Source organism: Brachybacterium sp. FME24, from assembly GCF_014897705.1.
In the GTDB taxonomy this organism is placed as follows: Bacteria; Actinomycetota; Actinomycetes; order Actinomycetales; family Dermabacteraceae; genus Brachybacterium.
Genome location: NZ_JABUXV010000005.1, coordinates 230686 through 284325, shown reverse-complemented (window position 1 = coordinate 284325; position 53640 = coordinate 230686). Strand labels below are relative to the sequence as shown.

Below are 53640 nucleotides of genomic sequence, written 5' to 3'. Positions count from 1 at the left end.
GGCTTACGCGTCAGATTGATACCAGCCGTACCCGGCTCCATCAACCCGCCATTGTCATACACGCCGCCATCCTTGAAGCCGACATGCACATGGTTATAGTGATTCCGCTTCGTCGCACCCGTGTTCGCGTACATACCGCCACCACGATGCAAGTTCCGCGAACCAGCAGGCGAGTAAAGAAGCTCAGTCGGACGATACGGGAACATCGCATTGAAAAACCCCATCATCTCCGGCGTAGGACCACCCGAATTCGAGAAGTCCATAGCGCGCCCGAGAGCGTGAAGCGACGTAGCCCCACTACCCGCAGTCCTCGCCCCACCACGCCGGAACGAAGTCATCGTCAAACCAAACGACCGCGCGAGCGACTGAGCCGTACCTAGACCGCCACCAGCCTTACCAGCAGGCGGAACCGCGTCACTGCTAACCTCAGAGTTCAACAGGCGGTTCTTCAACCACTCGCCACCCTGAGACGCGGCATTCGTGCCAGCCTTCTGCACAAGCTCCCGAACCATGCCAGCACCCGGAACCAAATCCATAGCCTGACCGGCAAGCTTCGTCAGCACACCCAGCGGGTCGCTCAGAGCCTCGCCAATAGTGGACGCCTTATCCTTCATCCAATCCCAGGCGTCGCCACCAATGCCCTTGATCTTGCCCCACACGCCACCACCAGCGAACGCCTGACCCTTCCGGGCCTTCATGTTCAACGCGGCAACACCAGCAGGACCACCAACGGCACGAGTGAACTCAGGCCGCATGATCGCCTCACCACCCGACAGGTCAAGACGACCAGCCGTAGGAGAGTAGAACTGGTGCACGTCACGACCAGGCGTGTAGCCCGGCATCACACCACCAGAAGCAAACCCGACCTTCGCGGCAGGCAGCCGCGTATCAATACCCAGCTTCTCGGCAACACCATTGAACGTCGCCCGGATCGTCTTGTTGTAAACATCCTCGACAACGAACTTCGCCGGAACGCGAGCGGCAGACTTGATGCCATCCCACGCCTTCTTCACGCCATCCTTCATGACCTCGAACGCCGACTTGATATTGTCAGTCACCGTCTCGATCTTCGGGGCCAGCGTGTCAGACAACCAGTTAGCAACCGGCTGAATCACGTTCGTCTTCACCGAATCCCAGATCACCTTCAAGCGATCCTTCATCGACTGGAAACCGGCCTTCAACCGGTCAATGACGCGCTTGATCACGGGCCATGCCGTATCGCGGAACCAGGCAATGACTGGGTTGATGACGTTGTTCTTAACGAAGTTCCAGATGCGCTGGAGGTTGTTCTTGAAGGCCTCGAAGTACTGCTTTAGCCAATCGATAACCTTCTGAACAATGGGCCACGCCGTGTTCTGGAACCACTTCACAACCGCATCAATGGCAGTCTGGATCGCAGCCCACACAGGCTTGATCACATTGTTGTACAACCACTTCATCGCGTTAGCCAACATGTCAATCATCAGCTTGAACGCGGGCCAGCCACGATTGACAACCCAGTCAATCACAGCCTTAATCGCACTCTGGATCGCGGCCCACACCGGCTTAACAATCGAGTTGTAAAGCCACCTGAACACAGGGGCAATCACGCTCTCGAACCAGAACTTCAACAGATCGATGTAGACCAGGACCGCAGTCACCGCGATAGCAATCGCCAGCTTGATCCCATTCCAGACCGGCTTAATCACCGACTCGTACAGCCACTTTGCCGCATTGCCGATAGCCTCCCACGCCGCCTGCAACCCAGGCCACAACGTGTCACGAATCCAGCCCCACACCACATCGATAGCCGCCTTGATCCCATCCCAGGCAGGCTTTATCGCGTTCTCGTACAGCCAGACAGCGCCCGCAGCAATCGCGTCCCAGGCGGTCAGAATCCCCGGCCACAGCGTCCCGGAGATCCAATCCCACACCGCGCCCGCCGCCGTCTTAATCGCGGACCAGACCTGCTCCCATATCTTCTGGCCAACCTCGGTCTGAGTGAAGAACCAAACCAGCGCAGCCACCAGTAGAGTGATGCCCGCAATGATCCAGCCAATGACCGGGACGGACTTAATGCCCGTCGAGATGGCCAGGAACACGCCCTTGATGGCCAGTCCTGCCGCAGTCAGCCCGCCAGACGCAACCCACGCCGCAACACCCGCGACCGTAAGGCCTGTCGCCAGAGTGGTAAGCCAGACCGCGTTATCCTTGACCCACCCGATGCCATCCTTCAGGCCATCAACAAAGCCGGGGAGCTTCTCGACCGCATCAACCAGCGCGTCACCCAACGGGCCGATAAGCGGCGTGATCTTCTCGATCAGAGGTAGCAACGTCTCGCCTAGGGCGACTTGAACGTTGTCCTTTGCGATCTTCCACTGACTACTAAACGTCTCAGACGCCGCATCGCCAGCCACAAGCATCTTCTGGAACGTGTCACCAGTAGCGTTCTCCATCACCGACATCACGTCAGTAATGTTGACCTCGCCCTGCGACGCCATCCGCTTCACTTCATCGATGCCGACACCGAAATGCTCAGCCAGACCCGACAAGATCGGGACACCAGACTCCGAGATCATCCCCAGCGAGTCCATCATGGCGATACCGCCATTGTTGACGGCCTTCATCACGCCGCCAGTAGCCTGCTCCAACTGCTGAGTATCACCACCCGCAGCCGTAATAACCTTACCAACGTTCTCCAGCACGCCGATAGCGGACTCGCCCTCAACGCCCGCATACGCCAGCGACTCAGCCGCAGACTGATAACCGCTATAATCCAGCGGCGACCTGGAGGAGACCTTCTTCAAATCCTGTAGCGTCTTCTGCGCCTTACCAGCATCGCCATACAGGCCACTAAGCACCGCCTGGCCCTGCTGCTGATCAATACCCGACCGCATGCCAGCCACAAGCGCCGCACCCGCAACCGCACCCGCCGCAGTAGCACCAACCGCGATACCACGCTTAGCCCACTTACCGAACGCCTGAGAGAACCGGTTGCCCGAATTCTTACCGGTCGCCTCGGCGTCCTTCTCGACCTGTCCAAGCTCCTTAGCCACATCCTTGCCAAGACCCTTGGTGCTCGACACGATCGACACATACGCGGTCGCAAGTTCGACGCCCGTAGCCATCGCATACCCCCGTCACTTCTTAGGTTTCACACGTGACGCGAGGTACGCGTCAATCTCTTCACGGGTAGACCGCTTCGCCGTCTGATACTTCTTCTCTTGCTTCTCAGACACACCCGGACGCGGAATCGGCTTAGGTCGCGGCCCGCGCTTACCACCCTCAGCCCACGCTTGCCCCTGATGGTGATCAATCAGGAACGCCAACAGTTGATTCGTCAGATCCCATTCCCAATCAGGATTCAGGGCGCGGTACACCGCAGAGGACGGGTCCGAGTACGCCACCAGGTCCAACAGGTCGCCCAGGGTGAGGCCTGACCGCACGTCCTCCAGGTCGCGCAGCCGGTGCCCCACCCGCATCAGGTCATGGTTCAACGCTCGTGGATGCTCCGTAGCGAGTTCCACGAGCTTTGTCATTCCCCCAGGCTGGTGCCGCTCGCCTTGCCCCACGCCTTCATGAAGTCCTCGACCTCTTCGCCGCCCAGATCCTCGACTGCCTCCGCAGAATCCGGGGCATACTCGGTCAGGAACGAAACGAGCTTGCCGCCGTTACCGGACTGGAGCGCGGACGCAACACCAAACGGCAGCGTATCCAGCTTCGGCAGAGTAAACTCACCCTCGAACTGCTCCAGCTCAAACGAAACCATCGCGTACTGCTTCTTACCCTTACGCTTCGGACCCATGCTCTTCTTCACTGCTGCTGCCATTGCGCTGGCTCCTTAATAGATCAATTGTGTGCAGGCTCTAAAAGTGAAACACCGTGGCGGGGGCGAGCCTGCGCAAAGTAGGTCCCCCGCCACGGGGGTATTAGGAAGTGGGGAAGAGGTCATCCCCCGGAGACGTGTTGTCTCCGGGGGTCGTCAAGGGACCTCGGGGGCCTCGTCAGACGCCTTGCGCTCAACGAGGGTGTCTCCGTTGTCGTCCGGGTCGCAGGAGATGGTCAGCTCATAGCTGATGGCCTCTCCATCGACGTAGGTAACGTCGCCAACCTCGGTAACCTGCGCGCGGCCCACATCGAGATGACTGGAGTTCTCGCCGTCAAGCATCGACACGAGAAGCTGCACATACGGCAGCGTCTTCTCATTGCGCTTGACAACAATCTCGCCAGCCGTAGACGTATCAACGTTGTCGTCACCGAACACGAACTTCAGCGCCTCAGCGTTGCGCGACTCAATCAGAGTCAGTGCGAGAGTGGTGCCGAACTCGGTCTGGACGGTACGGATCTTCTGGCCACCCCAAGCGCGAATCTCTTCGGTGGAGCGCTCGGAAGTCTCGGTCACACCATCGGTGGACACGTAGCCCACAGACAGATAGGCCGGATCAATCGGGCCAGCAATCGTGGTGGGGCGGGTGGTGCCGATAGGGGCGACGAGGACGCCACCCGACACGGCAAGGTCAGGCTTGCCAACTGCAACATTGGCTGCGGAAGTTCCGGCCATGGTGTATCTCCTAAAGTGAATGGCCCCGGTATGGGGCATAAAAAAGACCCGTCAGACGGGCCGGAATCGGATTGCGAAGGTGAACGTGTACCGCCATTGGAGGGACGCGTCAGCTAGGTCAACAGGCGGTCCCCACTCCTTGTACCCATAGACGGGGTGACCGCCCATCAGGTAAGCGCCCCGGAGATGCCCCCGGATGCGCTGCGCGCGGGCCTGCGCGGCCGACTCGTTGTTGTCCCATGACTCGACCGTGAAGGCCACGTCAGAAAGGAAGCCGTCAACGCCGCCCTCGCCACCCGCGAGCAGGACACGCACGAACGACGCGGGCCGCTCATTAGGAACACGCGAGTACGCCGGAACATCTAGAACGCCATTCAGGAAGCCGATCAACGCGGCCTTGGGGTCTGGGTAGGTAATCGCCTCCACAGTCACCCCCTACCCGCGTCAAGAGCCCGCTGGAGCACGTTGTCTTCCGACTGCCGCTTGCGGGCCTCGAAGGTTGACGCCCCCACCGATGCGCGCGCCCGGTTCTTGCCGACCTTCGCCTGCCTGCGCGTGAACCCCTCGCCAGCCGCATGCGCGATCCGAGAAGCACGCCAGTCGAGATCGCCACGAACCTCCGGCGAATTGCGCAGAGCCTTCCAGTTCTTCAGATGCCACTTAATGCGCATCTTCTTAGCCATCAGCCACCCACCCGCTTCAGCTTGAACATGCACCCGTCAGGACCAGCCGTGAACGGGTTGCGCCACCTAGCGACCTGCCCATCAACGGCGTAACGGACACCGCGTGCCGTTACCTCGTCGTACGGGCCAACCGGGGAATCAAACGTGTCGTACACGTCGTACCCCTCGACGATCATCGTGCGGTTATGCCCGCCCTGGTCTTCTTCCTCGACACGCGGAGCGACCGCACAGAAGGGGCGCGGAATGTCCGCACCCCAACCGGGAATCGGGTTGTTGTAATCATCCCGACCCCCATCCTCCAGATACGGATGCACAATCACCGTCTCGCCCTGCGGATGCCTCACGGCCACAACGGTTCACCACCCGTCAGGACAGCCCCACAATCGCAATACAGGGCACCCATCGAGAACGCGCACCACGGCGTATGCATCTGCGCCGCCGCGATAGGCCCCGCGATAGTGCCGCCGTAAGCCTTCTGCCTACCCTCGCCCAGGGCCTTACGCTCAGACTTAGTAAGGTAGAAGTCGCCGTGAGGATTCGTCGGCGTATAGCTATTCGTGAACGGGCCAGTCGTCGCCTGGAACGTAGACATACCCGCACCAGGAGACGACTGCGCCTCAATCGACCGGCGCACGACAGCGCACACGATACGGCGGCGCGTGTTAGCGGATACCGTGACCGCCGAGGGGCACACGTCTAGAATGAACTGTGACGCGTCCTCCAGCAGCACCTCGGCGTGATCCTCCGCGCCAGCCGGGAAGTCGGGCCAACGCGCCTTCAGTTCCTCCACCGTTGCAAACGGGAAGGGAGTTACTTCGTCAGCCATTGGCCCGACCTCCTATCAAGCGGGGTTTTCCAGCGCGGCCACGCGTGCGACGAGGTCGTTCCACTGCGTCTCGGTGGGGAACCCATCAGCGCCAGCCGGACCCTGCGGACCCTCGGGCCCCTCGGGACCCGCGACGGTCGAATCCGCGCCATCAGCACCAGCCGGACCCTGCGGACCCGTCTCGCCCTGCGCCGCCTTAGCGGCACCAGCCGCCTCAATACGGTTAAGCTCAGCCGCAGTAATCGGAGTACCGCCCGCCTCGCCATCCTTCCACTTACTAGGCATGAATGCCATAAGCTAACTCCTTAGTTAGTTCCGGGGTGTAGCGCCTGACCGGGGTAGGAACTCGACCCCGGAAAGGCGATCAAGGGGCCTCGACGGGCGCGGACTTCAGAAGAGCGAACGCGGCAAGGTCAGCAATGCCCCAGCCGTAAACAACCTCAGCGCGGAACGCGACCTGGTTGTTGCGCTGCAGGTCGCCATTGCCGTCCGGGTCGCCGTACTCAATCAGCTTCAGGCCAATGGACTTCTGCACGCCCCAGCGGATCGCGGAGAAGTCGCCAACGATGCCCTTGATCTCGGACGCCACAGCGGCAACCTTCAGCGCCTCGACGGTCTGCGACACGGAAAGGCGGTGCCCCTCAAGGTTGGACGCCTCAGTCGAGTAGGAGATGTCCGGGTAGACCTTGCGGCCATACTCGTCGCGAACCTGCGCGAACTTCACCGCAAGGGTCGGGTCGAGCGCGAGTGCGGTGGGCAGGTTGCCCGCACCCAGCACCAGCGCGTCAGCCGCATCAATAGCGGCGTAAGGCTGAGCAGCCGGATCGATCTCGACGGAATCGGCACCGGAGAGCTTCTGCGTCATCGACGCAGCGACAACACCGTCCTTCGGGTTGATGCCGTGGATGACACCAAAGTCCAGTGCACGCGAAAGGGCAGGCTGGATCTCGGCAAGGATCTGCTGGATAACGCCCAGCTGGTGATCCTCATCGGCCCACACAACCTCATCGGTCATGCGAACGGTCTTGTGGAACTTGAACGGCTCAATGGTCTGGACGGTCGAGGTGAACTCGGAATCGCCCTTGTTCTGGCCCTCACCGACGTACTCGGCCTCATCGGTGCCGAACGTGAAAGCCTCGCCCTTGCCGAACTTCATCGGCAGGTTCGGGGACAGGGCGGAAACAACCGACCCGTTAGAAACAGCCTTGATCCACGGATCAAGGATCTGCGTGGGAATGGTCAGGTCGCCAGTAGTGAGAACGGCCATGGTGGCCTCCTTCTAGATTAGTCTTTGTTGAAGAGCTGGCGAGTGAACTCGCGCAGCGGGTCGCTCGGCGCATTCTCCGGCGACTTTGCCTGCCCCGGAATCACCGAGTGTGCAGGCTTCAAACGGTCAACCAGGCGCTTAGCCTGTGCAGTCAGATCCTCTTCAGAATCGCCCCGCATCTCAGCGAGAAGGTCGGCATCGACACCGTTGTCGGTCGCCACCTTCTTCACCAGATCGGAACGAGCATCACGCGACTCGAACGACTCAACCCGCTTACGCAGATCAGCGGCAACGCCTTCAAGCTCCGCAGCCTTCTCGGCCTTGGACTTCAGATCGTCGTAATCCGCGAACTTCGCCCGCTCACGCTCAATGCGCTTCTGAACAATCCGGTCAAGCTCGTCCTGCGACTCGGGGGCCTTGAAAGCCTGCCCCTCATCAACAGTCGTCTGCTCGACCTGTTCTCCCGCATCAGCGGTGGTATCAGTGCTATCGGACATGCCGACTACACCCCTTCCGTTTAAGCCCCGTACGGGCATCAATAGGACCACCCATGACGGAGGGTGTGGACCGCTTTACGGGAGAACCGTAGAAGTCTTAGAAATCCGGGTTTGCGTCCCGCTCCCAACGCAGCCACTCGCGCACACGCGCACGGTCAGCGTCGGTCTGCACTCGCTTCCGAGCCGACCCGCCAAGCTCTGAGAATTCCAGAGCCTCGATAGACTCGAACTCCGTTTCGGCTGCACAACGGCAATGGTCATGGGACTTGAACTGAACCGAGATGCTGTCGTACACGTCGCCGCGATGAATCAACATCTTGCAGAAGTCGCACGTCTTAGAGCCGCGCCCAACACGCTTCCAGCCACGCGCGCCACGATCCGCGACCGCGTTACCCATCGTCGTATTCCGGTGCGCGTCAGCAATCGTCCTGTGCGCCCCGCCAACGATCTTCTGGAACGCCGCCGACCAATCCGTCTCATCGACCACCGGGGCGAGCGCCCACGACGCGAGAATGCCCCACCTAGCCGGTTCGGCGGGCGGCGCAAGAGCAGGCGCATACGGCACGACAAGATCAACACCGGACGCATACCGCTTCTGGTCGTAAAGATCCGCCGCAACCGTCGCTGAAGCGTTCTCATACGGTGCCGCCCACCCCGGCAAGGTCTCCATGAGGAGTTCCCTGCCCTCGGATGCAGTCAGCCCGCCCGCGCGGATCTCGCCCTCCAGGAAAGCCCTCAGGTCAAGATCCGCCAGATCGACAACCCTCTGCAGGGTCACCTGCTCCGGGGGCGGCATCAGACAGCCCCAGGCGCGACAGGCGCAGGCTCAGCCGGTGCCGGACGGGACGCGAGCAACTGAGCCACCAGGCGACCATTAGCGGCCCGCCTATCCTCCTGGATACGCTCAACCTGCGCGTCATCGAACACTGATTCAAGAAGCACCGGATACTCGACAATCTTGTCCATATCGGTTGCCAGCTTCTGCACGCCGTCAGCCTGAGCCGACATCGAACGGAACTCCGGGTCAGCAAAACGAGCCGACAGACGCCACGCTTCCTCGGGCTGCTCCGTGAGATCATCGCGAACCATCAGAGCCAGAGTCGCAATATCGCGCACGGCAGGAGTAAGAACCATCTTGTTCTGGTACGTCGCATCAATCAGCATGTCGTGCTCAGCCGCACGGATAGCCTCAGCAGACGCGGGCTGATCATGAACGATGCCCAGCGACGAAGGCGGGATACCAGTCTCGCCAGAGAACGCCGCCGCAACCGTCCGCAACATGTCCGAGTGCGGCGTCATAGTCGCCTGCTGGAGCTGCTGAAGAACCGGCTTGTCCCCGTCCGAGTCCTTCGTCAACGCCAAGAAGCGATCCTGAGCCAGCTTGAACTTCTGCGACTCCGGCATCTCGCCATCAAACGCTTCCTGGTCAACACCCAGAAGCGCAAGCTGCGGCGACGAGTAGAACTCCGCGTTGCCCTCCATGCGAACATACGCACGCACAGCCATATCGTTAAGGCCCATCACAGCGTTAGTCAGCCGCGACCTACCGAACGGGCGGCGAGTCTGCGGATCATTCGTTACCGCGACCGCCTGAGCACGCCCAGACGGATTAGCGAACCGCTCAGCCACCCAGCCACGCCCCGGCTCAAACACGCACGACAGAACCACGTGAGGCAGGTACACAATAAACTCGACCGGCTTCTCATCCTTGCCGATCTCAGCAATCGTCATAGCCGCAGCCACACGCCGCATACGCCGATCCCACAGCGCACTAGACGACTCCGCAGAGTGCGCCTGAATCTGCACCGGCACCTCACCCGGAGCGCCCTTAGCCACCGTCACCAACGAAACGCCATGCGTATACGCCGACACAATCGACTGCCCAAACTCCAGCGAGAAGTTGTTGCGCGCCAGGATCTCGCCCAGCTCGAACGGATCATCAGTGCCTGGCAGACGCAGCCCATCGAACTGGGACCGCAGTGCAGGCTTCCGTACAGCCTGAGTCGCCCACCCCAGCACAAACTTCGCCTTACGGAGCTGCGGAGGAAGGGCGATACCCAGATCCTTAAACGCCTGCTCCGTGTCGTAATACAGTGACCGCTTCACATTCCGCGACAGACGGTCGTTCCACTTCGCCAGAAGCTCAACAACCGCGTCCCGCTCATCATCCGAAACGTTAGCAATCCGCAGAGAGGTAATATCCTCATTGGTCCACGCCATCGGTTACCCCCTCACAGGAATGCTTGCCGCCTCGACGGGTTGCGTTTAGTAGTCTTAGCCGCGTAATGCGCCATAGTTACAGCATCAAGAAGGGTCACCGACTCGCCCTCAATGCCCGATTGCCAGCCAAACCCGCCAGCCTTACCAATCTCACGACGAGTAGCCGCCTCAACCTGAACATCAAGATCAGCCTGACCAGAATGCGTCACCTCGCCCTGAACAACCGCACGATCCAGCATCGAATGCGCCATAATCGCCTGATCAACAGTAGGGATCTGGATAACCAGCTTCCCCACCTTCTCAGCCCTGAGCGCATTCACCAGATAGCCAACGCCCGCCTTGCCATCAATCACGATCTGCGCGACACGGGACTTACGCTCAACCAGGAAGTCAACGAGCCACTGCGTGCCCTCCGACATGGGGGCCTCACGGATCGCCTCGACATGCACCCGGCCATCAGGAAGCTTCAACGCCCCCGCAACCGCGACCGTCACCCCATCCGGCGCGAACTTCACCCCAAACGAACGGACACCCTCATCCGGGGCAGGTGCCACGCGGCCCTCCCACGCCCCAGGAGCAAACGCACGCTTACCCACCTGCCGCTCATCCCAGATGCCCAGACCCTCACGCTTGAAAGCCTCTACGGAGCCGAGAAGCTTTCTCATGCGCAGGATTGCGCCCTCGCCCGTGCGGGACGGGTAAGACGGATTCGCCTTGCGCCACTGCGCCCGGTCATCCGGCCCCGCCTCCTTGTCGGCAGACAGCTCCACGTACATCACGTCCGGGTCATCGCCCGACAGTGCAGCCTCACGCCGCAGACGGAAAATCTCGCCAGGGTCAGAAGGTCGCGGGGGAGTACCGATCATGAACACCAGCCCGTTAGGCGAAGCATTCGTCGCAGGCACCATGTCCTCCATGGCCCGCTCGGAGAGGATCTGCGCCTCATCAAAGATCAGAACATCAACCTTCGCGAAACCGCGCCCGAACCCCGATTCGCGAGCACCAAACAGGATGCGCGAACCGTTCTTAAACACGATGGCCTGCTCGCCGTTGGCCTTACGCACCGAGTCGACGAAAGGCTTAATCCCCGGACGCTCAGCCATCCCCGCCATCGACTGAAACGTCTCCGCATGCGTTCGCGTCCGATGCGCCGTCCACAGAATCAACGTGTCCGGCGTCAACAACCCCAACGCGAACACCAACGCACCCACCGTGTACGTCTTGCCAACCTGACGGGGGATCGACGCAACAACGCCACCCACGCCCGCCGCATACTGCCCGTCCCCACGCTTCCCCAACGCCGCAGCCACAAGCCCCTGCTGCCACGGATCGAGCGGCATCCCCATGCGCTCCAACTGCACGCGCACAGACGGCCACGCCGTAGACACAATCCCGTCGGGGAGAACCAGGTGCCGCGCAAGATCCGAAAGCTTAGATGACTTCGAGCCTGAAGGGCGCGTCTTCGGTAGAGTCGCCGTCAATGACGTTCACCTCCACCAGATTGGCCTGCTCGTTTTCTAGTTCCTCAATCTCCACATTGACCTCGCGGGCCTGCCGGATCAACGGCGACAAGTCGCGGGCCAGGGTGTCGGGGCTAAAGATGTGCCCCTCCAGCACCCGGCGAATCCCGCGCAGGCGATCGAGCCTGGACTCCTCCGACTCCTGCGGAGCAATGGTCACGGGCGCAAGCTGACGCTTACCAGCCATGTCTCATCACCTCCATTCGCATCTGTGGAAATCTATGCGACAGATCGTCTGTGGATGTCAGATGGGGGAGAGTTCGCTATGCCGTGAGGTGCGACTGTGGGTCGAGGGGGACCGGACACCGCCCCCACCTGCGCGTTTGCGGAGGGGGGTCTCGTCGCCGCCGGAGGGGTGCGTGTATGTTTATGCGCACCGGTCTCGCTGTTTATGCAGTGCGGGTCACCATTTGACGCGCGTTGTCGGCTCAACGGCGACGGGTTTTGGTCTTGCGAGCGCTCGTCCGTTGCCTTTGCGTTGGTTACACCATCGGCATATGACTGTCGTGTTGTCCAGCGTGTCGGTTCCGCCTCGGCTGTGAGGTAGAACGTGGTCTACTTCGGCACTGTTTGGTCGTTTCGAGTATTCGTAGTCGAGTCCAACGCCGCATGATGAGCAGTTAGTGATGTTACTTGCGAGTGCTTGCTTGATTGCTTGTGCTCGTATGCGTTTCCATTTACCTGTTCCGGTGCGTGAGGTTGCGATGTGTCTTCATCTCCTCGCGCTGCTCTCATTGCCTCATTGCTTGCGCGCTGCTCTCGTGTGCATGTCGCGTCATTGCGCCATGTGTGCGTGCATACGTGCATGGGGTGCATGGGGGCTTGGTGGGGCCTGCGTGGGCCAATGGGGGCCTTGCGCGGGGCGGGGGCGCATGCATGCGTGGGCACCCCTGCTATTGCGTGTGGGGGCCTGTGGTTGACGTGGGGGCCTCGCCTGTTGGGCAGGGGGCCTCGCGTGAAGGTGGGGGCCTGTGTCGCGCAGGTGGTGGCCCTCACGTCAGGGGTGGGGTTGCGCGCGCGCACGCGCGCGTGTAGCGTGTGCCCCATGACTACTATCGATGATCCTAAGCCCACCAAGTTCAAGCCCGCCGCATTCGGTACGGGCAAGACTGGCATTGTCCAGTTGAAGCGCGATGGCCGCATGATGTATCAGACCCTTGACGGGATGCGCACCAAGAAGGAGCACTTCAACGCCAATGACATTACGTCTGCGACTATCGAGACTGCCGCTGATTACGTCGAGCGCACTAGTGGTGGGCGCGTTGCGGGTGGCGCTGTCGTGGGTGGCATTCTGCTTGGCCCGCTTGGTCTTGCTCTTGGTGCCGGTGCGGGTGCGCTTGCTAAGCAGAAGCATGGTGGCGCGGAATACTTGATCATTGAGCTGAACGATGGCCGCACTGTGACTGTCGAGGTTGCCCGCAAGCATGCGATCCAGGCTCGCAAGCTTCGGGACTCCATTGCCCCTGTCGCTTGATCCCGAGAAGCGAGTCCTAGGCCCCCGGTTGCGTCATCTCTGGCGCTTCCGGGGGCCTTCTCGTGCGCTCACCCGTGTGGGGAGCAGGCGGACGAGAGTGTGGGCAAGTCTGGGGCGTATCGACTGTCCTCGTGAGCCAGTCGATACGCCGTGCCGGGGATGTGCGGCTTCAAGGTCGCAGTGATCTACCGGTCTTTACGCACTGCGAGTGTGCGCTACTCATATGTTCACCTATCCCCGGCAAGTAGCAACGTTTCCGTCGCCTCGGGGAAGAGGTCCACGACCTCTTGTCGGCTGCATGTAGAAAACCCCCGCCAGTTCCGGAGAACGACGGGGAGTTAGGTGCCTCCCGCTATCGAGGGGAGGCGTCCGGCTATCTTCTGGGGATAGCACCGCGTGCCAGCGCAACTAAGTGGTCTGGCTAATTGCGGGGCAACTAAGCCCCTTCACTATACCCGGAAAACTGTGACATCTCGTCTACAGGTCTTCCGGGTTCTCCTGCGTCTTCCGCTTCCCCTTGTCCGCGTAAACCATGTGGCCCGACTCCCTGTCGATATAGACAGTGTCCGGGTTCAGGTGGTCCAGGGATAGCCAATCCTTTCCCGTAGCTGCCATGGCGTCCCTGTACGGCTCTACCGTGGCGTATGCGGGAATGGGTGCGTCGTCGCCCGGCGCTATCTCTGCGGCCCATCTGGCGGGGTAGTGGTATGCGGGGATGTTCTCGGTGGATCGTTCCTTCCGCTTACGCAGTCGTGCCCATTCCCGGTCTGTGAGCGTCGGGAAGGCCGCGTTAAGGTCCTTCCGCTTCATCATGCGGTCGCTGCTCAGCGCCCATGATCTGAGCGCTTTACGGGCCTGGTGTGCGTTCAGGGCGGACAGTGCTTCCGCTTCGCCTTGTGCTAGCCCGTTCTCGTTGACCATGCCGCCGAGTGTGCCGCGCAGTCGCCTGAGGTCTGCCGCGAACGCTTCCCGGTCCTCGCCGTCCAGGTATTGCAGGTGCGCACTCACGTACCGGATGAGTGGCACCCATGCGTTGGTGATGGGCGGGATGGCGCGGTTTTGGGCTGCGAGGTGCCAGGCCCACTGTTTCGCGAACACGACGGGATGCAAGAGGTCGCCGTGCTCGTGCCCGTCTGCGTTGGCTACACCGACTGCGGCGATGGCGTCTGAATCGACGGTGTATGCCTCGGGGTTGATGCGGATAAGCAACTGCACCTCCCTATACAGGAGGTCACACTCAATCAGCCGTCTGCCCCATTCGTCTAGCTGGTCGCTACCAATCGTCATTCAGGCCTCCTTCTTGTAGCGTCGGTTTCGGAGGAAGGCTTCAGAGGTCGCAAGCTCCTTCTCGATGGCGCGCTTGTTGTCCTCGTAGCGCATCGCGTACAGCTCGGCGCGTACGGCCTCGCGAACGATGTGGTTTAGCTGTTCGGCGTCGATGTTCATTCGTCCTCCATGTCTTCGTGTTCGGGCACAACAAGGCCCGCCACCTTTCGTTAGGTGACGGGCTGCGGGTGGTGGTGCTACTTGTCTTCTTCGAGCAACGACACGGGGTGGTCTAACCGCATGTCGCCTATCCATGTTTTGCCTACCGTGATGGCGACCCATGTGGTGTATGTGTTGCCGGGTGCACGGAAGCCGACCTTGGATGGCTGTTCGGTGGTTACGCGCATGGATGTCAGTAGGCCCGTGATGACCGTGCCTGACCTGTTAATGCGGATGTGCTGCTTGCCGACCATGTTTGGGGTGAGGTCACCAACTGCCATGGCGTCTCGTTTCCATCCGCTCTAAGGCGAGTCGTGCGCGTTCCAGTTCCCGATACGCACGCTGTCTCGCGGGTTGTTCGGCTATGTTGCGGGCGTGTGTGTATGCGCGATCCCAGCTCTTCCATGCGCCAGCCATGTGGTCACCGATCATGACCCACCACGAATGGTTGTGCTTGACGATCCGGGGTCTCATGTTGTCTCCTCTGCGATGATTGCGAGCTTGCCGGGGCGGAATCCCGACCATGACTGCCCGTCCGAGAGCGTCACGACGGGGGCCTGCAGGTACCCCATTGCTTTGATTCGGTCGAGCGCGCCAAGGTCCTCATCGACGCGTATCTCATCGAACGGGATATCGAGTTCCCGCAACTTCCGCTTCGTGGCGTCACACTGCACACATTGGGCCTTCGAGTAGACGGTGACGAGTAGATCCATAGGTGATCCTTCCGGGGTATGCGTGTGGCCCGCCGCTTCAACTACAGCGACGGGCCATGTGGTGCGGCTGGTTCAGGCGGGGAGTGTTGCGGACTGTCGGTCGATGCGGTGCTGAATCAGGGGCAGGTAGTCGGTTTCCATTTCGATACCGACCGGCTGGAATCCTTCGATGAGTGCGGCCTCAATCGTGGTGCCTGATCCTGCGAACGGGTCAAGCACGACACCACCAGGCGGAGTCGTCAGCCGGATCAGCCATCGCATGATCGCGAGGGGCTTCACGGTGGGGTGCTGCACCCCGTCCACGTTCGGACGCTCCGACTTCGGGGCCTTCGCGCTGTAGAAAAACCTGGACGCGCCACCGCCTTCCGACCCATAATCCCTGTTCGCTCTACCAGCATAAGAGATGTGGTAGCCGGAAGGGTCGTAATCCTTATCTTTTCCGGATCCGTTGTCAGCCTTATTCCCGGAACCGTGAAGATGCCCGCTCTGTTCGTCTACCCACCCAGCGGCGTGTTGGTCGAGTAGCACGTTCGCAGGCCAACGACCTCGGCTCATGTCGGTGGGGGGTGCGCCTCGGGACTTCCCGCCGACGTACTGGTCCGCGAACCCTCGCACACCGCCTGAGCGGGCTTGCAGGTCCTCGGCGGTCTCGTCGTCTTTCAGTCCGGTCCTGCATGCGTCCACGTTGATTGCGCCGGTCCCGTGCGCGAGGACGTTCCTAGCGACGGTTTTCTCGGCGAGGGGTTTCCGGGCGAGAACGATAGGCTCAAACGCGGGCTTAAGTGCCGTACCATGCCCGGCCCACTGTGCCGCTTCAGGAGTCGCAGGACCCGTATCAGTGCCGTCCTGGATGCCGTAACCGCCGCTGTAGTGCCCCGTTCCCTTCGTAGCAGGATTCGTGTTCGGCCCGTTGCGGAAGTCCGGCGCTGAGCCGCGCACGTACCCGGCGAGCTTGTCAATAGCCTTCCCCACGTCATGCGACTTCGGGAATCCTGACCCGTACAGCCACGCGAGACTATCCCGCATCTCGAAACCAGCATCTTCGATAGCGACGGCGAGGCGGTGCCAGGTTCTCGTGCCACCGAATGCGGCGATGTGTCCACCGGGCTTGAGTACCCGATAGCACGCCTCGGCCCATTGAACTCCGGGCGGCGTGGCATCCCATTTTGTCGACATGAAGGAAATTCCGTATGGGGGGTCGGTGACGATTGCGTCAACGGATTCGGGCGGCATGGCGTTCATTACTTCGATGCAGTCGCCATTATGAATGGTGGTCAAATCGTCTCCTATAGGCATGCGTGAGGCCCCGGCACTGTTCGTTCTAGTGCACGGGGCCTAATGTCAATAGCGTTCCGGTAGTGGTGCGGTGTTGCCTTACCCGGTCCAGGGGGTGTTGAACTAAACCAACAATTGAATACACGGTTAGTATGTTTGTTGGTTTGGTTGTGGGCTATGAGAGCGTGTCGGGCAGGGTGAGCGCGAGTAGCCCGGTGAACATTGCGAGTATGTGCAGCCACTCGTTTAACGCGATCACGATTTCGGTGGCGGCTTGCATGTCAGGCATGGCGTGTGCTCACGGCTTCCATTCCTCTCCGTCCACATGTACACGGACGTTGCTTCCCTTTGGCGAGAAGGTCACTTCCACGTTCCGTCCCCTGTGGCGGATGTGGACGATGTCGGACTTTCGGATGGTGGCAATACCGATCCACGGGTCTTCGGTGTTGCTCATGCCTGCCTCGTCCGGGTGGGGGACTTGAGCTTTACCGTGGATCGTCCGTGTGCACCACATGACGGGCACCTAAGACCGTCATATGCCTGAACGTTGGCATGCACCCGCTTACCCGTCGGCTTCATCGTCTCACCGCACGACGGGCAGGCATTCTCGTCATCAACCCACATGCCCATATGCGGCAGGCCCTTCGCGTACGGGCGCAGACGGTCGAACAGTGCTTCCGACGCGATAATGTCGCCACGGTTGTACTCGGCCAGCTTCTCCTGCGCGGCCTTGTCACCGCTCACTGCAGCCTTAGCAGTGCGGGCATCATACTTATCAGTTTTGGCATCCACACCGAGACGCTTAGCGAGACTGTCCAGGGTGTTTGATTCCATGTTCAGCGACCCCCTAGCGATCTTCAACGTGTCAATCACCTTGTACGGCGACGGGGCAGGCAGGCCCATCTCGGCCCACCCCGACATGAGGTGCTTGCTATCGAAAGCGGCCATGTTGTGGCCAATCAGGATGTCTGCCTCATCAACCCAGGACCACACCTGTCGCATGAACGCGTCGTATCCGCCGACTTCCCACTCTGCGGCGAACATGACTTCCTCGTCGCCGTACCAGCGGGCGGCCGCACAGATCGTGCGCGGCCACTCGATCACATCATCGGCATGGATACGTCGACCGATGACGTGCTTGAGCGCGTTCAGGTCCCAGATGTTGCCGGTGGTGGTGAACCCGCCGTGATAGACGCTGACCCGACCGGGCAGGCGCTCAATGTCGATGGTCAGTGCGCGGGCCGTGACGTTCTTACTGATGCGCGGCTGAATGTTGGCCAGGCGGTTAGGTGCGGTGCTCATGTGTGCTCGTTTCGGTAGGGGTTGGTGGTGTCTTCGTCAATGTCGATATCTCGTCCGATGCCGTACCCGTTGAGTTCGCCTGCCTCGTATCCCTGGTCCCAAATGTCTGCGGCGACGGCTTCGAGTGCGGCGTGGACTTGTGCGTAGAGTTTGTCGTGCTCCCAGTCGAGGGCGAGTGCCCAGTTTTCTCCTGCGGCGTTCACGGCCTTGTCCATGATGTGGTCGGGGATCAAAGCGTCTCCCTCCATCGGCGAATTGACTGTTCGGTAACAACAACGCGTACGTTGTCGTCTCGTGCGTCTCCGGTGAGTGCGCGTGCGAGGTCGGTTGCGGATACGTCGGGGTTGTCGAGGTGGTCGATTGCGGTTTCGTAGTAGTCGGGGCGTGCGTCCTTGAAATGATCGAGGGCGATGATCAGGCCGGATCGGCGGCGGGTATCGGGGGTGATGGTGGCGAGGCGGTTCATGAGTCCTCCTGGTCGTCGGGGATGGCGTGGGGGGTGTGGTCGTTCTTGATTTCGGCGAGGAATGCGAGCCATGCGGGACGGTTGTGCTCTAGCTCTTTGTTGAACCTCATGGACTCGTCGTATCCGGCTTCGGTGAGTTCCGTGTAGAGGTCGGCCCCGGTGTAGGTGTCGTCGGGGTACCAGCTGAAACCGCCTGTGCATCCCCATTCGCCATGCGCTTCGGGGAAGCCTGCGGCGAGGTCGATATTGAGGCTGACCCCGTAGTCGCCGCACGTTTCGCAGTAGAGCGGCTCCATGAAGGTGAAGTAGGTGGGGAGATTGTCGAACCATGTCTTGCTCACGTTGCCTCCTGAGGGCATAGATTTAGCCGCACCCGACACGGGCACGGCTTCGGGGGCGAGAGTTGCGAGACGGGTCACTTGTATTCCTTTTCGAGTGCGAGGGCGAGCGACCGGAGCTGCGAAATGAGTGCAGTCGCGGCGTCCTTCTCTGACGCGGGGTCGGTGGGGAGGTCGACCATTAGGCGTGCATGCGGGGTGTTGCGTGGCCCGAACTGGTAGGCCATGCGCTTCGAGTTCACGCGTCCCATGACGTGGCCTTTCGTTGAATCGATGTAAACGGGCATGAAAGTAGCCGCACCCAACTCGGGCACGGCTTCGGGGGTTACTGGCGTTAGATCAGTGCGAGCTGTTCGGTTCGGGTTGAGAGGCGGTGCGCGATCTTCTCGCAGTACTCCTCCGACTTCTCGATGCCGATTGCGCGTCGCCCTGTGGCTGTGGCGACTTCGAGGGTGGATCCGCTACCTGCGAACGGGTCGAGGATTAGCGCGCCGGGTCTCGTGCTGGTTTCGATCATGTGCCGCAGGAGTGGCGCGGGCTTCTCGCAGGGGTGCTTGCCTGGGTAGGGGCGGACGGGTGCGAAGTCCCAAATGTCAGACGCTAGAGCGCGGGTGGTGGGGGTGAACGTGCGGCGCAGTTCCTCGTACTCGCGGCGCAGTTCCTCGTACTCGCGGCGCAGGTAGTCGCCGGGGGACTGGTTGAGCAGGTCCCTCATCCGCTGGTAGTCGCCGGGGTTCGGGATGCTGTTCCCCTCGGCCCATCGCGTCGGGAGCGCCGAGTCTCGCCCCAGCGCCTTACCTAGCGGGCCTGACTTCCACCCTGCGCGCTCCCACTCGGTTTGCAGGTATCGACCGAACGGCGCGTACACCTCGCGGCGTAGTGCTTTGGCTGCATCCCCGTACTGGTCGGCGTACTGTTCGGCAAAGATGATCGCCTCCCAGGGGGTGAGGAATGACCGGATTGTGTCGAGGCTTGCTTTCTGGTGCCATCCCGCCTGCTTGGTCCACCGGATGCTGTTGAGTACCCGGAACCTGTCGCGCACGGTGATTTCTACGTCGGTGGCGAGCTGCGGGGAGGCGAACACCCAGACGGAGGCGTGCGCGGCAAGCTTCGGCTTGGCTGCGTCGAGGAATGATCCGATCCAGCGCAGGAACTCGTCGGGCTTGGCCCACTGCCTGTCCCAGTCCTCGTTCTTGACTTTGAAGTAGGGCGGGTCGGTGAGTAGCGCGTCGGCCTGCACGCCGAGGGTGGGGAGGATTTCGAGCGAGTCGCCGTGGTGCAGGGTTACGTGGTCGTCCTGGTAGTAGAGGCTCAATGCGCCCTCCTGGGCATAGAAATGACCCCACCGGCTAGCGATGAGGTCTCGGGGGTTACTGCGCTAGGAAAGCGCTACAAAGTGTTTACGGGATGCGTGGGGCTGACAGGTCTGCCGCGTTCTCGACACGCACCCTCTCCCGTGCCTCATCCATGCTGATCTTGTCCGACATGAACGATGCGCGGTGACTGTTGCGGGCTAGGCGTGCTTCGATCGGGCGGGCATGCTCAGCGAAATCAGCGGAATGTGCCGACACCTCGCCAACATGGTGCGCATCGTTCATGCCATCGAGGTACGCGGCCCAGTAGCCATCGGTCTCCGCGAGGCGCTTGATCATTTCCAGACGAGTGCTCATTGGAATCTCCTGTGGGGGTCGGGCCATGTGGCCATGTTGTCGGGGTCGAACGTGTGGTGCCTGCAATGCGTGTACGGGGTCTGGCATTCGGGGCAGATCGCGTGCACTGGGTACGGTTCGGGGCACATCGCGATGACGGCTTCTAGGGTCAGTAGTTGGGTGTCCATGCCGCCATCTCGTTTGCTCGTGCATAGTGGCCCTCGAAGGCGAGTTCGAAGGACCCTGTTGCGCCTTGACGGTTCTTGCCGACCTTCATGAACAGGGAGCCGGGGTGGAGTTCCTTGTCGGCGTGTAGCAGGACGATGCAGTCGGCGTCCTGCTCGATAGCGCCCGACTCGCGAAGGTCGGACACTTCGGGTGCTCGTGGCGCGTTGCCCCCGCCGCCGACGCTGCCCCGGTTCAACTGGGACAGGACGATCACGGGCACGTGGAGTTCCTTAGCGAGCATCTTTAGCGACCGCGAATACTGTGCGACCGCTTCATGGCGGGGAACGTTCTTACCCTTCGTGGACTCCATCAACTGCAGGTAGTCCACGACGACGCCGGACAGTTTGCCGCGCCGTGCGATTGAGCGGGCCGTAGAGCGCACATCGCCGGGCGTGATGGATGCACGGTCGTCGAGGTGGATACGGTTCGCCTGTAGGGCCTCTGCGTGCGTCTGGATGCGTGCCAGGTGTTGCGCCGACAGTGGGTGATCGAACGCGGTCAGGGGGACCTCTGCCGTTTGGGCGATGAGGCGCTTCGTGATCTCGTCGCGGGTCATCTCTAGCGACGAGAACAGGACGGTGCCGCCGTCTCCGGTGAGGCAGTCCGCGAGCTGCAGGCCGACAACGGACTTGCCCGCTGCGGGCCTAGCACCGATCACGTACACCGCGCCAGGCCTCAGCCCGCCGATGAGGTGATCCAGGGACGGCCACGGGGTCGGTGTCAGATGCACCGGGTCGTTGACATGCTCCATGAACTCGTCGAAGTAGTCGCCCGCCTTGATGCCCGCGATGGTGCCACTGATCTTCCCGGCCGCGTCGATCTGTGAACGGGCTTCTTCGACCATCTCTGCAACCTGGTCGGCGTCACCCTCGGTAGCCATCTGGACGATGCGCGTCCCAGCCTCCTGCAGCCGGAGCAGAACCGCGCCCTGCGCCACAGTGTCGGCGTAGTAGGCCATTGCGCCGCCCACTGGTGCCTCGTGCGCGATCTGCCGTAGGTCCATCTCTGACACGCCACGGACGCGGGCCTTAGCGATGATGGCGGTCAGGTCGTGGGGCTGTCCCTTCTGATGCTGGGACCGGATCAGGGTCCACAGTTCACCTAGGCGCGGGTCGCGGAAGTCCTCGGGGTCGAGGGCGTCCACGTCGTCGAGGGCCTTGCGGTCCATGAGGGCGATACCGATAACGGCAGTCTCGGGGGTCGGGTCGAACACTCGTCACCATCCTTGTCTAGGGTCGAACACCGCCTGCTGCTGCTGGGGTGTGTCTGCGGTCAGGTCGTCGTCCCACTGCTCGGCACGGAGCCATGATGCGGGGTAGGGGACGTAGGTCAGCTCTAGGCCTGTCGCCTTGACGTGCTCCCAGTAGGTGCGCGTCTTTGCCATGAGGTCGTCGTGGGGGATGATCTTCAACGCGGCCTTGTATGCCTTGGCTGCGTCTCCCTTGGCTTTCTTCTTCCCCCAGATGGCCCACCAGTCAGGGAACAGATCAGGGACCTTTGCGCTCGCTTGCGATGCGCTTATATATGTCTCTGTCTCTGTCTCTGTCTCTGCATTGCTTGCAGCATTGCTACGTGCATTGCGTGGAGCAGTGCTCTTGGCATCCTTCGACCAGCGAGCCTCAGCGCGCTCTCTCGCTGACCTGCGCCGACCGTCAACATCGGCCTTCGTCTCCTGGAAATCGCCGTACCCGTACAGGATCAGCGACCCGTCATCACATCGCGTGACAGAAGGGTTCTCGGGGTCGTTCGATGCCAGCTCGTCTACTACAGGCATTGCGTAGCGCATTGCTACACGCATCGGGATCACGCCATCGGTGAGGTACTTGCGCGAGTAGACCAGCATCTCCAAGTGCGCCACGATGGCATCCGACGAGAGGCCTGCAACCTTCGGGTGGTCGAAGTAGTCGAGTGCGAGGCGGGCGAACAGTTGCCCCTTAAGCTTCGCCATGGTCCTCCTTGTCAATTAGTGGCGGTGTCACGAACGTCTCGCCCGCGTATTCGGTGACGTGCACGGGGTACGGTGCGTGGTTAGCTTCGATCCATTCGAGCTTCCGTGCCGTCTCGACGGCGGCGCGGGTGATTGCTTCCATCTGCTCGAACGACGGCTGCATGTCGTCCTCAGTGATGCCCACGTCCGAGTACATGCGTTCCATGAACTCGATGTACGGTGCGGGCCGGAAACCAGGAACACGCGAGAACGGGCGGCGTTTACGGGCCATCAGCGAGCCTCCTCGGTCAGGTCGTATTCGGCGTACGGGCTGGGCGTCTCGACTGGCGAATTATTGAGCGTGTCGGTCACACCATCGTTGTAGCCTTCCGCCCACGCCTCGGCTTGTGCCTTGCGGATGCTCGGGAGGACAGCTGCGGTGACCTCTTCGACCAGCGGCCCGTCCGACGCATCGGTGAAGTCCTCGTCGGTCATCGTCTTGTAGAGCCACGCCTCCCAGACCCTGGTGCATTGCAGGGCCTCCCCGTCGGACAGGGCCTGCCGGACGGCCTCGGCCACCTGCTCGGTCAGTGCTGCGTCGGTGGTCATGGGGTGTCCTCTCCAATGTCGCGGGCCAGTGCGCAGATGATTTCCACAGCCTGCTTGCGGGTAATCTCGATGGGCCGCAGTGCCGTGCTCTTGCCGACCGTGGCGAGCATGTAGCCGTCACGGTCGAATCCCCAGAAGTAGATGGGTGCGCTCATGGTGTGTCCTCTCGAATTGTGTGGATGGTGATTCCGGGTGTGTCGCCGTAGCGTTTGCGTGCGGTGGGGATGAACTGCCCCGAATCGTCGCGGTCGCGGACCAAGGACTCGCCCATGTGGCGGTGGCAAGGGCGGCAGCGGGGCGAGTAGTGCGACTGGTCGACGGAGTAGGCGACGACCGAGCCGCGCACGTTCTCGCGCATCTCGTCGGGGTCGTTACCGCTGTATGACCATTCGTGCGCTGGGTTTCCGCACGTGACGCAGGCATGCTTGGATGCGCGTCCCCGGTCGTAGAACAACCGCTTGTGCATGCCCGCATAGCTGGGCACGTCGAGCCGGTTTCTGCCGGGGTGGCGCGGACCCACGATGAGCGGGTCACCGCTCGCCTTCCACCGCTGGTAGTGCTTCGTGCAGTAGATGTACCCGTGCTTGGGCTTCTCACACTCGTCTACCGCGCAGCGTGGCTTTGGTGCGGGCACAGGCCGGACGTGCTCGGGGTCGCCGTGGGTGCGCCAGCGCTTCCAGTGCATCTTGCACCAACCGCGCCCCTGTGCATGCCGCCCGCAGTCGGCGATGGAGCAGGTCTCCCATGAAGCCTTCACCTGCAGCGGGTCGCCATGCTTGCGCCATCTGATGTAGTGCTTATTGCAGTAGCCGCGTGCCAGCTTCCCGCCGTTTTCGCATCCGTTGATACTGCAGGACATGCGACCTCCTTAGATGGGTTTGGGGTGGTAGTCCACGAGCGTGATAGTTGCGCGGATCGTCCGTGCGGGCATGTGCTTGTCGATGCCTGCGTGGTAGAGCCAGGGACCGGATACATGGTGGTAGTCGTCTTCATCAAGCACGCCCATGTTCACGAGTTCATCGACCATGGCCTTGAACGTGTCGGTGAGGTTTACAGGGTCGTATGCGCCACGTGTGCGTTTCTCGATGCCGACCCAGATAGTGGCTTTACCGACCGGGTAACGATCCTTCGCGGCTTCACGGGTGAGGGCCTTCATGCCGTCCTTCACCTTCTGCCGCTTCCAGACCTGCGCGGTGCGGTTGTTGCTGATCGCCAACTCCATCGGGACCAGCATCGAGAACTGCTGCCTCAACACTTCCTCCCATCAATCACGGCGATGATGTAGCGGGGGTGGATTGCTACACCGGCTCGCGCGGCGGTTTCTGCGATACGGCGGACACGTGCCAGAGTCGAGTTGTCCATTGGGTTCGCCTCCTTTTGGGCATGAGAAAAGGCACCCCATGTCGGGATGCCTTAAGTGGTCAGAGAGGAACTGTTACTAGCGTCGAGCCATAGTCACACTTCCAGGGCGTGGAGTATGTCTGCGAATCCGTCATGCAGTGCCGGGTCGTTCGACGTGTCGATGTTGTCCAGCACGTCCCGCACGGACTGGATGCGTGCCTTCATGTACTCGATCTGCAACCCGCGCGTCTCGGACTGTGCTTCCAGGCGAGTGATACGGGTACGCAGGTGCTCGGTGTCGGCGGGCCACACGTCAGGGGTGATGTTCACTGGTTCACGTCCTCGGGGTGGTGGGTGTCGCGGTAGAGGCGTGCGGCACGTGCGGTGTAGGCGTTCGATCCCTGGTCGTGAGGCTCCATGTCGCGGGCCAGCGCGCGGGACTCTGCCGCCAGCCCGTCGAGCGCATCCCTAGCGGCGTCACGCTTGACACGGGCGTCATGCGCGGCGAGCCATTCCCGCGCCGCGTGCATGGACACCACCCAGTCTGCGTAGTCGGGCGGGTAGGAAGTTCCCCCGTCTTCCGCTAGGGATAGTTCCCCCTTCGTAAGTTCGGATGCGTACTCGTGGAATCCTGTTTCGATCTCGTCCCAGGTTGCGGGGCGTGAGGGCTTCTGGTCACTCATTTTCAACCTCCTGTAGATGCTTCTCGTAGTCGTCGCGCCAGTCCGTGTCGCATCCCCCGCCTGCTGATGCTTGGGAGAAGTATTCGTATTGCCCGCATGAGCAGTACACGGTGATTTCTGCGGGCTGCTCCATGCTCCCAGGATAGTAGGTAGGAATCGGATAATGGTCATTGATGCGTGCGCCGAAGCCATCAAAGGGCATGTCGTCTCCGTTCATTGGGCGTAAGGAAAAGCGCCACCGGTTGGTGACGCTTGCTGGGTGCGCGGCCGGACTTGAACCGGCTCGCCTGCCTGTCGCGCGGGTGGTGCGGGGTTAAGCTGGAATAGCGTGGCGACTATTCCGGGTTACCCATCGGTCAGAACGGCGGATCAGTGAGTCCGTAGCCCTGCTGCCGGCCCTGTCCCGGCTGTGTAGCCTGGGGCCATCCCTGCTGTGCGAATCCCTGCTGTTCGGGCTGCTGCGGGGCGTACTGCGGGTTGAACTGCTCGCCCTGGGGAGACGGCGAGGCGGCACCGGCACGCGGCGGGATGGGCACCACGCCGACCGTGTTCGTGGTCGTCTCCGTCCACTGCTTCTGCTCACCCGCGTTGTTCGTGTATGCCCGCGACTTCTGCGTACCCGCCACGGTGACAACCTGTCCCTTGGTGAGCGGCGCGGACTCGGCGAGCCGACCGAACAGCGTCACGTTATGGAACGTCACGCCGCTGTCCTCCCACTCCTGCGTCTGCCGGTTCTGCGCCCGAAAGTTCTCGGCAACGCTGAACGATGCGCGGGGCTTTCCGTCGTTTCCGTACTTGATCTCTGCGTCTGCGGTGATACGGCCTTCAAAGCTGATCTGAGCCAAAGTGTTTCTCCTGTGTGTTGGGGTGTGATGCGGGGGTGGAGCGGGTCAGGCTGTGAGGTGCTTACGGATGATGGCCGCAGCTTCCTCGATATCGCGCAGGGTCAGGTCGGGGCTACTGCTGTCCCCGAGGCTTCCCCGCGCGAACTGGTTCCATTCGGCAAGCGACCGGATGGGGGTCAGGTCGGCCTCGGTGGTGTCCTCGAATGGGATCGGGCATGAGCATCCCGAGTCGGAAGCACGGAACAGTGCGCCGTCCTTCCGGCGATACACCTCGGTCTGGTCGTATTCCCAGGACTCGTATCGCCATTCGACCGAGGCGATGGTCTCGTAATCGTTGGGCCAGCTCACGTGTTCTCCTGTGTTTCGGTGGGTGCTGCTGCCTGGATGGCGGCGAGTTCGTTGGGTGACGCGCCTGCCTGCTGTCGTTCCCGGTAGTAGGCGTGCGCGTCGGCCAGCGTGTTGAACGCGGGGATCGGTGGGGGCTGCTCGGTGGGGAGGATCTCCACGGGGAACTCCCGCTTCTTGCCGCGAGTCACGGAAAGCTTTGCCGTGAACCGTTGCGGGAGGTGGGAGACAGCGGTGACGACGATGCCCCCAACGGCCTTGCCGCCGTAGACGATCGTGGGGTCGGCGGTGAGCTGCACGCGGCGACCAGGCCAGTCCGTATCGTCGTCTCCCCACGCGATGGCGAGTAGGCGCAGGTTGGTTGCGTTCGCCTTAAACGGCTTCCCCGGCTGCTCCACCATGTGGATGGCGACGCGCGGCTGGCCCTTCTCGTCTCGGTAGTCCTCGGTCCGCTCAATGGTGAGAACGGCGGGGCCTGACAGGAAGGACTCGTAGTTGAGTTGGTCGCTGCGTGGCTGGATAGCTGCTCGAATGTCAGCCAAAGGTGATCACTTCCTCTGTGTCGAACGGGTCGAAATGCTCGGTGGGGTGGTTGCCTGCCGTTGTGTCTCCGTACGCCTGGATGAGGGCGCGGATGGCATCCTCTGCCAGATGTGCGGCTTCGGTGATTGCGTCGTCCCATTCCGTGTCCCGGTGCACGCGCTTAACGAAGGGCGACATGCCGGGCGCGTAGGACATGAAATCCCACCAGTCGGCGTCGAATACGAGCATGTTTCCGTGGATCTGGGGAAGGTAGATCCTCGGCACGTTCTGGTCGAGGGTGGTGCGGAAGTGGGTGAGCGGCTTGGGGCACTTGATTTCGAGGCCCCCTAGCTCATCGACTAGACCGTCTGGCGATCCGCCGAACGAGTACCCGTCCTGATCGATGCGACCGAATCCAACCTCGGTGACGGGCGCTCTGCGTTCGGCGTACACCTCTCGCGCTGAGGGTTCGAGTGCGGTCCCTCTTGCCATGTCGAACGTGGGGCGCATGGTTTCGACCCGTCCGGTGATGCGTTCGAGGGCTAGGGTTTCGATCAGCGTGCGTGACGTGTCGTTGTTGGCGACCTTGCCTGTCGAGGTGAGCAGCTTCCCAACGGTGCTAGCGGTGACGATTCCTGCTCGCGCTTGAATCCACTCGCTTGACCCTTGCTCAAGCTCGGGGAAGATGGTTAGCGTCATCGGCGTTGTCTCCTAGCGATTTCGAGGGCGTGGGTGAAGGCTTCGGCTTGGGTTGCGTAGAGTTCCCGCATGGTGCAGGTGGGGAAGGACACGTACCAGAAGCCGTAGCCGCGCGACTTGCACACGAACGGTTTCCAGTCGTCGCGGGTCATGATTCGTACACCTGTGCGGTGATGTGCACACCGTCGTACTTCACGGTGGCGACGGTGATGTCTAGTTCGTTGGTTTCCCAGTAGAGGGATTCGGAGATGAGTTCGGCGGTTTCGGAGTCGCCGTCGAACAGGAACGAGATCGCGTTGCCCTCCGTGTAGATGAACACGGCGCGGGGTTCGGGGAGCTGGTAGTCGGTGAGGAACTGGGTGATGACTTCGGCGTATCCGGTGAACGTGCGCGTGGGGGTCATGTCAGTTGTCCTTTCCAGTGGCGCGGACGCCACGAGAGGCGAGGTGGTCGGCCAGGGCGATGACTTCCTGTGCCGTCAGTGGTCCCCCTATTGCGGTGGGGTCCATGCGGTCCAGCACCTCTGCCAACTCCTCGGCTCCTTCGGGGCGGGACGGGGGCGAGGTGAGAGCGGCGAGGAGAACCTTGGTAGCAGTGCGTGCGCGGGAGATGTGCGACCCGTGAACGGGGAGGGAGTCGGCCACGATGCCCCGGATTGCCTCGGCCCCGCGAACGACCATCTCGTCGGTAATGTCGTCGGCGGTGAGGGGGCGGGGGTTCTTCTGCAGGCGGGCGATCGTCTTGATCTGCTCGGAGTGCATGGCGCGGTACTCGTCCCGCTCGGCCTCGATCGCCTCGATTGCCCGCTGATCTTCCTCTGCGTTACGGGACTGGTTCTCGATCTGCTTAGCCTGCCGCGCGATCTGCTCGTTGCGTCGTCGGAGAATGCGGTCTTGCTCGGCGATGTGGTCGACTAGTGCTTCCCGGTTTCGTTCCTGGTTGTCCATGTCAGTTGCTCCTGTATTCGAGTCCGTCTTGGGTGATGTAAATGTGCTTGCGTGCGCGGTCATGACTACTCCTTAACGGTCGGGTCGATCAGGCGGGCGGCGAGATAGTTGGCGAGCGCTTCGTTGTCCGCGCCTTCGCCCTCCGCCTCGGCCTGGCGGATCAGCGCCTGCAGTTCCTCGGCACCCTCGGGGCGGGACGGGGGCGGGGTGAGAGCGGCGCGCATGGCCTCGCGCATGGCGTCTCGTGGTGCCCAGACCGTCTTGGCGCGGTCCCACCGTGCAAGCGCACGGTCTGCCATCGCCTCGAACTCACGGACCGGGATGTCGTCGGCGGTGAGGGGGCGGGGGTTCTCCTGCGCCTCGGGGCGTTCCTGTAGTGCACGCTGTAGTGCACCGTTGCTGGCCTGCAGTTCGCTGATCTGTCGGTTCTTGTCCTTCACGACGCGCTTGTGTGTGGCGATGAGGTTGGCGGATGCCTGCTGGATACCGGGGTCAAGAATTGCCATGTCATCTGCTCCTGTATTCGAGTCCGTTACGGGTGATGTAGATGTGTGCGCGCATCCGGTGGGTTCGTGTTGTCCACCGGTCGGCGTTGCATGCGATGAGGACCGCTATCTCGTTTACGCGGGATGTCATGCGGCGATCCACTTGGACAGGTGGCGGATCATGTCTGCGCACTGTGCGTTGGTCGCGCGACGTGACAGGAGAGTCGATGTGGCCATGTACGCGATGGGTGCCAGCTCGATACGCGCCCGCCACTTGTCCACGCGGTCGGAGGCGGTATCGCCCGTGGTGTCCGGGTAACTGATCAGCCGTCGCCTTCCGGTGACGTTGCCGAAACTGTGCCTTGCCACGGTTCACGCCGCCTTGGGCGCTGCGTAGTCGCGGCGAGAGAGGCCGTGGACGTTCACGCCGGGTGCCATGTCGCGGGGGATGCGCCCCAGGGGCACGTGTGCCCGCCTAGTCCCACGAGGGTTGATGTAGTCGGCCACGTGCTCCATTGCCAGTTCGAAGTCAAATCCGAAGATGTTGCAGAGTTCAATGGCGGCGTTCTCGCGCTCGATGCGGGTCGATACGTGCATGGTGGGCTTCTTTCGGTTGGTAACGGTGGCGGGGGACTGGTCAGCGGGCATTGCGGCGCGGCCAGGTGAAGTAGGCGATACCGGCGAGGAACCAGCCGACAGCGATGGATACGCAGGCGATACCTGCGAGAGTTTCGAGCGCGTAACTGGTCATGGGTCAGTCCTCCATGTGTCGGTCGAGCCACGCTTCGATGTGTGCGGGGCGGATGAGTCGTTTACTGCCCATGAGTGCGGAGGGCAGGAAATCAACGGGGTCGGTGGTGTGCAGGAGTTTCTGGACGGTGGAGCGGGACAGGCCGAGAGCGTCGGCTGCTTCCTGGACCGTGTATGCGTGCTTCGTGTCGTTCACTTGGCGGCTCCTGCGTTGCGTCGGCCCCAGGTGGGTCGGGGTGTTCCGTTGCGCATGGCGGCGAGTGCGGCGAATGCGCGCCGGTTCGAGAGGGCCATGTCTGCCGACCAGTTGTCGGGGCCGCGATGAGTGCGGGCGAGGCGGGCCTTCGAGTCAGTGATCATCTGTGCCTGCGTTTCGGGTGTTGCGGTGAAGTAGTCGCATGTGGTGTCCATGTGGTGCTCCTCGTGTCCGGATATCAGGAATCGTTGGGCAAAAAATATGCGCACCCCGCCTCGGTCTACCTCCGAGGATGGCCGGATTGAACGGCACGGGGCTTTGGTGTGTGTGGTGGCCGGTTCACTCCGGCGCGGCCCATGTAGTACGGGGACGCTCGCTCCATCACGTACGGGGTGATGGTCTCGGCAGTGTTATGGACTCGTGTGTCCGGCCCTAGCTGCAGGCCTGATCCCCTCGGCAGTCAAACGTCGTAGCGACTCCTAGCCGGGAGTGTCTTGCTATGTAGTTGAGAAGTACCTCTGCCACTCTTCCGTCTGGCTGGTGGGCCGTTCGTCCGGGGCGATAAGTACAAGCTACACGGTTTGGCGGACACTCTGACCGGAAATAAGGACTCTTGACCAGGGTTTTAACAAGCCTTGACCTTACTTACAAGTAGGCTATGCGTCCGCAAGTATGGACACTCTGACCGCATGGACGTACATTTGAGGCATGACCAGCATCGACCCACGCACCATCGCGCTAGGACAAGAGATACGCGCCGAGGCGGCAGCCCAGCGCGTCACCATCTCCGAGCTTGCATTCAAGGCCGGAGTGAACAGGTCCAGCCTCTACACGTGGCTGGACGGCAAAGCGAACTTCCCCATGGACGGGCTAGTTGCGGTCGCTGACGTTCTCCGCGTTGCCCCGCACGAGCTTCTGCGGCGCGGTGAAGATCGCGCACGCCGGGATGCCCAGCCGGTCGGATAGCACCCAGAGTTCCTGCACGGTCGCCGCCTCCCATGCGTGGGGGGCGGCGATTCTGTGTTTCGCGGGGTTGTCGGTCATTGGGTGGCCTCCTTGCCAGCGTTCGAATACATGTTCGAGCAGGGTATCGGGCGCGGCAGACACCTGCCCGGCGAAGCGGGTCACGGTCTGGGCACGAGCAGTGAACACTTGACACAAAAAGTTGGCACAAGAAGCCCCTTGACGCCGCTGTAACTGGGCGGCTACAGTATGAGTAACAAGCAAGCCACTACCGAAGGAAACAAAATGAACGCCTCGACCGCCACCCTCGTCCAGTCCCTCGCCAACGAGTACGCCGCAGTCGTCACCCGGCCCTGGGCCTCCCCGGAGTCGGAGGCCGAATCGCTGGCCGCCACCGCCTCGCTCGCCAACCTCGCCTCCACCCTCGGAATCGCCGGGGACGCGGAGCGGGAAATCGCCCACCTTCTCGACCTCCCCGCGTTCAGCTTCTGACCGCCACGGGCCGGGGCATCATCGCCCCGGCCCCAACCCGAAGGAGACCACCGCGGCCATGAACAGCAACCCAGCAGTGAGTGTCTACAGACAGTGCCAATGTGGGCATACGGCACTTGACCATCACGGGCTCGACCACAACCCTGTGCACGGCGGGTGCCACGGGGCGGGCAATGGCATTACCGCCCCCAAATGCCCCTGCGCCCACACGTGCGGAACCGTCCCCCATGACCAGCAGGCCACCCTTTTTGGGGTGAGCGCGTGACAATAGATGGCCCCCGCCCCGCCCGCACCAAGCGAACCACTACCGAAGGAGACGACATGAGCACCGACGACACCGAACTCACTGGGCAGGTCCGTGCCGCACAAGCCGAAGCGCTTCGGGACGCGGCGGACGCTATGGGCGCATGGGCTGATGAGCCGTACCTCGTGGCGGGCGACGCTTTCGATGAAGACACCTGGACCGAGCTGACGGTGGGCGAATGGCTCCGTGCCCGCGCCGACCAGATCGAGAAGGCCTAGTGACCCTGGATCACCTGCGCGCCGCTCAGGAAGCGCTAGACGTGGCCCAGGAGGCGCTACACGCCGCCACGGCGGGCCGGGACGCTACCGTGCAATCCGCGTACGCCGATGGCGTGCCAGTGCCGCAGATCGCCGCGACGCTTGGCGTGCACCGGCAGATCGTGTACCGCATCATCCGCCGCGCCTAGAGACGACAAAAGCGCCCCCACTCGATCCGGTGAAGGATCGAGCGGGGGCATGAGTCGTGCGCGTCAGGTCGTGAGTTGGAGTCGTTCAGCGACACCATCGAGCGCGTCACGGAGCTGCTGTTGATCATGGTGCATGTACGTACGGGACGACAGGATCGAGCTGTGCCCCATGAGTGCGACGATGATCTGCGTGTCGACCTTCAACGCGAGAAGGATTGACGCGGTCGCATGGCGCATCTCGTGGCCGTGATAGGGCCTGCCTGACGGGTGCGCGACGCCAGCCACCGCCTGCAGGTCGTGGAATGCTCGGAGGTCGTCGCCTTTCTCGCGCACACCGCCACCGGGTGCGGGCCACACAAGGCCGTACGGCGAGTACGGGGCGACCATGCGCCATTCCCTCAGTGCCGCCACGAGCCACGGCACAAGGGGCACCAGGCGCGTCCCGGACTTGGTCTTAGGCCGCACCCAGTGCCAGCGCCCCTGAATCTGCCGGTACTCGTAGCCGTCCGGAACGCGGAAGTGGGGCGAGTGGCAGGACGCCGCACGCTTCTTCCCGCACGTCGGCTTCTCGGGATCGTCGGAGCAGCCGTGTTCGTTGACGAGTTCCTGCTGCTGCCAGGCCACGTCGATGACGCCATGGTCGAGGTCTACGCGGTCCCAAGTAAGCCCGAGCGCCTCGCCTTGACGGATGCCGTTCAGTAGCGCGGCGACCCAGCGGGAACGGTACGGGTCGGCTTCGGATGCTTTCAGGATTCGCAACGCCTGGTCGACGGGGATCGCGGCCCGGTCGGATACGCCCTTCGCGGGCGGGGGCACGAGGAACACGCGGTGCGGGATCGAGTACCCCTCGATCACTGCGGCCTTCATCGCGGCGGTGAGCACTTCGCGGGCGCGCTTGATCGTCGCCTGTCCCGGCGCGGGCTTCCCTGGCTTGCCCTTGCGGATCGTCGCGTCGACCTTGCGGAGGTCGGCGGGGGACAGGTCCGAGAGTCTGCGCTCACCGATAGCCGGGACGATCCAGCGCCTCGCCGCCGATGCGTCGTCCGTGTACGTCTTCGGGGCAACCCTGGTTTTGCGGATGGGGAGCCATAGGTCCAGCCACCGCTTAACGTTCATCTTCTGGTCGATGCTCGACTCCGCGTCGGCCTTCCGCTGATCCCGGACCGCCTTGTTGAGCGCGGCACGGCACTGGTCTTCGGTCTTCGCCGAGACGGTGCGGAACCTTGCCCCACCGCTCGCCGTATACCCGTCCCTGTACCTGCCGATCCACCTGCCATCCGCCCGCTCGAACACGGTCCCGGTGCCGTGCTGCCGACGCTTCTTTTCCTTGGCCATGACGCCTCCTTCTCCGTGTCCGTGAGTGTACTAGTTTGTGTACGAGTTGATGTGTACTGACTTGTACTCACACAACCCGGACGGTGCAGGTCAGGGGCGTTTCCGGTCTGGCCTATAGGGGCGACCCTCTTGTTTACACCCAGGAGGTCGGGGGTTCGAGCCCCTCACGACCCACCCTTCTTCCCACCCGTTCAGCGGGTGAGGTAATACGCGAGCACGAGCACGCACGGGATCAGCAGCACCGCGCAGCCCCAGACCGTCGCCGTGCGCTTGTCCTGGGACTTCTGCTCGTCCGTACGGGGCCTCTCGCCGGAGGGGAAGCCCGCCTCCCGCGCCTCGTCGCGCGCCTGGTTGCGCCGCGAGATCATGCGGTAGACGGCGACCCCGAGGATGACGACGAACGACAGGCCGAATGCGAGCAGGATCAGGGTGTCGATGATGCATCCTTCGAGCGGGGACAGGTGCCGGTGTGGACAGGGTCTCATGACCTCGGGCGGTTCCCTGGACTGTTCCTATACTGAACGGACCCCCGCGCGGTGGGTCAGGCCTTTCCGGTCCTGATCAGAGCCCCGCGACCGGCACCGATCGAAGGAGGAGCCGCGAAGGTGAGTGCACCGAGCAGACCGTTCGACGTCGAGGCGATCCGGGCGGATTTCCCGATCCTGGACCGCATGATGGATCCGGACACCCCGATGATCTACCTCGATGGCGGCGCCACGTCGCAGCGGCCGCGCCAGGTGATCGACGCCGAGGTCGCCTACCTCACCCGCGACAACGCGGCCGTCAAGCGCGGCGCCCACCGCATGGCAGCGGCCGCGACCGACGCCTATGAAGGGTCACGGAAGCGGGTCGCGGACTTCCTCGGTGCCCCCAGTGCCGAGGAGATCGTGTTCACGAAGAACGCCACCGAGGCCCTGAACCTGGTCGCCTACTGCCTCGGGAACGGCGATGCCTCGACCCCGGCCCATCTGCGGGTGCGCGAGGGCGACGAGATCCTGGTGACAGAGATGGAGCACCACGCCAATCTGGTGCCGTGGCAGGAGCTCGCCCGACGCACCGGTGCGACCCTGCGCTGGATCCCGATGGCGGAGGACTTCACCCTCGATCTCACGGATCTGGACTCGCTGATCACGGAGCGCACCAAGGTCGTCGCGTTCACCCACCAGTCAAATGTGCTGGGCACCATCAATCCCGTGTCCCGTCTGGTCGAGGCGGCCCGCGCAGTCGGCGCGCTCACCGTGCTCGATGCCGCGCAGTCCGTCCCGCACATGCCCGTCGATGTCGCCTCGCTCGGCGTCGACTTCGTGGCGCTGTCGGGGCACAAGATGCTCGGCCCCACCGGCATCGGCGTGCTCTGGGGTCGCTATGAGCACCTTGCAGCCCTGCCCCCGTTCCTCACGGGAGGCTCCATGATCGAGGTCGTCCACCTCGACCATTCGACCTACGCGGAACCTCCTGCCCGCTTCGAGGCAGGGACGCCGCCGATCAGTCAGGCCGTCGGCCTCGCCGCCGCCTGCGACTACCTCGACGCGCTCGGCATGGAGAACGTCGCCGAGCACGAACGGGTGCTCACCGACCAGGCGCTGCGCGGTCTCGCGGACCTGGACGGGGTGCGCGTCTTCGGTCCGGCCGCGGGGCCGGGCCGCGCCGGGGCCGTCTCCTTCGAGCTGGAAGGCCGCCACCCGCACGATGTCGGGCAGGTCCTCGACTCCTTGGGGATCCAGGCGCGAGTGGGCCATCACTGCGCCTGGCCCCTGCATCGCCGCTTCGCGCTCCACGGCACCACCCGCGCGAGCTTCTCCGTCCACACCACCACCGCGGAGGTCGAGGCGTTCGTCACCGGCGTCGCCCGCACCGCCGAGTTCTTCGGATCCCTGTCATGAACACGTCACTGAACTCCCTGTACACCGAACTCGTCATCGAGCACGACAAGCGCCCGCTGCACGCTGGGCTGCGCGAGCCGTTCGACGCCGAGGTCCACCACGTCAATCCCACCTGCGGTGACGAGATCACGTTGCGCCTCCACCTCTCCGGAGCCAGCGAGCAGCGGCGTATCGAGGACGTCTCCTACGAGGCGATCGGCTGCGCCATGAGCCGCGCCGCCGCGTCGATCATGGCGGATCTCCTCCTCGGGAGGACGGTCGCCGAGATGGATCCGGTGCGTGAGCATTTCGAAGCTGCGATGGGGTCGCGCGGCACGATCGACGGGGACGAGGAGCTGATCGGTGATGGCGTCGCGCTGCTCGGCGCCGCGAAGTTCCCAGCCCGAGTGAAATGCGTGCTCATGCCCTGGAAGGCATACCAGGCGGCCCTGGTCGAGATCCAGACCCTGGGGGAGTGATGAGCGAGCACGCGGCCCTGAGCGTCGGGTCCGTCATCGGGACCCTCGAAGAGGCCTACCCTCTGGACTGGGCCGAGGACTGGGACCGTGTGGGAATGGTGCTGGGGGAGCGTTCGGCTGCCGTGCGCCGTGTGCTCCTGGCGGTCGATCCGACGCTCGAGGTAGCGCGCGAAGCCGTGGATCGCGGCGCCGAACTGCTGGTCACCCATCACCCGCTGCTGCTGCGAGGGGCCAACTTCCTGCCCGCCGACCAGGGCAAGGGCGCGGTGGTCACCACTCTGCTGCGCGCCGGCGTCGCGCTGTGGTGCGGTCACACGAATGTGGACCGTTCCACCCGGGGGACCGTCGGTGCGTGGATCTCCGCTCTCGACCTGCAGGACGCCCGGCCGCTCGTGCCCGGGCGCGAGACGGACAGCGGCGCCCACGGCTCGCGTCTGTTCGGCCTCGGCGCGGTCGGGACCCTTGCGCGGCCGACGACCGTCGGCGCCCTCACCGCGGCGATCGCCGGCACCGTCCCGCACACCGCCCGCGGGATCCTCCACACCGGACCTGCGGATCGCCCGGTGCGAACCCTCGCGGTGTGCCCGGGCGCGGGTGACTCCTTCCTCCAGGAGGCGGCTGCCGCCAGTGTGGACGCCTACATCACCTCGGATCTGCGCCACCATCCCGCGCTCGAGCACGTGGAGGCCGCTGCGGACCCTGCCGGGGCGCCCGCGCTGATCGACGTCCCGCATGCGGCGAGCGAAGCACTCTGGCTCCCGGCGGCCCGAGATCTGCTCACCGAGACCGTGCCCGGCCTCGAGGTGCTGCTCAGCGAGCACACCACCGACCCCTGGAGCGGCCGCGCGGACTGAGCCGGCTCAGGCGACCCGGTCGACGATCACCAGACGGTCCGCGTCCAGCTCGACCAGCAGGCCCTCCCCGAAGGCGGCCCGGACGACATCGACGACCTCATCGGCCGACGTCGGCGTCCGCTCGGCGTCCAGAAGCGCCCGCGCCACCAGCCCGCGATACCGTTTCGCATCGTGCGAGATCACCTTCCGCACCCCGCCGCGCTCCTGGACCGGAGAGACCTCGAGGACGCGCACACTCTCCGAGCTGGCCATCGCCATCATCGAACGGTAGGAGCCGGAGCGACAGTCGATCACGACGGGGGAGTCGCCGTCGGCCTGCTCGGTGCGCAGCTGCGCGGAGATCGGACGGAGGCGCGGTGTCCACCAGGAGCCGGCCCTCCCGAGGCGGGAGAGGGTGGAACCGGCCGAGAGCCGGTAGGCGGGGATCCGGTCGCTCCCGGCATCGACGAGGCCGAACAGGGCGCTCTGGACCAGCACTCTGCGATCCGGGGCCGGCGAGTGGGACGCCTCGAGCTGGTCGTACAGCACCCCGGAGTACACGGCCAGCGGAGGTGCTGTCGGCTCGTCGTCCAGCTGTGCCATACGCGCCACGAGCTCGGGAGCGGAGGCCGGGACGCCGAGCTTCGCCGCGGCGTCCTTCACAGTCGCGGTGCGCTGGGCCGCGCGCAGGATCGTGCGTCGTGCCCCGGCCAGCTGTGGAAGCCCAAGGGACTCGACGTCCAGGGCGCGCGCGCCGAACTGGGAGGGTCGGGTCTTGGTCTCCGAGGGCGGCAGCAGCATCAGCACCTGCCCATTATCGGATGCGAGCCTTCCGCGCACCGGGAGCGTCCCGCGAGACCTTCCGCACGTCAGACAGCCGCGCGGACCCTCAGCAGTGGTGGGTACGGGCAGGTGTCGGCGTAGAATCCGTGGCGGACCAGTCGGCCGGGCAGCCGCGTCCTCGGGGCTCACGCTCCGGGGCCGAGGAAAGTCCGGGCTCCATCCGGCACGGTGGTGGGTAACGCCCACCCGGAGTGATCCGCGGGACAGTGCCACAGAAAGCAGACCGCCGCCCGTACCCCTCGGGGCACGGTCGGTAAGGGTGAAAGGGTGGTGTAAGAGACCACCGCGGCCTCGGTGACGAGGTCGGCACGGTAAACCCCACCGGGAGCAAGGTCAGACAGGGAACGTTAGAGGGCGCCGGCCCGAGTTCCCGGGTAGACCGCTGGAGATCGTCGGCAACGGCGATACGAGATGGATGGCTGCCGATCACAGAACCCGGCTTACAGGCCGGCTGGTCCCTTACCCCGCAGCGCGTGACGTCACGCGCTGCGGGGTGTTCGGTCAGAGAGGGGCGAATCAGTTCTTGGACGCCTTCGACGTCGTCGATGCCGTCTTCTTGGCCGCCGCCGCCGGCTTCTTCGCGGAACCGGGCTTGCTCGTGGACGCCGGCTTCTTCGCGGAAGCGGATTTCGTGGTGGGCGCCGACTTCGTCGCCGAGGGGGACGTTGTGGTGGACGCCGACGCAGATGTTGTGGTCGACGCCGCCCTCGTGGACGGCGCAGCCTTCTTCGCGGGTGCGGACTTCTTGGCGCTCGTGCCGGCTGCGGCCGAGGTGGTCTTTGTCCGCGCCGTGGAGGCGGAGGCCGTCGCCCCACCGGATGACGTCTTGGAGGCAGGCTTCTTCGTCGCAGGTGCCTTCTTCGCATCCGGCTTTGGGGCAGGCGTCGACGAGGCGTCGCCGGAAGGAGCCGTCGCGCGCTGGGCCAGTGCCGCGGCGCCGACGATACCGGCTTCGTTCCGCAGTCCCGCAGGCACGATCGGCGTGTGCAGATCCAGACGGGGCAGGAACTTCTCATGCTCCTTGGAGATCCCGCCGCCGACGATGATGAGGTCGGGGCTGAACAGGAACTCCACCAGGGAGAAGTACTTCTGCAGACGCTTGGACCACTTCTTCCACGACAGCTCTTCACGCTCGCGCACGGACGAGGCCATGTACTTCTCGGCGGAATCTCCCTTGAGGGGGAGGTGTCCCAGCTCGGCGTTCGGCACGAGCTTCCCGTCGACGAACATCCCGCTGCCGACACCGGTGCCGAGCGTGATCACGAGCACCACGCCCTTGCGCCCCTGCCCGGCGCCGAAATCCATCTCGGCGATACCGGCTGCATCGGCATCGTTGACGACGAACACGTCGTGCCCGGTGCGCTCGGTGAGCAGTGCGTCCACATCGGTGCCGATCCAGGAGCTGTCGACGTTGGCCGCGGTCTTCGCGACCCCGTGCTGGATGACCGCCGGGAAGGTGACGCCCACGGGAGTCCCGCGCGGGATGTCGAACGAGGCGACCAGGTCACGCACGGCGTCTGCCACCGCATCGGGGGTCGACGGCTGGGGGGTGCGGATGCGCACTCGTTCCGCAGTGAGCTGACCGGTGGTGAGGTCGACAGGGGCGCCCTTGATGCCGCTGCCGCCGATGTCGATCCCGAAAGCGATCGGGGTCTTCGCCTTGCTCATCGCGTCTCCTGGTTCCGAAGGGTCGGGCAGGAAATGCCGCCCGGAGGTCGCCGCGCCCTGGCAGAGCGCACGGTGCAATCACGATACCCGGCCCGGGACCGGGCCTCTTCTCGTTCTCAGCACTCTCAGCACTCTCAGCACTCAGCACTCAGCACTCAGCACTCAGCACTCAGCACTCAGACGATGGTGAGCAGTTCGGGGCCCTCCGCAGTGATCAGCATCGTGTGCTCGAACTGGGCGGTGAAGGAACGATCCTTGGTGACCACGGTCCAGCCGTCGTCCCACTGCTCCGACGCCTGCGAGCCGATCGTGACCATCGGTTCGATCGTGAAGGTCATGCCCTCGGTGATCACATCGTCGAACATGGGCGCCGAGTCGTAGTGAGGGATGATCAGGCCGTTGTGGAATCCCTCTGCGACCCCGTGCCCCGTGTAGTCGCGCACCGATTCGTAGCCATGACGGGCCACGAACTTCTCGATCACACGGCCGATGACGTTGACCTCGCGGCCCGGTTTGGCGGCGCGGATGCCGCGCATCATCGCCTCGTGGGAGCGGTCGATCAGCTGCTGTGCGTGCAGGTCGACCTCGCCGACCGCGAAGGTGGCATTGGTGTCGCCATGGACGCCGTGCAGGAATGCGGTGACATCGACGTTGAGGATGTCACCGGACTGCATGACGGTGGAATCCGGGATGCCGTGGCAGATGACTTCGTTCAGGCTCGTGCAGCAGGACTTCTCGAAGCCGAGGTAGCCGAGCGTGGACGGATAGGCGCCGTGCTGGATCAGCACCTCATGGACCACCGCGTCGATGTGATCGGTGGTCACGCCGGGTTCGGCGGCTTCCCCGGCGGCCTGCAGGGCGAGTGCTGCGACGCGGCTCGCCTCGCGCACCCGCTCGATGACGTCGGCGGTCTGCACCCGGGGCCCGGAGTCGGAGACGGCCTCGTCCTTGCCGACGTACTCGGGGCGTTCGATTCGCGCGGGCACCGCGCGAGGTGGGCCGATCGTGCCGGGAACCAGCACTTCACGGCCTTCTGGACGGGTCCACACCTGCTCTACAGTCATACCTACCAGTCTCTCATCGACGTGGAAGGAGATCGACGTGACCGAGGGCACGGAGTTCTATTACAACCTCAGCACCGGCAGAGTGGAGGAGGGTCGCCAGTCGCCCGTCAACGACCTGATGGGGCCGTACTCGACGCCGGAGCAGGCGCAGCAGGCGCTCACGATTGCGGCCGACCGCAATGAGAAGTGGGAGCAGGAGGACGACGCCTGGGAGGGCGACGGCGACGCGTCAGCTCCGGCTGACTGATTCCGCTGATCCTCCCTGTACGCAGCCGCTCCGGTGACCGACTCGGTCACCGGAGCGGCCGTGCGAGGGGAGGGTGCCCTCACTCGAAGGAGTGCTCCGGACCCGGGTACGTGCGCTCAGTCACCTCGGCGCGGTACTGCTCGGCTGCACGCGTGAGATCGCCACGCATATCCGCGAAATTCTTGACGAACTTCCCGTGGAAGCCGGAGAGCCCCGCCATGTCCTGCCACACCAGCACCTGACCGTCGCAGGACGGGCCGGCACCGACTCCGATCGTCGGCACGTGGAGGACCTCGGTGATGCGAGCGGCGACCTGGGCCGGGACCAGCTCGAGCACGATCGCCGAGGCGCCCGCGTCCTGGATCGCCAGGGCGTTCTCGGCCAGCTCGTCCGCGGCCGCGGCATCGCGACCCTGGACTCGGTGCCCGGAGAGCGAGTTCACGGACTGCGGGGTGAATCCGAGGTGCCCCATCACAGGGATCCCGGCATTGACCAGCGCACGGATCTGCGGGACGAGCGCGTGCCCGCCCTCGAGCTTGACCAGTTCGGCGCCCGCACGGACCAGCTCGACGGCGTGGTTCACCGCGTCCAGCGGCCCGGTCTCATACGTGCCGAACGCGAGATCGGCGACGATCAGGGGGCGGTGCACGCTGCGGGCGACGGCGCCGGTGAAAGTGAGCATGTCCTGATGCGTGGTCCCGGTCGTCGTGGCGTGTCCGAGCACCGTGGTGCCGACGGAGTCCCCGATCAGGAGCACCTCGATCCCAGCAGCCTCGAAAGCCTTGGCCGAGTACTGGTCGTATGCGGTGAGCATCGAGAACGGTCGCCCGCGCTCCTTGGCGTCCTGCAGGTGGCGAATTCGGATCTTGGCCGGGCCGACGGATGCGGTGCCGGAAGGGGTGCTCACGATGTGCTCCTGGACGGGATGGAGGAAGGGTGGTGTGCCGTCCGCCGTCGCGCCCCACGGGCGCAGCTGGTCGAGACGGGGCGTCCTGCGTCCCCACAGCCTATCGGCGGGGCCGATCGAACCGGTACCCCGGGTCTCGCGCCCCCGTCGGGCCGGCGCAGGAGCGCGTGGGACGAATGGGGAGTCCTCCCCATGTCGGCCACGGACGGATTATGGAACTCTTATGATTCGTCGGTATCAATGCCGTCATCACGAGGGAGGACACGATCATGACGTCGATCATGCGCAGGACAGTACGGGGAGCGGCTACGGGGCTGGGAGCCCTCGCGATCGTCGCGGGCGCCTCGGCCTGCGGAGGCCTTCTCGGGGGAGAGGACGAGGGCGGCGACGGCACGGTCACCGAAGAGGACCAGCCTGCTGAGGAGGAAGGTGACGCCCCGGACGCTGAGGAGGAAGGTGACGCCCCGGACGCTGAGGAGGAGGGTGACGCTCCTGCCGCTGAGGAGGAGGGTGACGACGCCGCTGCCTCCGAAGGTGAGGAAGGCGCTGCCGGCGGTGAGCTCTCCGAGGACGATCTGACGGCGGGATCCGAGCGCTTCGTCGAGTTCATGCAGGTGCTCGACGATGACGCCGCGGGAGCCTGCGAGATGATCTTCGATCCAACGACCGGAGGCGCGCCCAGCAAGTCCTTCGTTGAGACCTGCGCACCGGGTCTGGAAGCTGGCTTCGAGGGCCAAGGGATCGAGCTCCAGCCGGGCATGTTCGACACGATCGATGCCTCCATGATCGAGCTGACGGACAACGGCGATGGTTCCGCTGCGGTCACGATGGCCGGCCAGTCGGTCAACATGGGCATGGTCAAGGCCGACGACGGCGAATGGTACGTCCAAGCCAACATGTGATCAGGCTCCGGTCGACCGCTCCGCGCCCTGACGTCCACCCCGGATGTCGGGGCGTCGTGCTGTCGTGGGACGGGACATGCTGAGGCAGACTGGGCGCCATGGAACATCTCCACGACGACGTCATCCGAACGGTCTCCGATCGCGACGTGCGGTTCATCCGCCTGTGGTTCTGCGACATCGCCGGGACGCTGAAGTCCATCGCGATCTCGCCGTCCGATCTCGAGACCGCGTTCACCGAGGGCATCGGCATCGACGGCTCCACCATCGAGGGCCTCACCCGCAGCTACGAGTCGGACATGCTCCTGCGCCCGGATCCCTCGACCTTCGAGCTGTTGTCCTGGCGCGGCGAGACCAATGCGACCGGTCGCATGATGTGCGATGTGCTGACCCCCGACGGGGAGCCTGCCGCCTCCGATCCGCGCCGCGTGCTGCGCGAGGCCCTGGGCCGGGCCGAGGAGAAGGGGCTGGAATTCTTCGCCCATCCCGAGATCGAGTTCTATCTCTTCGATGAGCCGTACCGGCGCGGGGAGGGACTGCGCCCGATCGATAGCGCCGGCTATTTCGACCATGTCCACCGCGGGCAGGGCCAGGACTTCCGCCGGGCCGCCATCGAGCACCTCGAGGCGATGAACATCCAGGTCGAGTTCTCCCACCACGAGAACGGGCCCGGCCAGAACGAGATCGACCTGCGCTACGCCGACGCTCTGACCACGGCGGACAACATCGTCACGCTGCGCACGGTGGTCAAGGAGGTCGCCCTGTCCATGGGGCAGGTCGCGACCTTCATGCCCAAGCCGATGATCGAGCACCCCGGCTCCGGCATGCACACGCACCTGTCGATGTTCCAGGGCGGCAAGAACGCGTTCCATGAGCCGGGCGCCGAATACGGACTCTCCCGCACGGGCCGGCAGTTCATCGCGGGCCTGCTGCGCCACGCCCCGGAGTACAGCGCGGTGACCAATCAGTGGGTCAATTCCTACAAGCGTCTCTGGGGCGCGCAGGAGGCCCCGAGCTACATCTGCTGGGGCCACAACAACCGCTCGGCGCTGGTTCGGGTCCCCTTCCACAAGCCCACCAAGGGCACCAGCTCTCGGGTTGAGTTCCGTGGGCTGGACTCGTCGGCGAACCCGTATCTCGCGCTCGCGGTCCTGCTGGCGGCGGGGATGGCCGGCATCGAAGGGGAGTACGAGCTGCCCGAAGGCGCAGAGGATGCGGTCTGGGACCTCTCCGAACGCGAGCGCCGTGCGATGGGTATCGAGCCCCTGCCCACGGACCTCTTCCGCGCGCTCGAGAACTTCGAGAGCTCTGAGCTGATGGCCAGCACCCTCGGCGAGCAGGTCTTCGAGTTCTTCCTGCGCGACAAACAGCAGGAATGGCAGCGTTACCGCGAGCAGGTGACCGACCACGAGCTCGCCTCCACCTTCAGCAGGGTCTGAGGGGAGCAGCGCCATGACGACCGAACCGCCCGCCACGACGGGTGCTCTCGCCCGCCTCGGATTCAGCCGCACCGACCGGGTGCACCGCTTCCTGTCCGAACCGGTGCTGTCCGCCCTCGGGAGAGGGGCCGCTGCGAGACTCGGCGCCACGGCCGACGGCGACGATGCGGTGCTGGGGCTGCTGCGGCTTGCCGAATCCGCCCAAGAGGGTGGGCACGCGGTCCTGATGGACGATTTCCTCGCCTCCGTCGGGACCACCGGGGGCCATGGGGACCGACTGATCCGACTGCTCGGGACCTCGGTCGCCCTCGGGGACTTCCTCGCCCGCCACCCGGAGTGCCTGGAGGCGCTGCGGGACGGGGACGATCAACTGTCCCTGTCGGCCGCCGCAGTGCGTGAGGCTCTGCTGCGAGCCGTCGGGGCGGATCCCGAGGCCGAGGTGCCGGTCGCCGCCGACGGCGCCCGGGAGATGCGCGATGCGCTCCGCGTGGCCTATCACCAGCGGCTGGTGCAGATCGCGGCGGCGGACGTCGTCGCACCCTCACCCATGGCGCTGCAACCGCGGGTGTCGGTCGCGATCAGCGACCTCGCCGACGCTGCTCTCGATGCGGCCGCCGCGATCGCCCGGGCCGCCGTCGACGGACAGCAGAAGGTTCGCTGGGCGGTGCTCGCGATGGGCAAGACCGGTGCCCGCGAGCTGAACTTCATCTCCGACGTCGACGTCATGCACGTGGTCGCCCCGGCTCCGGGTGCCCCGACCGAGGACGACTCGGAGGAGGAGCTGGTGACGATCGGCTCGGCCCTGGCCCGTGAGCTGGCCCGGGCCTGCTCGGATCGCACGTCCGAAGGGTCTCTCTGGCAGGTCGATGCGAACCTTCGTCCCGAGGGGAAGGACGGGCCGCTCGTGCGCACCCTGGACTCCTATCGCCGCTACTACTCGCAGTGGGCGCACTCCTGGGAGTTCCAGGCGCTGCTGAAGGCCCGCGCCGCCGCAGGCGATCTCGAGCTCGGGCAGGACTTCGAGGGCATGGTGGAGCCCTGGGTGTGGCAGGCCTCCACCCGCGACCGCTTCGTCGAGGATTCCCGGGCGATGCGCCGCCGCGTGGTCGAGCACATCCCGCGCGGTGAGGTCGATCGCAACATCAAACTGGGCCCGGGCGGGCTGCGCGATGTCGAGTTCACCGTGCAGCTGCTGCAGATGGTCCATGGGCGCACCGACGACCGCCTCCAGAGCCGTTCGACGCTGGAGTCGTTGGCGCGGCTGGGGGAGGGCGGCTACATCTCCCGCGATCACGTCGTGGAGATGGATGCCGCCTACCGCTTCCTGCGCTGCGTCGAGCACCGTCTGCAGCTGCACCGGCTGCGCCGCACCCAGGTGCTGCCCACCTCCGGCGCGGACCTGCGCCGCCTGGCACGCACCATGGGCCTCACCCCCGATGAGTTCCACCAGCAGTACCACCGCACCCGGCGCCGAGTGCGCCAGCTGCACGAAGAGATCTACTACCGGCCGCTGCTGGTGACCTCGTCGACACTCAGCGACGGCCAGATCACCCTGAGCCCGGAATCCGCGAAGGCGCGCCTCGCGGCGATCGGCTACCGCGATGAGGCTCGGGCGCTCAGTCACATCTCGGCACTGACCGAAGGCATCTCGCGGCGCGCGAAGATCCAGCGTCAGTTGCTGCCGGCCATGCTCGAATGGTTCGCCGACGGCATCGACCCCGACCTCGGACTGCTCTCCTTCCGCCGGATCTCCGACACCATCGGCTCGGCCCACTGGTACCTGGGGCTGCTGCGGGACTCCGGCCTCGCCGCGAAGCGACTTACCCGCGTCCTGTCCGCCAGCCGGTTCGTCGGCGAGCAGCTCGAGCAGATCCCGGAGGCGGTGCGCTGGCTCGCCCGCGACGAGCATCTGCGGCCACTGTCCCGCGACGTGCTGGGCCGGGAATTCCTCGCCGTCATCTCCCGGGTCGATTCCGTCGAGGTGGCGCGCGACGTGCTGCGCCGCACCCGCAGTCGGGAGCTGCTGCGCATCGCCCTGGCGCACCTGACCGGGGTATCGGCCCCACGTGAGGTTGCACGGGCGCTCACCGACCTCGCCGAGGCGGTCCTCGAGGCGGGCCTGCTCGTGGCCTTCCATGTTGTCGCGGTCGAGCGTGACGTCGCCGATGGCGACACCGAGACGCTCGACAGCGTGGACGAGATCGACGTGGACACCGCCAGGCGACTGCGCGAGCGACGCTCCGACCCGGCTCGGGCGCTCGGCGTGGAGATGGCGATCCTCGCGATGGGCAGCTTCGGCGCCCGCGAGATGGGGTACGCCTCCGACGCCGACGTCCAGTTCCTGGCGATCGACCGTGGCGCGGGGAAAGCCACCGGGGAGATCGCGATCGCCGTGGCGACCCAGACGCAGCGGATCCTCAATGCTCCCGCCGCGGGCGCGGACATGAAGGTCAACGCCGATCTGCGACCCGAGGGCAAGATGGGCCCGCTCGCCCGCAGCATCGAGGCGTGGACCGACTACTACCGGCGCGACGCCCAGACCTGGGAGAAGCAGGCGCTGCTTCGCGCCAGACCCGTCGTGGCCTCCGAAGCTGTCGCCGCGCAGCTGATCGCGGAGATGGACCACCACCGCTACCCGGGCGGCGGACTCGACGAAGGGGCGCGACGCGAGATCACGCGGATGAAGGCCCGGGTCGAATCCGAACGCCTGCCGCGCAACGCGGACCCCTCGCGTCAGCTCAAACTCGGACGCGGCGGCATGACCGACGTCGAATGGAGTGCCCAGATCCTGGCCATGGATCATGCCCATGAAGTCGAGGGGATGCGCACTACCCGGACCCTCAGCCAGCTCGAGGCGGCCGCGGAGGCGGATGTCATCTCCCTGCGCGAGGCGCAGGAGCTCTCGGAGGCCTGGGCCCTGGCCTGGCAGATCCGCCGAGGCCTGTTCCTGTGGAAGGGCCGCGAGGCGGATGTGCTCCCCTCGGACCGCAGCGATCTGCTCGCCCTGGCCTGGTTGGTCGACGGGGACGACTCCTCCGCCTCGGATCTCGAGGAGAGGTATCTGCGCCTGACGCGTCGCGCCCGGCTGATCGCCGAGCGTCTGATCTTCGGCGCCGAGGAGTGACTGCGACGGCGCAATCGGGCGGGTGAGGAGCAGGTTCTGCTCGGGGACCCGGACGTGACCTCCGGCGCGTCCGGACCGCGCAGCGCGCCCAGGGCCCTGAGGGGACGTACCGTGTTTCTCGTCCCTGTCACCGACCGCGCCGCAGTCGCCCGAGGAGCCATGACCACCCCGAAGCTCAGCGCCGACACTCCGCGCGGCCGAATGTACCGACTCGAGCCCGACGGCCCCCTCCTGTATCCGTCCATCACCACGGTCGCGGGGATGCGGGCCAAGGACCACCTGCAGGGCTGGTACGCGACCATGGCCTCCAAGCGTGCCCTGGAGATGTACGCCTGGCTGAACCGCAATCCCGATCGGGCCGCAGCGGAGATCTCCCGGGTCTCGCGCGACACCTGGGGAACCCAGAAGCGCATCGCCGCGGCGGCGCCCGAGTACACCCGCTCTGCCGCAGACTTCGGCACCCTCGTCCACGCCGCCTGCGAGCTGTGGGGGACCAGCGGTGCCCGCCCCAGCGGCGCCGAGATCGTCGAGATCGCCGAGAGCATGCGCGCCGCCCAGGGTGCGTTCGCGACCCAGAAGGACCAGAACGACCCGCAGGCGCTGATCGCCCGGGCTGATGTCCGGCTGGATGGGTACGGCCGTTTCCTCGAGGACTACCAGCCCGAGTTCGTCGAGATCGAGCAGACCGTCGTCAACCACACCGTGGGTTACGCGGGGACCACGGATGCGATCGTGCGGATCGGCAACACCATGCTCAGCGCCGACATCAAGACCTCGAAGAAGGTGCGGGGGGACTATGCGCTGCAGGGGGTGGCGGTCTGCCGCGCAGAACAGCTCCTGGACGACGACGGCACCGAGCGTGAGATGCCGGAGCTGACCGGGGCGTTCATCATTCATCTTCCCGAGGCCGGGGGGTATCAGGCGGTACCGCTGCGCACCGGCGATGCCGAGTTCGAGGTGTTCCGCTCCCTGCGCAGCTCCTGGTCGTTCGAGCCCGACGAATGCGCGCTGGGTGCGGCTTCCGGTCCCAAGGATCTGCTGCTGTCCCTGCTGCGCGTGAAGAGCGGGATGGACGCGCTCGACTGAACCGGTCCGGGCATCCGACGCCGGCTGATCACTGGGGCCGCAGGATCCCTCGGGCACGGGCCGTGGCGACCGCCTCCGTGCGGCTGGTGACAGCGAGCTTGTCGAAGACGTGGACCAGGTGGGTCTTCACCGTGGCCTGCGAGAGGAACAGATCCGTCGCGATCTGGGCATTGGTGCGGCCGGCGGCCACCCGGGTGAGCACCTCGAGCTCGCGGGTGGACAGAGCGGTATCGGTGTTGCGCTCACGCAGCCGCTGCGAGATCCGCGGATCAACCGTTCCGGCGCCGTCGTGCGCCCGCCGCACCGCGGAGACCAGCTCCTCGGCCGGGGAGTCCTTGAGCAGGTACCCGCCCGCCCCGGCATCCATGGCGGCGGTGACGTCCTGATCGTTGTCATAGGTGGTCAGCACCAGCACCACGGGAGGCGAGGGCACCGCGCGCAGGGCGGGGATGACGTCCGTGCCGCGCTCCTGGCCCACGCCGAACTGGAGATCCAGGAGCACGACGTCCGGAGCGGTCGAGCGGGCCAGCAGCACCGCTTCCTGTGGGGTCGCGGCATCCCCGACCACCTCGAGCTCCGCCTCACCGCTGAGGACGGCGATCAGTCCCCGGCGCACGATCGCGTGGTCATCGGCCAGCAGCACTCGGATCATGGGGCCTCCTCGAAGGTCGTGTCGCTCGGCGACGGTGTCGACAGGACGGGCGCCGCGGGCCCGCCGTCCTCATCGACGCGGGCGCTCTCCATCGGCCACGGCATCACCACTTGGATGGCGGTGCCGTGGCCGGGTGCGGATTCGATCAGCAGGCTGCCGCCGACGGACGCTGCCCGTGCGCGCGCTGATCGCAGGCCGAAACCGGCCACCTGCTCGGGGACGAATCCCCGCCCGTCGTCGACGACGTCCAGCAGCACCTGCCTCCCGTGGACCCCGAGCGTCACCATGGTGCGGGTGGCGTCGGCGTGCTGAGTCGCGTTGGCCAACAGCGACTCCACCAGGCGCAGCACGGCACGGGCGGTGCTGCGCGGCAGGGCCTCCAGTTCGTCGTCCTCGATCTCGTCGCGCAGCTCGACCTGGGCGCGGCCGACTTTCGCGGCGTCGGCGACGAGGCGATGCAGCTCTGTCCGGAGAGCCGCGCCCGAGGGCACGTCGGGGTCCGCGGCGTCCACGAAGCGGCGGGTCTGCATGCCGGTGCGAGCAGCCGCGGCTCGGGCCTCCTGGACCAGGGTGCGGGCTTCGTCGAGGTCGTGGCGATCCAGCGCAGAATCAGCCGCGTCCAACAGCAGATGGATCGACAGGTTCGATTGCGCCACCGTGTCATGCAGCTCCCGCGCGATGCGGTCCCGCTCGGCCGCGGTGGTCACGGCCCGGGTCTGCTCGGCGATGGTGTCGCGGGCCGTGGCGAGCTGACGGGCCAGCCGAGTGCGACGGTCCACTTCACGCTGCAGGGCGCGCACCGTGATCACCACGGCGAGGGCCACCAGCGCCCCGATCACCGGCCCTGCCACTTCCCCGGGAGCCACGTCCTGGGACCAGGCCGTGAATCCGAGGACACCGATGGCAGTGACCACGGCGAGCGCGATCAGCCCGCCCACGAGGGGCAGGGCGTAGAGCACCGCGAAGTCCAGGCCGAAGGCCACCCACACCGTCTCCGGGCCCAGCGCGAAGGTGCATGCCCAGATCGCTGTGCTCGGTCCGAGATAGGCCAGAGCGCTCCAGGAGCCGTCGGGGCCGGCGCGGTGCCTCAGCGCCCGACGGGCACCGATCGAGTAGACCGCGGCGAAGAGAACGAGCAGCGCGACCGTGATCCAGCCGCGCCCGGAGGACGGCGGGGCCAGAGCGATGCCGGCGACCAGCGCGACCAGGAGATAGACCAGGGCATGCACAGCCCAGCGCAGCGAGGCCGCGAACGGCGTGGGGGTGAGATCGGCGTCGAGTCCTTCCTCGGGCCGAGCCGTCGTCGCCTGATCGCTCATACCCGCGACCCTATCCGGTTCGCCCCGGCCTCTTGCCGCCGATTGAACACGCGTATAGCCTGTTGAACGGCTGTTCAGTCGCGACACGGGTGTCGCTGTCCCCAGGGAGCCCCATGCACGAGATGGTCTCCACCGACGAGAGGATCCTGCAGGCCGCCCTGCGACGTTTCGCAGCCGATGGCCTTGCGGCCCCGCTGCGCCGGATCGCCGCGGACGCGGACGTGAGCGCGGGCCTGATCATCCATCACTACGGTTCCCGCGAGAAGCTCCTGCGAGCATGCGACCTCCGGACGCTCGAGGTCACACGGCGCGAGAAGGCCGCGATGCTCGCCGGAGGATCCGGGGAGCTGCTCGCACAGCTCGCACAGACCGAGAAGTACGCCTCCGTCGTCGGCTATGTGCTGCGCCGACTCCAGGCCGGCGGACCCCAGGCGGGGCAGTTCGTGGACGACTTCGCCGCCGATGCCGTCGAGTACCTGGCGGAGGGGGAACGGGCCGGGACCATCAGCCCCAGCCGGGATCCGCAGGGCCGCGCCCAGGTGCTCACCGAGATGGCATTGGGCGCCCTTCTGCTCCAGCTCCCGGCCCAGCGCGACCATCTCGACCTGGCAGAACTCCCGGGTTGGCTGCGGGCCCGCTCGGATCGGATCATCGGCCCGCTGCTCGAGCTCTACAGCGTGCCTCTGCTGACCGACCGCACCCTGCTGACGGCATACCTGAGCGCCGGCAGCGGCGCGCAGGACCGGAGATCAGCCCGCCGCACGACTCCCCGCCCGGAATCCGTCCCTTCCACCCCGGAGGCCCCCTCATGACCACCCCCGCCGCGACCGACAGCTCGACCTCGAGCGAGGCCCGGAGCATCCACGTGCGCGACCTCACCAAGACGTTCGGCGCCACCCGCGCCCTGGACGGCTTCTCCTTGAGCGTGCCCCCGGGCCAGGTGACCGGATTCCTGGGTCCCAACGGCGCCGGCAAGTCGACAGCCATCCGCATCCTGCTGGGATTGCTGAAGGCGAGCTCGGGCCGCGTCGAGGTGCTCGGGATGGACCCGTGGTCGCACTCCGTGCAGATCCATCGTCGGCTCGCCTACGTCCCCGGGGACACCGACCTGTGGCCGACCCTCACCGGGGGAGAGGCGATCGACGTGCTCACACGCGGCGAGAGGGGCCCGGCGCATCGCCGCCGTCGCGACGAGCTCATGGAGCGCTTCGAACTGGACCCGACCAAGCGCTGCCGCACCTACTCCAAGGGCAACCGACAAAAGGTGTCCCTGGTCGCGGCCCTGTCGAAGGACGTCGATCTCTACGTGATGGATGAGCCGACCTCCGGACTCGATCCGCTCATGGAGGCGATCTTCACCGATGAGGTGCGCCAGTTGCGCGCGAAGGGTCGCACCGTGCTGCTGTCCAGCCACATCCTCGCCGAGGTCGAGAGCCTCTGCGACAGCGTCACCATCATCCGGGCCGGGCGTGACGTGGAGAGCGGGACCCTGGCGCAGCTGCGCCATCTCACCCGATCCACCGTCTCCGCCGCCATCGACGGCGACCCCTCGACGCTGGCAGCGCTGAGCGGTGTCCACGATCTCGCCATCGACGAGGGCCGCCTGCGCTTCGACGTGGACGACGCCGCTGTGCACGACGTGCTGGCCAGGCTCGCCACCCTGGACGCCCGTCACCTCACGATCACACCCCCCTCCCTCGAGGACCTCTTCCTGCGTCACTACGGCGATGATCTGCGCGAGGGATCAGCTCCGGAGACCGGAGACGCGCGATGACCACGTCGGCCACCCCTGGCCGCGCCACCGCGCACACGCATCTGCGCGAGGTCGCGCCGGCCTCCCCGTTCACCGGCCTCGGGGGCCTGCTGCGGTTGTACGCGCGGATCTCACGGCGCCAGATCATCATCTGGACCCTCGCCATGGGCCTCTCGGTCGCCGGCTCCGTCGGGGCGATGAAAGGCGTCTACCCGGATCAGCAGTCCCTCGATGCCCGCGCCGGGCTGCTGGCGAACCCCTCCGCCGTGATGATGACCGGACCGGCCTTCGCCCTGGACGACTACACGTTCTGGGCGATGGTCGCCAATGAACTGATGCTGTACGTGCTCATCGCGGCCGCGATCATGAGCGTGCTGCTCACGGTGCGTCACACCCGAGCCGAGGAGGAGGCCGGGCGGCTCGAGCTGGTCCGCTCGTTGGCGGTGGGGCGATCCTCCGCGCCCGCAGCCGGCCTGATCGTCGTCGCCGTCGCGAACCTCCTGGTAGGGGCAGCCGTGGTGGTGGCGCTGCTGGCCACCGGCGGTCCGCTCGCGAGCAGCTGCGCCATGGGGCTCGCGACCACCCTGACCGGACTCGTCTTCGCCGCGATCGCAGCCGTCACAGCCCAGCTCACCGAGCACGCCGGGGGAGCCTCGGGCCTCGCGCTCGGAACTCTCGCCCTCGCCTTCATGGTGCGCGGCATCGGGGATGTCCTGAACGCGCAGGGCTCCTGGCTCTCCTGGTTCTCCCCCCTCGCCTGGGCCCAGCAGACCCGCGTCTATGTGGATCTGCGCTGGTGGCCACTGGCGATCTCGGTGGCGGTCATCGTGGCCCTGCTCGTCCTTGCGGGGGTGCTCGCGCAACGGCGCGACGTCGGGGCCGGGCTGCGGCCGGCCACGCCCGGACCCGGCGACGCGTCCCGCGTCCTGCTCACGCCCGGGGGCCTGGCTCGGCGTCTGGTCACGCCGATGATGATTGCCTGGGCCATCGGGCTGTTCCTGTTCGCCGTCGCCTTCGGGACGTTGGCCGATTCGCTGAAGGACATGATCTCCGAGATTCCCACCTTCGGCGATCTCGTCCCCCTCGACCTGGAGGACCTCACCTCGTCCTTCGCCGCCTATGTGCTGAAGATGCTCGCCCTCGGGCCGATCGGGCTGCTCGTCGCGGGCATTCTCCGACTCCGTTCCGAGGAGCAGCAGGGTCGGCTCTCCGGCATCCTGCTCACCGGGCGCTCGCGCACCGGCACGGCGCTGTGGTGGCTGCTGGTCGTCGCGCTCGAGGTGAGCGCTGTGCAGGTGCTGCTCGGCCTCGGTGTGGGCCTCGGAGCCGGGCTGGCGACAGGGGAGGCCGTGTGGCTCGCCGACATGACGCTCGCCGCCCTCGCCTACCTTCCGGCCGTTGCGCTGGCCGGAGGCCTCACGATGGCTCTGTACGGGATCCGACTGCGCCTGGCCGGGGCAGCGTGGATCCTGGTGATCTGGATTGCGGTCGACACCTATCTGGGTGACCTGCTGGGCCTGCCCGACGCGCTGCGAGGACTCTCGCCGCTGCACCATGTGCCCCTCGTACCCGATGCCGACCTCGACGTGGCCCCGCTGCTGGTGATGAGCGCCCTTGCCGCTCTGCTGACCGTCATCGGCCTGCTGGCCCTGCGACGGAGGGACCTGACCACGGGGTGACGCGTCACCGCAGTCGTCGCCATCGGTCCTCGAGTTCGGCCAGGCCTGCCCGGAGCCGTCCGATCCCCTCCGGAGGCAGGAAGTCCACGTACGCCGGATACTGCCGGACCAGGGTGAGCAGCTGGAGGGCGCAGATCTGTCGATCCGTGGTGTCCAGTTCCACCTGGGCGACGGCGCAATAGCAGGAGACTGCCTCGTGGCGAGGGACCACGGCCCCGGTCGGGATCGCCCGGGTGAGGGCGAAGGCAATATCCGCAGCCGACGCTCCGATGCGAGCTGACTGCCAGTCGATGAGCGACAGGCTGCCGTCGACCGAGGCCATCACGTTCTCCGCGTGGCAGTCGCCATGGATGAACGAGCGCGGCCCCTCGTCTGCTGCGGATTCCACGTCGGTGATGTCCTCGAGCAGCCTCTGCACCCGGGCGGCAGCATCTGCGGTGCCCCAGAGCCTCCC

Annotated in this window: 75 protein-coding genes, 1 other RNA gene and 1 pseudogene (2 of these 77 cut by a window edge); 17 read left to right on the top strand and 60 right to left on the bottom strand. The window is 64.9% G+C overall.

What is annotated here, in order from left to right; all coding sequences use genetic code 11:
- From INT51_RS07880 to INT51_RS22835, 15 genes are all read right to left on the bottom strand, one after another.
- Positions 1–3107, bottom strand: partial view of a tape measure protein gene (locus INT51_RS07880; RefSeq protein WP_193104707.1) — the 5' portion only. It extends 217 nt beyond the left edge of the window; only the first 3107 of its 3324 coding nucleotides appear in the window; the start codon lies at positions 3105–3107; the stop codon falls past the left edge of the window.
- A gap of 12 nt (positions 3108–3119) precedes the next feature.
- Positions 3120–3518 (bottom strand): hypothetical protein, encoded by a 399-nt coding sequence (locus INT51_RS07875; RefSeq protein ID WP_193104706.1) that lies wholly within the window; start codon positions 3516–3518, stop codon positions 3120–3122.
- Positions 3515–3808: a hypothetical protein gene (locus INT51_RS07870; protein WP_193104704.1), complete on the bottom strand. Its 294-nt coding sequence runs from the start codon at positions 3806–3808 to the stop codon at positions 3515–3517. Before INT51_RS07870 ends, INT51_RS07875 begins: the two co-directional genes overlap by 4 nt.
- A gap of 153 nt (positions 3809–3961) precedes the next feature.
- A complete protein-coding gene (locus INT51_RS07865; protein ID WP_193104703.1) occupies positions 3962–4540 on the bottom strand; it encodes a phage tail protein in 579 nt (192 codons plus the stop codon).
- A 51-nt stretch (positions 4541–4591) separates the two neighbouring features.
- Positions 4592–4966, bottom strand: a complete 375-nt coding sequence (locus INT51_RS07860; RefSeq protein WP_193104701.1) for a hypothetical protein — start codon at positions 4964–4966, stop codon at positions 4592–4594.
- A gap of 2 nt (positions 4967–4968) precedes the next feature.
- A complete protein-coding gene (locus INT51_RS07855; protein ID WP_193104700.1) occupies positions 4969–5223 on the bottom strand; it encodes a hypothetical protein in 255 nt (84 codons plus the stop codon).
- Complete coding sequence (locus tag INT51_RS07850; protein WP_193104699.1) at positions 5223–5567, bottom strand: hypothetical protein; 345 nt, start codon at positions 5565–5567, stop codon at positions 5223–5225. Before INT51_RS07850 ends, INT51_RS07855 begins: the two co-directional genes overlap by 1 nt.
- The gene (locus INT51_RS07845; protein ID WP_193104698.1) at positions 5564–6049 is read right to left on the bottom strand and encodes a hypothetical protein; all 486 of its coding nucleotides are present in this window, start codon (positions 6047–6049) and stop codon (positions 5564–5566) included. The genes INT51_RS07850 and INT51_RS07845 overlap by 4 nt, the downstream gene beginning before the upstream one ends.
- Before the next feature lie 364 nt (positions 6050–6413).
- Positions 6414–7316, bottom strand: coding sequence for a phage major capsid protein (locus INT51_RS07840; protein ID WP_193104697.1), 903 nt, complete (start codon positions 7314–7316; stop codon positions 6414–6416).
- Positions 7317–7333: 17 nt separating this feature from the next.
- Positions 7334–7813 (bottom strand): hypothetical protein, encoded by a 480-nt coding sequence (locus INT51_RS07835; RefSeq protein ID WP_193104696.1) that lies wholly within the window; start codon positions 7811–7813, stop codon positions 7334–7336.
- A 97-nt stretch (positions 7814–7910) separates the two neighbouring features.
- Positions 7911–8591, bottom strand: a complete 681-nt coding sequence (locus INT51_RS07830) for a hypothetical protein (protein WP_193104695.1) — start codon at positions 8589–8591, stop codon at positions 7911–7913.
- Positions 8592–8608: 17 nt separating this feature from the next.
- Positions 8609–10033 carry a phage portal protein gene (locus INT51_RS07825; RefSeq protein WP_193104694.1) on the bottom strand — a complete coding sequence of 475 codons (1425 nt, stop codon included), beginning with the start codon at positions 10031–10033 and terminating at the stop codon, positions 8609–8611.
- An 11-nt stretch (positions 10034–10044) separates the two neighbouring features.
- On the bottom strand, positions 10045–11394 hold the full coding sequence (locus tag INT51_RS07820) for a terminase large subunit domain-containing protein (protein WP_304502111.1): 1350 nt from the start codon (positions 11392–11394) through the stop codon (positions 10045–10047).
- Between the two features lie 70 nt (positions 11395–11464).
- Entirely contained in the window at positions 11465–11713 is a 249-nt protein-coding gene (locus INT51_RS07815; protein WP_193104693.1) for a hypothetical protein, read from the bottom strand.
- A 243-nt stretch (positions 11714–11956) separates the two neighbouring features.
- Positions 11957–12181: an HNH endonuclease gene (locus INT51_RS22835; RefSeq protein ID WP_370540789.1), complete on the bottom strand. Its 225-nt coding sequence runs from the start codon at positions 12179–12181 to the stop codon at positions 11957–11959.
- A 417-nt stretch (positions 12182–12598) separates the two neighbouring features.
- Here INT51_RS22835 and INT51_RS07805 point away from each other — a divergent pair, with 417 nt between their 5' ends.
- The gene (locus tag INT51_RS07805; RefSeq protein ID WP_193104692.1) at positions 12599–13027 is read left to right on the top strand and encodes a hypothetical protein; all 429 of its coding nucleotides are present in this window, start codon (positions 12599–12601) and stop codon (positions 13025–13027) included.
- 477 nt (positions 13028–13504) lie between these two features.
- Here the strand turns inward: INT51_RS07805 and INT51_RS07800 are convergent, their stop codons facing one another.
- From INT51_RS07800 to INT51_RS07635, 35 genes are all read right to left on the bottom strand, one after another.
- A complete protein-coding gene (locus INT51_RS07800) occupies positions 13505–14314 on the bottom strand; it encodes a hypothetical protein (protein WP_193104691.1) in 810 nt (269 codons plus the stop codon).
- Complete coding sequence (locus tag INT51_RS07795) at positions 14315–14473, bottom strand: hypothetical protein (protein ID WP_193104690.1); 159 nt, start codon at positions 14471–14473, stop codon at positions 14315–14317. It abuts the gene before it with no gap.
- Positions 14474–14550: 77 nt separating this feature from the next.
- A complete protein-coding gene (locus tag INT51_RS07790; protein ID WP_193104689.1) occupies positions 14551–14793 on the bottom strand; it encodes a hypothetical protein in 243 nt (80 codons plus the stop codon).
- Between the two features lie 189 nt (positions 14794–14982).
- A complete protein-coding gene (nrdH, locus tag INT51_RS07785; RefSeq protein WP_193104688.1) occupies positions 14983–15225 on the bottom strand; it encodes a glutaredoxin-like protein NrdH in 243 nt (80 codons plus the stop codon).
- 72 nt (positions 15226–15297) lie between these two features.
- Entirely contained in the window at positions 15298–16503 is a 1206-nt protein-coding gene (locus tag INT51_RS07780) for a site-specific DNA-methyltransferase (RefSeq protein WP_226832073.1), read from the bottom strand.
- 295 nt (positions 16504–16798) lie between these two features.
- The gene (locus INT51_RS07775) at positions 16799–16954 is read right to left on the bottom strand and encodes a hypothetical protein (protein ID WP_193104686.1); all 156 of its coding nucleotides are present in this window, start codon (positions 16952–16954) and stop codon (positions 16799–16801) included.
- The gene (locus INT51_RS07770; RefSeq protein ID WP_193104684.1) at positions 16951–17802 is read right to left on the bottom strand and encodes a ribonuclease H-like domain-containing protein; all 852 of its coding nucleotides are present in this window, start codon (positions 17800–17802) and stop codon (positions 16951–16953) included. Before INT51_RS07770 ends, INT51_RS07775 begins: the two co-directional genes overlap by 4 nt.
- On the bottom strand, positions 17799–18035 hold the full coding sequence (locus INT51_RS07765) for a hypothetical protein (protein ID WP_193104683.1): 237 nt from the start codon (positions 18033–18035) through the stop codon (positions 17799–17801). The genes INT51_RS07770 and INT51_RS07765 overlap by 4 nt, the downstream gene beginning before the upstream one ends.
- Positions 18032–18268, bottom strand: a complete 237-nt coding sequence (locus INT51_RS07760; RefSeq protein WP_193104682.1) for a hypothetical protein — start codon at positions 18266–18268, stop codon at positions 18032–18034. The genes INT51_RS07765 and INT51_RS07760 overlap by 4 nt, the downstream gene beginning before the upstream one ends.
- Positions 18265–18609 (bottom strand): hypothetical protein, encoded by a 345-nt coding sequence (locus tag INT51_RS07755; RefSeq protein ID WP_193104680.1) that lies wholly within the window; start codon positions 18607–18609, stop codon positions 18265–18267. The genes INT51_RS07760 and INT51_RS07755 overlap by 4 nt, the downstream gene beginning before the upstream one ends.
- 74 nt (positions 18610–18683) lie before the next feature.
- Entirely contained in the window at positions 18684–18893 is a 210-nt protein-coding gene (locus INT51_RS22150) for a hypothetical protein (protein ID WP_226832072.1), read from the bottom strand.
- A gap of 47 nt (positions 18894–18940) precedes the next feature.
- Positions 18941–19921, bottom strand: coding sequence for a site-specific DNA-methyltransferase (locus INT51_RS07750; protein ID WP_193104678.1), 981 nt, complete (start codon positions 19919–19921; stop codon positions 18941–18943).
- A gap of 85 nt (positions 19922–20006) precedes the next feature.
- Complete coding sequence (locus INT51_RS07745; RefSeq protein WP_193104676.1) at positions 20007–20276, bottom strand: hypothetical protein; 270 nt, start codon at positions 20274–20276, stop codon at positions 20007–20009.
- A gap of 148 nt (positions 20277–20424) precedes the next feature.
- Positions 20425–21696 carry a DnaB-like helicase C-terminal domain-containing protein gene (locus INT51_RS22645; protein ID WP_193104674.1) on the bottom strand — a complete coding sequence of 424 codons (1272 nt, stop codon included), beginning with the start codon at positions 21694–21696 and terminating at the stop codon, positions 20425–20427.
- Positions 21697–21699: 3 nt separating this feature from the next.
- Complete coding sequence (locus tag INT51_RS07735) at positions 21700–22431, bottom strand: hypothetical protein (protein ID WP_193104672.1); 732 nt, start codon at positions 22429–22431, stop codon at positions 21700–21702.
- Positions 22418–22702 carry a hypothetical protein gene (locus INT51_RS07730; protein ID WP_193104670.1) on the bottom strand — a complete coding sequence of 95 codons (285 nt, stop codon included), beginning with the start codon at positions 22700–22702 and terminating at the stop codon, positions 22418–22420. Before INT51_RS07730 ends, INT51_RS07735 begins: the two co-directional genes overlap by 14 nt.
- The gene (locus INT51_RS07725) at positions 22702–23019 is read right to left on the bottom strand and encodes a hypothetical protein (RefSeq protein ID WP_193104668.1); all 318 of its coding nucleotides are present in this window, start codon (positions 23017–23019) and stop codon (positions 22702–22704) included. Before INT51_RS07725 ends, INT51_RS07730 begins: the two co-directional genes overlap by 1 nt.
- Positions 23016–23174 carry a hypothetical protein gene (locus tag INT51_RS07720; RefSeq protein WP_193104666.1) on the bottom strand — a complete coding sequence of 53 codons (159 nt, stop codon included), beginning with the start codon at positions 23172–23174 and terminating at the stop codon, positions 23016–23018. Before INT51_RS07720 ends, INT51_RS07725 begins: the two co-directional genes overlap by 4 nt.
- Positions 23171–23878, bottom strand: coding sequence for a hypothetical protein (locus INT51_RS07715; protein WP_193104665.1), 708 nt, complete (start codon positions 23876–23878; stop codon positions 23171–23173). The genes INT51_RS07720 and INT51_RS07715 overlap by 4 nt, the downstream gene beginning before the upstream one ends.
- A gap of 9 nt (positions 23879–23887) precedes the next feature.
- On the bottom strand, positions 23888–24241 hold the full coding sequence (locus INT51_RS07710; RefSeq protein WP_193104664.1) for a hypothetical protein: 354 nt from the start codon (positions 24239–24241) through the stop codon (positions 23888–23890).
- Between the two features lie 233 nt (positions 24242–24474).
- A complete protein-coding gene (locus tag INT51_RS07705; RefSeq protein WP_193104663.1) occupies positions 24475–24690 on the bottom strand; it encodes a hypothetical protein in 216 nt (71 codons plus the stop codon).
- Positions 24687–24899, bottom strand: coding sequence for a hypothetical protein (locus INT51_RS07700; protein ID WP_193104662.1), 213 nt, complete (start codon positions 24897–24899; stop codon positions 24687–24689). Before INT51_RS07700 ends, INT51_RS07705 begins: the two co-directional genes overlap by 4 nt.
- A gap of 136 nt (positions 24900–25035) precedes the next feature.
- A complete protein-coding gene (locus INT51_RS07695) occupies positions 25036–25245 on the bottom strand; it encodes a hypothetical protein (protein WP_193104661.1) in 210 nt (69 codons plus the stop codon).
- A gap of 154 nt (positions 25246–25399) precedes the next feature.
- Complete coding sequence (locus tag INT51_RS07690) at positions 25400–25888, bottom strand: single-stranded DNA-binding protein (RefSeq protein ID WP_193104660.1); 489 nt, start codon at positions 25886–25888, stop codon at positions 25400–25402.
- Positions 25889–25933: 45 nt separating this feature from the next.
- On the bottom strand, positions 25934–26236 hold the full coding sequence (locus tag INT51_RS07685) for a hypothetical protein (RefSeq protein ID WP_193104659.1): 303 nt from the start codon (positions 26234–26236) through the stop codon (positions 25934–25936).
- Positions 26233–26775, bottom strand: coding sequence for a hypothetical protein (locus INT51_RS07680; RefSeq protein WP_193104658.1), 543 nt, complete (start codon positions 26773–26775; stop codon positions 26233–26235). Before INT51_RS07680 ends, INT51_RS07685 begins: the two co-directional genes overlap by 4 nt.
- Entirely contained in the window at positions 26768–27454 is a 687-nt protein-coding gene (locus INT51_RS07675) for a lambda exonuclease family protein (protein WP_193104657.1), read from the bottom strand. Before INT51_RS07675 ends, INT51_RS07680 begins: the two co-directional genes overlap by 8 nt.
- Positions 27451–27606 carry a hypothetical protein gene (locus INT51_RS07670; protein ID WP_193104655.1) on the bottom strand — a complete coding sequence of 52 codons (156 nt, stop codon included), beginning with the start codon at positions 27604–27606 and terminating at the stop codon, positions 27451–27453. The genes INT51_RS07675 and INT51_RS07670 overlap by 4 nt, the downstream gene beginning before the upstream one ends.
- Positions 27603–27857: a hypothetical protein gene (locus INT51_RS07665; RefSeq protein ID WP_193104653.1), complete on the bottom strand. Its 255-nt coding sequence runs from the start codon at positions 27855–27857 to the stop codon at positions 27603–27605. The genes INT51_RS07670 and INT51_RS07665 overlap by 4 nt, the downstream gene beginning before the upstream one ends.
- Before the next feature lies 1 nt (position 27858).
- On the bottom strand, positions 27859–28464 hold the full coding sequence (locus INT51_RS07660) for a hypothetical protein (protein WP_193104652.1): 606 nt from the start codon (positions 28462–28464) through the stop codon (positions 27859–27861).
- A gap of 2 nt (positions 28465–28466) precedes the next feature.
- A complete protein-coding gene (locus INT51_RS07655; RefSeq protein WP_193104650.1) occupies positions 28467–28907 on the bottom strand; it encodes a hypothetical protein in 441 nt (146 codons plus the stop codon).
- Between the two features lie 126 nt (positions 28908–29033).
- Positions 29034–29255: a hypothetical protein gene (locus tag INT51_RS07650; RefSeq protein WP_193104648.1), complete on the bottom strand. Its 222-nt coding sequence runs from the start codon at positions 29253–29255 to the stop codon at positions 29034–29036.
- Positions 29256–29258: 3 nt separating this feature from the next.
- Entirely contained in the window at positions 29259–29483 is a 225-nt protein-coding gene (locus INT51_RS07645) for a hypothetical protein (protein ID WP_193104647.1), read from the bottom strand.
- 157 nt (positions 29484–29640) lie between these two features.
- Positions 29641–29832, bottom strand: a complete 192-nt coding sequence (locus INT51_RS07640) for a helix-turn-helix domain-containing protein (protein ID WP_193104645.1) — start codon at positions 29830–29832, stop codon at positions 29641–29643.
- Positions 29829–30047 carry a hypothetical protein gene (locus INT51_RS07635; RefSeq protein ID WP_193104643.1) on the bottom strand — a complete coding sequence of 73 codons (219 nt, stop codon included), beginning with the start codon at positions 30045–30047 and terminating at the stop codon, positions 29829–29831. Before INT51_RS07635 ends, INT51_RS07640 begins: the two co-directional genes overlap by 4 nt.
- A 493-nt stretch (positions 30048–30540) precedes the next feature.
- Here INT51_RS07635 and INT51_RS22830 point away from each other — a divergent pair.
- Positions 30541–30693: pseudogene (locus INT51_RS22830) on the top strand (hypothetical protein); the annotation flags it as partial.
- A 9-nt stretch (positions 30694–30702) separates the two neighbouring features.
- On the opposite strand, the gene INT51_RS22140 reads toward INT51_RS22830, so the two are convergent.
- A complete protein-coding gene (locus tag INT51_RS22140) occupies positions 30703–30876 on the bottom strand; it encodes a hypothetical protein (protein WP_226832123.1) in 174 nt (57 codons plus the stop codon).
- Between the two features lie 204 nt (positions 30877–31080).
- On the opposite strand from INT51_RS22140, the gene INT51_RS07625 reads away from it, so the two are divergent.
- The 3 genes from INT51_RS07625 (at position 31081) to INT51_RS07615 (ending at position 31997) form a co-directional block, all read left to right on the top strand.
- Complete coding sequence (locus tag INT51_RS07625; RefSeq protein WP_193104639.1) at positions 31081–31287, top strand: hypothetical protein; 207 nt, start codon at positions 31081–31083, stop codon at positions 31285–31287.
- Between the two features lie 321 nt (positions 31288–31608).
- The gene (locus INT51_RS07620) at positions 31609–31809 is read left to right on the top strand and encodes a hypothetical protein (protein ID WP_193104638.1); all 201 of its coding nucleotides are present in this window, start codon (positions 31609–31611) and stop codon (positions 31807–31809) included.
- The gene (locus INT51_RS07615; protein WP_193104636.1) at positions 31809–31997 is read left to right on the top strand and encodes a helix-turn-helix domain-containing protein; all 189 of its coding nucleotides are present in this window, start codon (positions 31809–31811) and stop codon (positions 31995–31997) included. The genes INT51_RS07620 and INT51_RS07615 overlap by 1 nt, the downstream gene beginning before the upstream one ends.
- Positions 31998–32060: 63 nt before the next feature.
- On the opposite strand, the gene xerC is transcribed toward INT51_RS07615, so the two are convergent.
- Together xerC and INT51_RS07605 are read right to left on the bottom strand one after the other, a co-directional pair.
- Positions 32061–33332, bottom strand: a complete 1272-nt coding sequence (gene xerC, locus INT51_RS07610; RefSeq protein ID WP_193104634.1) for a tyrosine recombinase XerC — start codon at positions 33330–33332, stop codon at positions 32061–32063.
- A 191-nt stretch (positions 33333–33523) separates the two neighbouring features.
- Positions 33524–33817, bottom strand: coding sequence for a hypothetical protein (locus INT51_RS07605; protein WP_193104633.1), 294 nt, complete (start codon positions 33815–33817; stop codon positions 33524–33526).
- 120 nt (positions 33818–33937) lie between these two features.
- Here INT51_RS07605 and INT51_RS07600 point away from each other — a divergent pair, with 120 nt between their 5' ends.
- The 3 genes from INT51_RS07600 to INT51_RS07590 are packed head-to-tail and all read left to right on the top strand — an operon-like array spanning position 33938 to position 36527.
- Positions 33938–35215 carry an aminotransferase class V-fold PLP-dependent enzyme gene (locus tag INT51_RS07600; RefSeq protein WP_193104631.1) on the top strand — a complete coding sequence of 426 codons (1278 nt, stop codon included), beginning with the start codon at positions 33938–33940 and terminating at the stop codon, positions 35213–35215.
- On the top strand, positions 35212–35673 hold the full coding sequence (gene sufU, locus INT51_RS07595; RefSeq protein ID WP_193104629.1) for a Fe-S cluster assembly sulfur transfer protein SufU: 462 nt from the start codon (positions 35212–35214) through the stop codon (positions 35671–35673). The genes INT51_RS07600 and sufU overlap by 4 nt, the downstream gene beginning before the upstream one ends.
- Positions 35673–36527, top strand: coding sequence for a Nif3-like dinuclear metal center hexameric protein (locus tag INT51_RS07590; RefSeq protein WP_193104627.1), 855 nt, complete (start codon positions 35673–35675; stop codon positions 36525–36527). The genes sufU and INT51_RS07590 overlap by 1 nt, the downstream gene beginning before the upstream one ends.
- A gap of 6 nt (positions 36528–36533) precedes the next feature.
- Here INT51_RS07590 and INT51_RS07585 read toward each other — a convergent pair whose 3' ends face one another.
- The gene (locus tag INT51_RS07585) at positions 36534–37307 is read right to left on the bottom strand and encodes a YaaA family protein (RefSeq protein WP_226832117.1); all 774 of its coding nucleotides are present in this window, start codon (positions 37305–37307) and stop codon (positions 36534–36536) included.
- A gap of 136 nt (positions 37308–37443) precedes the next feature.
- Between INT51_RS07585 and rnpB the strand changes: the two genes are divergently transcribed.
- Positions 37444–37808: RNase P RNA component class A (gene rnpB / locus INT51_RS07580), an RNA gene on the top strand.
- 57 nt (positions 37809–37865) lie between these two features.
- Here the strand turns inward: rnpB and ppgK are convergent.
- The gene (ppgK, locus tag INT51_RS22135) at positions 37866–39017 is read right to left on the bottom strand and encodes a polyphosphate--glucose phosphotransferase (RefSeq protein WP_193104623.1); all 1152 of its coding nucleotides are present in this window, start codon (positions 39015–39017) and stop codon (positions 37866–37868) included.
- A gap of 176 nt (positions 39018–39193) precedes the next feature.
- On the bottom strand, positions 39194–40081 hold the full coding sequence (gene map / locus INT51_RS07570) for a type I methionyl aminopeptidase (RefSeq protein WP_193104621.1): 888 nt from the start codon (positions 40079–40081) through the stop codon (positions 39194–39196).
- 37 nt (positions 40082–40118) lie between these two features.
- Here map and INT51_RS07565 point away from each other — a divergent pair, with 37 nt between their 5' ends.
- Positions 40119–40328, top strand: a complete 210-nt coding sequence (locus INT51_RS07565) for an SPOR domain-containing protein (protein ID WP_193104619.1) — start codon at positions 40119–40121, stop codon at positions 40326–40328.
- Between the two features lie 79 nt (positions 40329–40407).
- Here INT51_RS07565 and panB read toward each other — a convergent pair whose 3' ends face one another.
- The gene (gene panB, locus INT51_RS07560; protein ID WP_193104617.1) at positions 40408–41235 is read right to left on the bottom strand and encodes a 3-methyl-2-oxobutanoate hydroxymethyltransferase; all 828 of its coding nucleotides are present in this window, start codon (positions 41233–41235) and stop codon (positions 40408–40410) included.
- Between the two features lie 269 nt (positions 41236–41504).
- Here panB and INT51_RS07555 point away from each other — a divergent pair, with 269 nt between their 5' ends.
- From INT51_RS07555 to INT51_RS07540, 4 genes are all read left to right on the top strand, one after another.
- Positions 41505–42137 (top strand): hypothetical protein, encoded by a 633-nt coding sequence (locus tag INT51_RS07555; RefSeq protein WP_193104615.1) that lies wholly within the window; start codon positions 41505–41507, stop codon positions 42135–42137.
- A gap of 98 nt (positions 42138–42235) precedes the next feature.
- Positions 42236–43573, top strand: coding sequence for a glutamine synthetase family protein (locus tag INT51_RS07550; protein WP_193104613.1), 1338 nt, complete (start codon positions 42236–42238; stop codon positions 43571–43573).
- Positions 43574–43586: 13 nt separating this feature from the next.
- The gene (locus INT51_RS07545; RefSeq protein WP_193104611.1) at positions 43587–46697 is read left to right on the top strand and encodes a bifunctional [glutamine synthetase] adenylyltransferase/[glutamine synthetase]-adenylyl-L-tyrosine phosphorylase; all 3111 of its coding nucleotides are present in this window, start codon (positions 43587–43589) and stop codon (positions 46695–46697) included.
- A 159-nt stretch (positions 46698–46856) separates the two neighbouring features.
- Complete coding sequence (locus INT51_RS07540; RefSeq protein ID WP_193104610.1) at positions 46857–47783, top strand: PD-(D/E)XK nuclease family protein; 927 nt, start codon at positions 46857–46859, stop codon at positions 47781–47783.
- Between the two features lie 28 nt (positions 47784–47811).
- On the opposite strand, the gene INT51_RS07535 is transcribed toward INT51_RS07540, so the two are convergent.
- A complete protein-coding gene (locus tag INT51_RS07535; protein WP_193104608.1) occupies positions 47812–48435 on the bottom strand; it encodes a response regulator transcription factor in 624 nt (207 codons plus the stop codon).
- On the bottom strand, positions 48432–49754 hold the full coding sequence (locus INT51_RS07530) for a sensor histidine kinase (protein WP_193104606.1): 1323 nt from the start codon (positions 49752–49754) through the stop codon (positions 48432–48434). Before INT51_RS07530 ends, INT51_RS07535 begins: the two co-directional genes overlap by 4 nt.
- Before the next feature lie 113 nt (positions 49755–49867).
- On the opposite strand from INT51_RS07530, the gene INT51_RS07525 reads away from it, so the two are divergent.
- Genes INT51_RS07525 through INT51_RS07515 form a run of 3 tightly spaced genes read left to right on the top strand, consistent with a single transcriptional unit; the run spans position 49868 to position 53186 of the window.
- Complete coding sequence (locus INT51_RS07525) at positions 49868–50566, top strand: TetR/AcrR family transcriptional regulator (RefSeq protein ID WP_193104604.1); 699 nt, start codon at positions 49868–49870, stop codon at positions 50564–50566.
- Positions 50563–51528 carry an ABC transporter ATP-binding protein gene (locus INT51_RS07520; protein WP_193104603.1) on the top strand — a complete coding sequence of 322 codons (966 nt, stop codon included), beginning with the start codon at positions 50563–50565 and terminating at the stop codon, positions 51526–51528. Before INT51_RS07525 ends, INT51_RS07520 begins: the two co-directional genes overlap by 4 nt.
- Positions 51525–53186 carry an ABC transporter permease gene (locus INT51_RS07515; RefSeq protein WP_226832071.1) on the top strand — a complete coding sequence of 554 codons (1662 nt, stop codon included), beginning with the start codon at positions 51525–51527 and terminating at the stop codon, positions 53184–53186. Before INT51_RS07520 ends, INT51_RS07515 begins: the two co-directional genes overlap by 4 nt.
- Before the next feature lie 4 nt (positions 53187–53190).
- On the opposite strand, the gene INT51_RS07510 is transcribed toward INT51_RS07515, so the two are convergent.
- Positions 53191–53640, bottom strand: partial view of an aminoglycoside phosphotransferase family protein gene (locus INT51_RS07510; protein ID WP_193104601.1) — the 3' portion only. The gene runs 453 nt beyond the window's last position; only the last 450 of its 903 coding nucleotides appear in the window; the start codon falls outside the window, past its right edge; the stop codon is at positions 53191–53193.

Coding starts and splice junctions, on each gene's coding strand:
- INT51_RS07760 (WP_193104682.1), bottom strand. CDS start 18,268: ATGAACCGCCTCGCCACCATCACCCCCGATACCCGCCGCCGATCCGGC.
- INT51_RS07715 (WP_193104665.1), bottom strand. CDS start 23,878: ATGTCCTGCAGTATCAACGGATGCGAAAACGGCGGGAAGCTGGCACGC.
- xerC (WP_193104634.1), bottom strand. CDS start 33,332: ATGGCCAAGGAAAAGAAGCGTCGGCAGCACGGCACCGGGACCGTGTTC.
- INT51_RS07655 (WP_193104650.1), bottom strand. CDS start 28,907: ATGGCAATTCTTGACCCCGGTATCCAGCAGGCATCCGCCAACCTCATC.
- INT51_RS07670 (WP_193104655.1), bottom strand. CDS start 27,606: ATGACCCGCGACGACTGGAAACCGTTCGTGTGCAAGTCGCGCGGCTAC.
- INT51_RS07735 (WP_193104672.1), bottom strand. CDS start 22,431: ATGGCGAAGCTTAAGGGGCAACTGTTCGCCCGCCTCGCACTCGACTAC.
- INT51_RS07645 (WP_193104647.1), bottom strand. CDS start 29,483: ATGCACGTATCGACCCGCATCGAGCGCGAGAACGCCGCCATTGAACTC.
- INT51_RS07620 (WP_193104638.1), top strand. CDS start 31,609: ATGAGCACCGACGACACCGAACTCACTGGGCAGGTCCGTGCCGCACAA.
- INT51_RS07695 (WP_193104661.1), bottom strand. CDS start 25,245: ATGCCCTTTGATGGCTTCGGCGCACGCATCAATGACCATTATCCGATT.
- INT51_RS07545 (WP_193104611.1), top strand. CDS start 43,587: ATGACGACCGAACCGCCCGCCACGACGGGTGCTCTCGCCCGCCTCGGA.
- INT51_RS07775 (WP_193104686.1), bottom strand. CDS start 16,954: ATGAGCAACACCGAAGACCCGTGGATCGGTATTGCCACCATCCGAAAG.
- INT51_RS07530 (WP_193104606.1), bottom strand. CDS start 49,754: ATGAGCGATCAGGCGACGACGGCTCGGCCCGAGGAAGGACTCGACGCC.
- INT51_RS07625 (WP_193104639.1), top strand. CDS start 31,081: ATGAACGCCTCGACCGCCACCCTCGTCCAGTCCCTCGCCAACGAGTAC.
- INT51_RS07800 (WP_193104691.1), bottom strand. CDS start 14,314: ATGACGATTGGTAGCGACCAGCTAGACGAATGGGGCAGACGGCTGATT.
- ppgK (WP_193104623.1), bottom strand. CDS start 39,017: ATGAGCAAGGCGAAGACCCCGATCGCTTTCGGGATCGACATCGGCGGC.
- INT51_RS07555 (WP_193104615.1), top strand. CDS start 41,505: ATGACGTCGATCATGCGCAGGACAGTACGGGGAGCGGCTACGGGGCTG.
- INT51_RS07805 (WP_193104692.1), top strand. CDS start 12,599: ATGACTACTATCGATGATCCTAAGCCCACCAAGTTCAAGCCCGCCGCA.
- INT51_RS07840 (WP_193104697.1), bottom strand. CDS start 7,316: ATGGCCGTTCTCACTACTGGCGACCTGACCATTCCCACGCAGATCCTT.
- INT51_RS07875 (WP_193104706.1), bottom strand. CDS start 3,518: ATGACAAAGCTCGTGGAACTCGCTACGGAGCATCCACGAGCGTTGAAC.
- INT51_RS22140 (WP_226832123.1), bottom strand. CDS start 30,876: ATGACCGACAACCCCGCGAAACACAGAATCGCCGCCCCCCACGCATGG.
- INT51_RS07605 (WP_193104633.1), bottom strand. CDS start 33,817: ATGAGACCCTGTCCACACCGGCACCTGTCCCCGCTCGAAGGATGCATC.
- INT51_RS22150 (WP_226832072.1), bottom strand. CDS start 18,893: ATGCCCGTTTACATCGATTCAACGAAAGGCCACGTCATGGGACGCGTG.
- INT51_RS07825 (WP_193104694.1), bottom strand. CDS start 10,033: ATGGCGTGGACCAATGAGGATATTACCTCTCTGCGGATTGCTAACGTT.
- INT51_RS07550 (WP_193104613.1), top strand. CDS start 42,236: ATGGAACATCTCCACGACGACGTCATCCGAACGGTCTCCGATCGCGAC.
- INT51_RS07590 (WP_193104627.1), top strand. CDS start 35,673: ATGAGCGAGCACGCGGCCCTGAGCGTCGGGTCCGTCATCGGGACCCTC.
- INT51_RS07790 (WP_193104689.1), bottom strand. CDS start 14,793: ATGGCAGTTGGTGACCTCACCCCAAACATGGTCGGCAAGCAGCACATC.
- INT51_RS07870 (WP_193104704.1), bottom strand. CDS start 3,808: ATGGCAGCAGCAGTGAAGAAGAGCATGGGTCCGAAGCGTAAGGGTAAG.
- INT51_RS07660 (WP_193104652.1), bottom strand. CDS start 28,464: ATGACCGCGCACGCAAGCACATTTACATCACCCAAGACGGACTCGAAT.
- INT51_RS07865 (WP_193104703.1), bottom strand. CDS start 4,540: ATGGCCGGAACTTCCGCAGCCAATGTTGCAGTTGGCAAGCCTGACCTT.
- INT51_RS07585 (WP_226832117.1), bottom strand. CDS start 37,307: ATGCTGCTGCCGCCCTCGGAGACCAAGACCCGACCCTCCCAGTTCGGC.
- INT51_RS07845 (WP_193104698.1), bottom strand. CDS start 6,049: ATGGCTGACGAAGTAACTCCCTTCCCGTTTGCAACGGTGGAGGAACTG.
- INT51_RS07520 (WP_193104603.1), top strand. CDS start 50,563: ATGACCACCCCCGCCGCGACCGACAGCTCGACCTCGAGCGAGGCCCGG.
- INT51_RS07730 (WP_193104670.1), bottom strand. CDS start 22,702: ATGGCCCGTAAACGCCGCCCGTTCTCGCGTGTTCCTGGTTTCCGGCCC.
- INT51_RS07635 (WP_193104643.1), bottom strand. CDS start 30,047: ATGGACACCACATGCGACTACTTCACCGCAACACCCGAAACGCAGGCA.
- INT51_RS07770 (WP_193104684.1), bottom strand. CDS start 17,802: ATGAGCACCGCACCTAACCGCCTGGCCAACATTCAGCCGCGCATCAGT.
- INT51_RS07535 (WP_193104608.1), bottom strand. CDS start 48,435: ATGATCCGAGTGCTGCTGGCCGATGACCACGCGATCGTGCGCCGGGGA.
- sufU (WP_193104629.1), top strand. CDS start 35,212: ATGAACACGTCACTGAACTCCCTGTACACCGAACTCGTCATCGAGCAC.
- INT51_RS07795 (WP_193104690.1), bottom strand. CDS start 14,473: ATGAACATCGACGCCGAACAGCTAAACCACATCGTTCGCGAGGCCGTA.
- INT51_RS07665 (WP_193104653.1), bottom strand. CDS start 27,857: ATGACCCCCACGCGCACGTTCACCGGATACGCCGAAGTCATCACCCAG.
- INT51_RS07855 (WP_193104700.1), bottom strand. CDS start 5,223: ATGGCTAAGAAGATGCGCATTAAGTGGCATCTGAAGAACTGGAAGGCT.
- INT51_RS07710 (WP_193104664.1), bottom strand. CDS start 24,241: ATGGAGTTGGCGATCAGCAACAACCGCACCGCGCAGGTCTGGAAGCGG.
- INT51_RS07525 (WP_193104604.1), top strand. CDS start 49,868: ATGCACGAGATGGTCTCCACCGACGAGAGGATCCTGCAGGCCGCCCTG.
- map (WP_193104621.1), bottom strand. CDS start 40,081: ATGACTGTAGAGCAGGTGTGGACCCGTCCAGAAGGCCGTGAAGTGCTG.
- INT51_RS07515 (WP_226832071.1), top strand. CDS start 51,525: ATGACCACGTCGGCCACCCCTGGCCGCGCCACCGCGCACACGCATCTG.
- INT51_RS07540 (WP_193104610.1), top strand. CDS start 46,857: ATGACCACCCCGAAGCTCAGCGCCGACACTCCGCGCGGCCGAATGTAC.
- INT51_RS07675 (WP_193104657.1), bottom strand. CDS start 27,454: ATGACGCTAACCATCTTCCCCGAGCTTGAGCAAGGGTCAAGCGAGTGG.
- INT51_RS07835 (WP_193104696.1), bottom strand. CDS start 7,813: ATGTCCGATAGCACTGATACCACCGCTGATGCGGGAGAACAGGTCGAG.
- INT51_RS07720 (WP_193104666.1), bottom strand. CDS start 23,174: ATGAGCGCACCCATCTACTTCTGGGGATTCGACCGTGACGGCTACATG.
- INT51_RS07745 (WP_193104676.1), bottom strand. CDS start 20,276: ATGAGCACTCGTCTGGAAATGATCAAGCGCCTCGCGGAGACCGATGGC.
- INT51_RS07725 (WP_193104668.1), bottom strand. CDS start 23,019: ATGACCACCGACGCAGCACTGACCGAGCAGGTGGCCGAGGCCGTCCGG.
- nrdH (WP_193104688.1), bottom strand. CDS start 15,225: ATGGATCTACTCGTCACCGTCTACTCGAAGGCCCAATGTGTGCAGTGT.